This window comes from Pseudoalteromonas sp. TB25, from assembly GCF_000497995.1.
Taxonomy (GTDB): Bacteria; Pseudomonadota; Gammaproteobacteria; order Enterobacterales; family Alteromonadaceae; genus Pseudoalteromonas; species Pseudoalteromonas distincta.
This window is the reverse complement of sequence record NZ_AUTI01000334.1, coordinates 1-40,577: the sequence shown is the minus strand read 5'-3', so window position 1 is coordinate 40,577 and position 40,577 is coordinate 1. Positions and strand designations below refer to the sequence as shown.

Here is a 40,577-nt window from a genome sequence, read left to right as displayed (position 1 = left end):
TGCGCTTGGTATCTTTCCAGCCTCCTAACTTTGCCAGTTCCTGATACGCCCATGACATATTTGGAGCAGTTTCAGGCAATGGTGTTTTTATTCTCTTTAACCACAATAACTTCCATGCTTTGGGAGATAACAGTTGTTCACAACTTGGAGAATCAGGCTGCTCATTGGTGAACTTTAGTTGCAATATTCGCGTCGCAATAAAGCCATTAATCGTCACCAATCTTTCCATGTTATCTTGGCTTTGAAGGCGTAAACTTTCGATATCCGTACCATCACTTTTCCAGACTTTATGGTATTCCTCTACAAGCCAACGGTGCTCATAGTAGGTGATGATAGCTAAGGCGTCTTCTTTGCTGGTGACTGGTTCACTGGTTAATAGGTGCCAGCTTAAGCCATTCTTAGCGTTTCCTCGCTCTGTACAGCCGACATAGTAAACTGGGAGGGAGTGTCCTTTCTTATTGTAAGGCGCTTTGAGTGTCACTGGCGCATAGGTGATATCCAGTGTTGCGCTTCGGGCTTTTCTTCCTCCTTTTTGTGCAATGTGGATGTGTTTGGTGCCTGCACTCATCAGCTCGCTTGCAAACGCATAGAGCTTATCCTCACCTTCTTCAATATGACGACTTTGCATCGAGCGTACGACGAATCGTTGCTGCTCGGTCAGTTTATACTGCAAGTATTCGTAGATGTCCGCTTCGCGGTCACACACCGATATCACGTTCGCCATTTGTCCTTGCAGCCGCTCTGCCATCGCTCGTGACGCTGACTCCCACTTGTAACTTTCTTTTTCTTCGTAAGAAGTCGTCGCGTGTTTTTCTCTTTTTCCAATCGTGTTGATATCACGACTCCAGCGAGACTGTTCAATTAATCCCACAACTTGCTTTGTGTCTGGCGCAAACAGTAATACGCTATGAGCTAACAAGCCTCGTTGTTTTGCTCCTCGTCCGACATGACCCAAATCATCTCGAATGGAGGAATGTTTATAAATTAGTGTGGTCGTGTCTTCTAATGCGAGCAACAAGTTATGACTTTTTGCTTGTTCAACCGTGGCTTTAAAGCCTGACTCTGCTATAGCCGTTGCGCCAATATTCTCGTTGCGAATAAAGCGGTAGGCACCTTCCATATCGCCGGGGGATTGAGTGATGTTTACAAGTGGTTTTCCTGGTTCATTTGCAAGCGTTGATGCTAACTTTACCAGACGCGCTGTTCTTCTTGGATCACCTAAGTCCGATTTACCGAATTGTTGTTTTGCCCAATGAGTATGTTCGTTAATCATAATGTGCCCTCAAACAAGATTTGAAGATCTGATCATGACATTGAGATTTAGTTCAAAAAAATCCCCGCTAATTTCTTAGCAGGGATTTGTGTATAAGAGACAGCTGATAGGGCATTTGCAATCATTTTGTGGCGTACTTTCGTCGTCGCAACAATCCATCTGCATCATATTTTCAGACATGCTAGCAACAGCTGTTGCATCACTACTGTGTGTCATTGGCATTTGGGCATGCGTTGCTGTTTTCATTGGCAAATGTGGCATTTCGCATACCATAGCTACAGACGCAACTGCCTGACCCACAAAAGTGAGCAGTAAAGTTATCATGAGTAAACTAGAGTAAAAACGTTGCAACATTATGCCTTTTAATAAATTTTAAAATGATTGTAAGATAACCTAACGGCAACCACAAATACTTTAATTATGTAGACTGCGGTTTATCAGGTGTTTTAATTAAGTTACTCGCTATAATTGCAAATATACAATATGCGCTAAAATACCAAAAGCCCTCACCAAATTGTGTATTCATAACAAGTAGCTCACCACTTTTACCATGAGCGTTACCTGCTAGGTAAGTCACTATTAATGCAATAACAAATACATCAACCATGCTCCACTTACTTAATGCACAAATAACCAGACCGAGCTTTTGCTTCAACCCATTCAAAGGTAGGCAACAATAAAGCAATTGTAATAGCAGCTTCAAGCTTGGAATAACAATAGAAAACAACCCCACTAAAGCAGCTACAAATAAATTATTATTACTAGCAAGCTCTTGAACTGTGCCTAAAATACTTTGTGTTTTGTTATAGGCGCTGATCTCGCCCTCTAACTTATCAAGCCCTAGCATATTCGAGAACATCATTAGCATGCTACGAGTCCGACCATCGCCCTCTTCAGCAAGCATTTCAATGCCCGCTTGCGCTAATTTTGATTTATCTATGTTGCCCTCTATTGTTAATACTGGTTTTGTAATACCAGGAAACAATAAACAAAGAGCAACCACTACACTTATAACCGACAACCAATTACGCATATTTATTCTGTTATTGCCTCAATAATGTCATCACTGTATAAAACAGCATCCAATAAAAAATTAAATATATCGCCAATGTGCAGCTCTGAGTTTATGTTGGCCAAATGGACCATAGCTTCATCTATATTATCTAATTCAAACTCTTTTATAAGCGATAAACAGTTCCCTAAAATGCCGCTCTCTAATAGTAACGCATCAGATATTGCAGCATCTAAAGTAAACTCTTTAACTATGTCTTTTAATTCAGCATCTAAAATAGCATCAAGCACCGAGAACAAACCCACCAGATACCCTTGCTCGGTCAACTCTTTATTATTTTGCTCCAATATTAGCGACATAAATTGAGCCCGCGTTAAAGCAAGCTTAGTTAATTCGGTTGGTTTTTCGACCCCCAACTCACTAATTGCTAATACGCGAACAAATTGTCTTATTGTGTCCTCACCTAAATAAATAACCGCTTGTGAAATAGACGTAATGACTAAATTTGCTTTGCCTGAACGCGCGTTAGCTAGCTTTAAAACCCTCGCTGTTATGGCGACATCTCTGGCCACTCGTTGATGAACTTCTTTAAAGCAAAGTGTTTCTTTTGCTGTAAAACGCAATAGATCAAAAACGGTTAGCTTAGAAGGCTCTACACCTTTATACGTAATCATTTCTGGGCGAGAAAAAAAGAACCCTTGAAATAAATCGCAGCCAGCCAATTTTAATACATTAAATTGTTCATGCGTCTCTATTCGTTCAACAATTATTTTTGCATGTGGATTTGCGCGTTTTATTTTTTTAATGCGCATATTGGTTTTAATAACCGGATCATCTATCTCAATTTTTATGTAATCAACATGTGCTAACAGTGGCTCCCATTTTGGATCGCCATCGTAATCATCTAACGCAAAAACATACCCTTCTTTTTTAAGTTCTTGCACACGCTCAGCCACCGCAGGAATATTACCCGTGCGCTCCACTATTTCAATAACACTATTTTCTGGCAATAAAAGTTTGGGGAAGTTATCGAGAATAGTTTCTGATGACAAGTTTATAAAAGCTAAATGATGTGCGGTAAGTCTATCTAAACCAACCAACATTAAAGCATTAAAAAATAGGCGGCTTGTCGCATGGACATCTGAAGTGCCTACAGGAAACGCATTATTGGCTGAGTCTCTATAAAGCAATTCGTACGAGAAAACATTCTGGTCTATATCAAAAATAGGTTGCCGCGCAACAAACTGAGTTATTTTTTGTACTTCATCAGGTATGTTATGTAATTTCACTTGGCTCTAAACCTATAAATAAAAGATGGCAAAACAGCCAATAATATGTGTACTTTAATGCAACACGCATAAGATAAATATAGTCGTCATTGCAAAAACGTTAAAATTACACAACACTAATATAAAATATTAATATAAAAGGTAGAGATTTGACTAACTTTATTCGGTTATTAGTACTGAGCCCTCTGCTATTTGTATTTTTTAGCTATGCCAGCATTAATCCTACTCCCCTCAAATATAATGTCAGCGCGTCAGGGAGTCATTATCCATATTATACAAATGATCCAGAAAAGCCTGGCATATTACCCGAAATTATTGAAAAAGTACTCGATGATGCCAATATTGCAGCTTCTCATATCGACCTACCTACAAAGCGTATTACCAAATATTTACAAGATGAAATAATCGATTTTGATGTTATTTCATTAGAATGGCTCTCAAAGAGTGAGAGAAATGACCCTCGTTATGTTTTTTCAGAGCCGCTTATTTATGCCACAGAAATGATTGTTACCTTGCCTAAAAATGCCCAGCATTGGCAAAGCGCTGATAGCTTGAAGGGTAAAAATATAGGAACGGTACTAGGTTACTATTACTTTAATGACAACACCTTTGAGCGTGTTGACTTTCCATCCGAAAAAGAACTTATGACAGCCCTATCAAGAAACCGTGTAGAAGCTGCACTAGTAGGTAAGTTAACTGCGCTCTATTGGGCAAAGCAGTTAGGGATAAACATTGCCTTTGGCGCACAGCATTCCCATGGTTTTTTAAGAATTCGCTTATTGAGCAAACACAAAGAATTATTGCCCCAGATAAACCTAGCAATTAAAAACCTTCACGCTCAAGGATATATAAAAACTATTGAAGATAAGTATATGAGTAATATACCCACACAAAATTAAGGGACTAATGGCGCAGAGCTCGTGTTTTGGAGTACAATAGCAGCAAATGTTAACTCGACCAGAATCAGAAAGAGCCCCATGAGTATTGAAAAAGCCTTAATCGAACGTAGTAATAATCAATGTGAATTGTGTGCAGCCACCGAGAACTTATCTGTTTATGAAGTACCACCGGTAACTGAAACCCACTCAGATAAATGTATTTACACGTGTCAAACATGTAAAGATCAAATCGAGAATAACAGCGAAATAACGCCTACGCATTGGCACTGTTTAAACGATAGCATGTGGAGCCAAACTCCTGCAGTACAAGTTGTAGCTTACAGAATGCTTTCGCGTTTAGCGCCTGATAATGGCTGGGCACAAGATGCGCTAGACATGATTTACCTTGAAGAAGATACGCTAACGTGGGCTAAAAAAGCACTTGCTGAAGATGACGATTTAAAGCATGTAGATAGCAACGGTGTAGTACTTCAAGCAGGCGATACTGTTACCCTAATTAAAGACTTAGACGTTAAAGGTAGTAGCCTTACAGCTAAACGCGGAACAGCTGTTCGTAATATTGGCCTAACCAGCAACCCTGAACATATTGAAGGGCGAGTTGACGGCCAGCGCATAGTTATTTTAACTAAGTTTGTTAAAAAATAATCGTTTGTTTTTAATTATTAAAGGCGCTAATGCGCCTTTTTTTATGTTTAAAATAAGTTAAGGAATGATTAAGTCACTAGGTAATACACTAGGGGGATAATATTGAGTAAGGATAACAAACATGGAAAAGCATCAAGCAGTACATTCACGTAAAAAAGCACTTACAGGACTTAGTTTATTAGCACTGAGCGCTTTTGCTATAACCGGTTGTGATCAACAAACAAAGCCGACTGAAAATACAGAGCAAGCAAAATCAATATCGACTCTAACTACCCAAGTTAGCTACAAAGATCGCAGTATGCTTCGCCCCGGTTCACAGTTAATAGTTACGCTTTCGGATGTATCTAAAATGGATGTAAAAGCAGATATAATAACCCAAGAAGTGATTGATATTACCCAAGCCCCACCATTTACTGTAGAGCTAACTTATGATGCCAGTAAAGTTAACGATAAACACCGCTATAGCCTAAGCGCCAGAATCATAAATAAAGACAAAGTACTTTACACAAGTACCACAAATAACGACCCATTTAGAGAATCACAGCTAACTGGCCCTTATAAAATTGAGCTTTCAAAAGTATCCGTTGAAAAGCCAGACGTAACGCTTACAAACACGTACTGGAAAGCAATAACAATCAATGCTCAAACAGTAAATGTTAGAACTAAAGAGCCGTTTATTCAGTTCGATAAAGACTACCGTGTTAATGGCTTTTTAGGCTGTAATAATTTTAGCGGAAGTTATAGCACCGAGCAGCACACAATTACACTTAGTCAGTTAGCGAGTACAAAAAAGATGTGTTCGGAGAATATGGACCAAGAGGCAGCTATGTCTAACGTACTTAACAATACTTCAAAGTGGGAAATTACAGGCGAGTCACTAAAACTTAAAAACAACAGCGGTAATACGCTTGCTACTTTTAACGCAGTTTATTTTAATTAATATTTAGCTCCCTAATATATGTGTTACCTAACACATTCGTATTGATTTTAAATAAAATGCCCAGCAAAACTGGGCATTTTATCATTCATTGTAAGCACTATTTAAAGCTACTCATCAACGAGTTGTTCACTTCTGTAAAAACCACTTGGCTCACTCAACAAATCAACAAGTTCAGGCATTATTGCATCCATTGTTTGCTTTAGCTTCCATGGAGGGTTAATCACAATCATGCCAGATGCTGTCATGCCGTGTACGTCAGTGTCCGCTTCAGTGCCTAATTCAAATAGCTGAATGTTGCGCATTCCTGAATCAATTAAGCCCTGCTCCATATTATCAATGCGTTCTCTGTCTACTACCGGATACCAAATCATATAAGTACCTGTAGCAAAACGCAGATGAGCTTTAACTAAGGTTTTTACAACCGTTTCGTAGTCATCTTTAATTTCGTACGGTGGGTCAATTAATACACACGCCCTGCGAGATGCTGGTGGTAATAATCCTACTAAGCCGGTAAAGCCATCTTCTCCGCGCACACGAATGGAGCGCTTACCTTGCATATTTTCTTCGAGTAATAATAAATCGCGCGGGTGCAGTTCAAAAAACCAACCCTTATCTTGGCGGCGCAAGTAATGCTCTGCAATTTTTGGTGAACCCGGATAAAATGCAAGTTCGTCAGTGTCGTTAAATGACTTAATTAATTCAATGTACTCATTAAGCTCTGCATGTTCACTTTTATGTTGCCAAAGTTTTTCAATACCATCTTGATACTCTTGCGTTTTTTGCGCATCAGCGGCCGCCAGTTCAAAAAAGCCAGCTCCCGAATGCGTATCTATATAATCAAGCGGTTTATCTTTAATTGTTTGGTAATTTAGTACTTGTGCCAGTACTAAATGTTTAAGTACATCGGCAGGATTACCCGCATGAAATGAGTGTCTGTAACTAAGCATTATTTATTTTCGCCATACGCAATTTAATATCGTAAGTGAACCATAAGCACTAGGCTTTGGCAACTCACACCAAGATAAGAGAGTGTTAAAGTGAACCATTTCTGAATGAAAAAGCTCATATGCTGAATTATCCCTTAACGCAGAAGAAAAATCAGCTAAAACCACCGTAAATGCTGGCAAATCAACACACTTTGCTTTACATTTGCATGACATTAATTACAGTTATATGAGCGCCTTTATGAACAACACTACTCTTCAACAACTCGAACAACTGATCGATTCTTTAATCGAACGTAATAATCAATTACAAACAGATGTTGCTACTTTAAAAGAACAGAACACTAAACTAAGCGATGAAAACGAATTACTACAGCTTGAAGCTTTAGAAAATGAAGAAAAGCAAAAAGATGCCAGCACTACTTTATCTGGTCTTCTTGATAAATTACAAAGCGCACAACAGGCTAGCTAATGTCTGAGCTGCAAAACCAGCGGGTCACTGTTGAGTTGCTAGGTAAAGAGCAGCAATTTGCTTGCCCCGAAGGGCAGGAAGATGCATTAATAGCAGCAGCTAAAAATCTAAATGACTTAGTTGAGCAAATGAAACAACGCTCAACCGTTAGAAACGATCAAAAAGCCCTACTAATGGCAGCATTAAACTTAAGCCACGAATTGCTAGAAGCAAAAACACAGGCTACAGTTGAACAACAGCATCAAGACCAATTGATTGATAAACTCAGTCAGCATTTGGCAAATGACCCCAAACACCAAAAATAAAAAGCGCATACTGCGCTTTTTGTTTATTATTAAAGTAATTAAACCTCAGCGTAGAGATAATAAATGAAGTTAAAACTTTCAAACATAACCTCTTCATGTAAGCACTTACTATTGTCATGCACTTTACTATCAATAGCACCTAGCACCTACGCTGCCGTTATTTGGAATACAATAAACCCTCATATTCAGTTTTTAAAGCAACAAGACAAGCTTCGCTTTTACGACTCTAACCAAGTATTAATTGAAGGCGAAAAATGTGCCCTACTGGTTGATACGAGTGCCAATTTTGCTGCAGTTGAACAACTTGCTGAAGATTTAAAAAAACGCCTTAAAACACCTTTATGCTATTTGGTTGCCACGCATTACCATGACGATCACTTGCTCGGTATGGCGGTTATGCAAAATTATTATCCTGATGCCAAGCTCGTTGTTCATCAGCAAGTAAATAAAAATTTTAGCCTTTACCAAACAGCATATACCGACAAACTAGACACCTATGAAAAGAGCATTGAGCTGAGCTACCAACGATTAGCGAATGTACCCAAAGAAGAGCAACCTAAATGGCGTGATAAGTTAAAGCTTGCAAAAAAGCGACTTTTTCGCTGGCAGGAGTATCAGCTTAGCAAACCCGAAATAGTCATTAATAGTCGTAAAATTATCGACCTTGGTGGTTTTGAGGTAACGCTTGAGCCGCAGCAAGCCCATACTAACGGTGATTTAACTATTACTACTAATAATGGCAGTGTGCTGATTGGTGGCGATATCGTTGACTGGCTTCCTTACCCTGGACACGGTGAACTTAAAAGTTGGCAAACGTTGCTTAAGCAATATATTAACGACGAAAAGCTCACTATTATTATACCTGGCCACGGCGGCACATTAACAAAAGAGCAGCTGAAACAGCCACTATCATTTTTAACAGCCATAACAGAGCACGTTAAAAACAATAAAGATCAAAGTATTGAGCAGTTAATGCTATCGTTTCCTGAATCAGTTATTGAGCCTTATAAACAAGAAGCGCTTAATATAAAATCGAGCAACTTCTTTTTACAAGCTGGCCTAAATCGCACAAAAAGCGCAGAATAACTCAACACAACGGATTGTGTTAAAATAATAAAAGGAATTTACAAAAGTGATCACTATGCGCAGTTTGGTTTTATGTTGTTTGGGTATTTTGTTATTTGGTTGTCAATCAACGGAGCAAGAACCACAAGAAGCTCCACAAATATTTACTCATTTTGAGCCTGACTATACTTATGATATTGACGAGGAAGTAGCTCAAACGCCTCAAATTAATGAGCTAGTTACGCCACTTCAATTCAAAAAAACAATCGTAAAAAAGCGCCCACCAAAAACCACCGATCTGTGGGTGCATATAGCCAATAATCTACACTTTACGATTTATCAAAATCGCGCTTTAAAAAAGCGTATCAGCTGGTATGCAAAGCAACCTAACTACTTACAAACGGTGAGCAAACGCGCAGCGCCTTACCTGTATCACATCGTAAAAAAAATTGAGCAAAAGCAATTACCTATGGAGCTCGCATTACTACCATTTGTAGAAAGCGATTTTAGACCAACAATAGCCTCATCACAGCAAGCTGTTGGTGTTTGGCAATTAGTTGGCGCAACGGCGCATCACTTTGGTGTTAAGTCAGACCAATGGTATGACGGGCGCCAAGACGTACTTGCTTCAACCGATGCTGCACTTGATTACTTAAGTTACTTACATAAACGCTTTGATGGTAATTGGCTACACGCTTTGGCCGCTTATAATAGTGGTGAAGGCCGTGTTAAACGTGCAATCGAAAAAAACAAAAAACGCGGTAAAAGCACCGATTACTGGTCGCTCAGTCTGCCAAAAGAAACTGCTGACTATGTACCCAAATTACTCGCTTTAAGTTATTTAGTTAAACATCCACAAAAGGGCATTAAACGCCCAAAGCTAGCATATAAACCATTTACAACACAGATGAACATAGGCCAGCAGTTCGACTTTTCAGTCATTGCCAAGCTCTCTGGTATAGGTTCAAAGCAGTTACATGCTATTAATCAGGGATATTTAAAAAATCAAAGCTCACCTAACGGGCCGCATACTTTACTGCTGCCTATAGGGCAAGAAGCATTATTAAAAAGTCAGTTCTTCAAATCAAACTTTGCTGGAGAGTACATCGTTAAACAAAATGATACGCTTTACAGTATCGCCAGGCGTTTTAGTATGTCTGTAAAAGCTTTAAAACAACTTAATAATAAAAATAATAATTTAATAGGTGTTGGAGAAAAGTTATTAGTTGGACAACCTAAAACTCTGCCAAGCACATTAACTGTTGATTACAAAATCAGCCCTTATTTAGAACACCAAGAGATTGCGATCCCCACCATTGAAATAGATTACGAAGTTAAGTCAGGCGATAGCCTTTGGAGTATAAGTCAGCTTTACGATGTACCTCATAGCGACTTGGCAAAATGGAACAAACTCTCTGCATCGAGCATTTTAAAGCCTGGCACTCAATTAGTACTGTTTATACCACAGGCTGAAAAGCAAAAAGCAGCACCAATAAAAAAAGATTTTCTGCTAAATTTACAAAAAACACTAAATCAGCCACGTTAAGTTTATAAACAAGTATATTTCGCGTAAAATTGCGCCCTATCATAGTTATTATTTGAAGAGACAAGCATGCAAATTAGCAAAAATTCAGCAGTTGAATTTCATTACACCCTTAGCGAAGCGGGCGAGCAAATTGAAAGTAGCACAAACGAAGCGCCACTTACTTACATTCATGGCAGCGAAGGCATGCTTCCTGGTTTAGAAAAAGCACTTGAAGGTAAAGAAGCCGGCGAAAAATTTAGTGTAACTCTAGAGCCAAGTGAATCGTACGGCGAGCGTGTTGATGATTTAATTCAACGTATTCCGCTTAAGCATCTACAAGGCGACGTTAAAGTATGGAAACCAGGTATGACAGCAATGGTTAGCTCTAACCAAGGTCGTCATCAGGTTACTATTGTTAAGGTTGGTCGTTTTAACGCAGATTGTGATTTAAACCACCCATTTGCGGGCAAAACACTAACGTTCGACGTTGAAGTTGTATCTGTACGTGAAGCGACGAGTGAAGAAGTTTCTCACGGACATGTGCACGCTGAAGGCGGCTGCGGTCACTCTCACTAGTTAGCAATAAAGGAAGTAAGTATGTCTAAAGTTGCAGTAGTTACAGGTGGTACAAAAGGAATTGGTCTAGCCGTTGTAAAGCGTTTGCTAAGTAATGGCTATAAAGTACATAACCTTGATATAGAGCCAAGCGAAACTGGTATATTTCATCAGTGTGATGTAAGTGATGTATCGGCGGTACAAAGCTGCATCAACGCTATCTGTGAACAAAGCAAACGTATTGATGTACTTGTTTCTAATGCTGGAAAACACTTAAGCGCAAATATAGAAAGCACCGATGAGCAAACTCTCGATGCACTTTTTGCGCTTAATGTTAAAGGCGCGTATGCCGCAGTACAAAGCGTATTGCCAAGCATGAAAGCGCAAAATAGCGGCGCTATTATATTAGTCGCATCCGATCAAGCAATTATAGGTAAGCAAAACTCTTTTGCGTATAACCTAACAAAACATGCCCTTGCCTCAATGGCCAAAACAACGGCGCTTGATTACGCGAGCTTTAATATTAGAGTAAATGCGGTATGCCCTGGCACAATAGAAACCCCGCTATTTCATAACGCGATAGATGCGTACTGCGCAAAAAGTGGCGCAAACAAAGCTGAAATAGTTGCCGAGGAAGCAAGTCTGCAACCGCTTAACCGATTAGGTCAAGCCGACGAAGTTGCTGCTCTTGTGAGCTTTTTAGCAAGCGACGATGCCAGCTTTATTACTGGTAGCTTACAAAGTATTGATGGCGGCTATACAGCCCAATGAGCATGCAAATTATTGACCCTCATGTGCATTTTTTTAATCTTGCCGAGGGGCAATATACTTGGCTACAAGGCGAAAACCCACCAGCATGGCCTAACCTAGAAAAAATTAAACAACCAATAAGTGCAAAGCAACTTGTTAAAAGTACTGATTTTGAACTTGCGGGTATTGTGCACATTGAGGCTGGGTTTGATAATCAATCACCTATAAACGAGTTAAACTGGCTAAGCTCGCATTTAAAAAACCTTTCATTTAAGGCTATTAGTTACAACCAAATTGATGCGCCCGCAGAGCAATTTAATCACGCGCTAAATGCACTGGCTCATTCAAGCCTTTGTGGTATAAGAGATATAACCGAAGAAGATGATGCAGTGAGACTAAAAAGCCCTCATTGTATTAATAACCTTAATTTATTGGCTACAAATAAACTGCATTTTGAAGCTCAATTTGATATTGAAAATAGCGAAATAACCAAGCAAATAGCTTACTACGCTAAGCAGCTACCGCAGCTTCAAATTATAATTAATCATGCAGGACTGCCAAGTAATTTAAATGATTGGCGACAAGGTGTTGAGTTACTTGCTCAGCACGACAACATAGCAATTAAATTCTCTGGTTTTGAATTACTTAGGCTCACCAGTGAGCAACAAGCCGCGTGTTTTAATTTTCTTTTTAATCACTTTGGCCAGCAGCGTATTATGTTTGCTAGCAACTTCCCTGTGTGCCAAATAAATACAAGCTACAACACCCTATGGCACTGCCATAAGGCGTTATGCTCAAACGATAAGACATGGCATAACCTTAGCTATGCAAACGCTAAGCACTACTACCAAGTTTAAGTAAAACTAGTTATATTAAACTCTCTTTTTATAATAATACGGCCAATTTATGAAAATGTACTTTTTACTAATCGTTGTATTTTCTGCGTTTTTTCTCAATGGCTGCATATCTCAAAATCCAGACCCTACACCTAAGCTGCAACATGCTCTACTGGCAAAGCCAAATAAAACAGCCGTTAGCAAAGCAATTAAAACACTTGTACATATACAAGAAACTCAATTAGCTGAGAATGTATTTACTACCAGCAGCACAGTAACCCTTAGCAATGTGGATGGTAATAATATTATCGACACGCAAAGTCGCAATACACCCGATCAGTTTGAATTGATGATTAAAGGCAAGCAATGCTATATACGCCACCTTGATAGTAAAGCCACTATTGAGCTTAAAGACGTAGAATGTAGAATTAACGAGTTATAACAAGCTAAAACTTTACCAAACAAGTAAAAGCCGGTAAGTGACTAATCACTTACCGGCTTTTTAATGCATGACCTAAAGTTAGGTTAAAAGACTATTATTTTATTTCTACGCGTTGAGAACGCATAACAATCTCATCATTTAATTCAATACCCAACCCTGGCTCTTCTGACACTTCAAAGAAACCATTTTTAGGTTGTGGGTCTTGTAAACATAACTCGCGGTTCCACTTTTTAATCGCATAAGTGTGGTGCTCATGAATCAAAAAGTTAGGGATAGCCGTTTCTAAGTGCAGTGATGCTGCTGTTGCAACAGGCCCGCCACATACGTGAGCTTGAATACGCACATCAAAAATATCAGCGTAATCACACACTTTTTTGGTTTCGGTAAAACCACCACATAAACCAATATCAGGTTGTAGAACATCAATACTTTGATCTTCTAAGTACGGGCGCACACCCCAGCGATTATACAAACGTTCACCACCAGCAATTGGCACATTAACTTTATCTGCTACTTTTGCATGTAATGAATGGTTTAAATAGTTAACTGGCTCTTCAAAGTACATACAGTCAAATTCTTCTGCAATTTCACCTAGCTGAATGGCTGTTGTAACACCTGGTAAACTGTGGCATTCAAAAATAATATCCACTTCGTCGCCTACTGCTTCGCGAATAGCTTGCATACGCGCACGGTATAGCTTCATTTCAGTACGTGAAATTATTTTTGTACGGTCATAATAAGTATTACCGTCTTTATCGTACTGAATTGGATCTACTTTTACTGCATCGTAACCTTCGGCCATCGCCTTTAAAGCCGCTTCTGCATATTCTTGCGGTTGTACTAGGGCTTTAAATTCGCTATCCCAGTCAAACTGTAATTGCGAAGCGTAAGTGCGTAGTTTGTCGTTAACTTTACCGCCTAATAACTGGTATACAGGTAAACCAAGCGCTTTACCTTTTATATCCCAAAGTGCGGTATCAATTGCGCTCATTGCAGCATATACAACAGGTCCGCCACCTAAGCCCCAAAAGCTTTCACGTAACATACGTGACCATAGTTTTTCTGTTTGAAAAGGGTCGTGGCCGATTAAAAAGGCGTCGGCCATTTCTTTAATCATAGCCGCTGCAGCACTGTGACCTAAATCGTATGCAAGGCCCGCTTCGCCAACACCACTAATACCTTCGTCAGTATGAATACGTACAAACACAGGTGTCCAAGAAGGTCTATCAGGACAGTGAATATCAAATACTTCAACGCGATTTACTTTCATTAAAATTCCTTATTAACCGCTATGGGTTATTTTGCAAAACTAGGGTCAAGTCGATACGCTTTACGTAACATTGCAGGCCACGCAAGTTGCCCGCCGGTGCTGCCACTGTGTACTACGTTTGCTTGATTATAAATATTGTCGATTATAGGTTGCGGTACTTCAATCACCTCTTGCGAGCTTGATTGTAGCGCTAGTTGAATTTCACACGCTCGCTGTAAATCATAAAAGCGCATAAACGCATCGCCTACCGTTGGGCCTACTGTTAAGCCACCATGATTTACCAATAACATATGGTTAGTGCTGCCCAAATCATCTTGCAGCACTTTTCGCTCGTCCTCGTTTACTGCAAGCCCTTCGTAACCATGATAAGAAAGCGATGGCATTGAAAACATTGAATATTGGCTAAGCGGTAATAAACCATTTTTTTGTGTAGCGACTGCGATTGTTTCTTTAGTATGAAGGTGAATAACACAATGAGCGTCTTCGCGTACCTCGTGAATCGCACTGTGAATAGTAAAACCAGCTGGATTAATACTAAATGGCGTATCGTCAATAATGTTACCGTCTAAGTCGACCTTTACTAAATTAGAGGCTGTTACTTCATCAAAGGTTAAACCAAACGCATTCACTAAGTAGTGGTCGGTGCCAGGCAAACGTGCTGATAAATGCGTATAGATTAAATCCCCCCAACGAAAGTGCTCTACCAGTCTATAACATGCGGCTAAATCAACACGAAGTTGCCACTCTTGTGCTGATACTTTATTTTTTAAATCGAGTTGGGGTAAATCAAACATAATGAGCCTTTTAAAAACGTACATTATTAACCTGTACGAACAGATGTTTAGAAGTCTAAAGCAGTCTCTATTTTATAGCAAACACCAAACAAAACAGCCACACTATTGTGTGGCTGTTTGTAAAACTAAAATACCAATTGTATTAAAATGGTATAGCTGCGTAAATTATTTTACGTTAGCTAGGTAATCTGCAATTGCTTCAAACTCTTCATCAGTTACCGTTGCAACCATTGCTTTCATAGCCATGGTCATACCGTTATTACGTGCACCTGACTTAATATCTTTCATTTGCGCTACTAAGTAGTCTTTGTTTTGACCGTTTAGTTTAGGGTACATACCCATAATTGGTGCTTTACCTTCAGCGCCATGACAAGTTTGACAATTTTTAGCGGTATAAAGTGCAGCGCCATCGGCAGNAGCTGCTGCATTAAACGAGAAGCTTGCGGCTAAAGTAATACCCGCGCCTAATAGTAGTGTTTTCATCTTGCTCATTGTATTTACTCTTCTTTTTTGACGGTTAGAAAAACTGTTCTATTGATTGTAGTAAACAATCAAATAAAAAGCATACGTACGAAACGACGCTAGACGATCAACTTAACCAAAAACCGCTAACTCGTTTCTATCTCACTTTTATATACTTTAGCAAATAAAAATGAGCTTACCCTTAATAACTTATTACCACACTATATCATCTGGTACTTCAAAGTCTGCGTATGGGTCATCTTCATCTTTTGGTTTGCTTTCTGGCTCTACATGAAAAACAATATACTTTTCGTCAACTTCAGCCACTTTGCGTGCTGGTTCGTCGTCTAGTACGTAAAATTTCCCTTCTAGTACACAAATAGCTAAACGACCGCCCGATAACGCTTTTTGCGTTTTCTCGTTCACGTCGATATTTTTTACTTTATTTTGATAAGTAAAATTAAATGTGCGCTCACCACGAATAGCGTCTTGGTTGTGGTGCTCTAAAATTTGTTTAACACGCGCTTCTTGTTCGCGCTGCTTTAAGCTCACTTGGCGTGTTTGGTTAAGCTCTTCAGCTTTTTTTTGCTGCTCTAGCTTGGTTTGTTGAATATGCTTTTGCAGATCACTTGGGTTGCTAGTAGCCCCTTTCTTTTGCTTTTTTTGTTGCTTACGCTTTTCTGATTTAGCAACTTTAGCATTATGCGATGTTGTTAATCCTGCTTGAAGCAATTGGTCTTGTAATGAACCCATGACTTTGTTCCACTAAAAACTAATATTATCGCTATTTTAATCACCAACGAGTTCAAATAACAGCGCTATCGACATTAATCTAGCAAACTAGTTAAAACAAACCATGATATAGCGCAATGACTATGGTTTTAATTATGAATTAAAACCAATTTTTAATACAATACCAGACAACCAATCAGCAAATGCACAAGCCATATAATGCGTTTACCTCATCTACTCGTTTGCTCGGTATTTATATTTTTTGTGCTTTATGCACCGCAACCCCTACTTAGCCTTTTTGCGAGCGAATTTAATGTAGCACCTGCGGTAGCTGGCAGCTTAATGACTGCAACTATGCTGCCCTTAGCCATTGCCCCGCTCGTTTATGGTTTATTTTTAGCAAAAATAAATCCACTACTTATATTACGTATTGCAATGGTGCTTTTAGGCCTTAGCTGCTTACTTTTTATTTATGTACCTAGCTTTGAGCTTTTATTATTAGTCAGATTTTTACAGGGTTTAACGCTCCCCGCAGCTTTAACAGCAATGACTAGCTATATAGGCATGAGTTATAGCGCTGATACACTTCAAAAAAATATGACCCTATATATTGGTAGCAGTATAGTTGGTGGTTACTTTGGACGTGTGCTTGCCGCTTTGTTTAGCGACTTATGGAATTGGCAGAGCTTTTATTACGTAATTGCTTTTATGCTTCTTTGCTTAGCTTTGACAGTTAAGCATTCCCGCTTTACAAACCCAGCTAAACAGTCGCAGCTCTCCCCACTCGATTACATTAAACAACTTAAAGAAGGCGCTGTACTTAAAGTTTACGGCGCCGTTTTTTGTATGTTTTTTTGCTTCGCTGCACTGCTTAATTACTTACCGTTTATATTACAAAACACGTTTTTAATTACCAATACTCGTGACATAGGTTTAGTTTACAGTGGTTATTTAATTGGTGCCCTCGCCTCTATTGCTGCACCTTGGTTACTTAAAAAAGTCCCTTCGCCTTGGCATTTATTAACTGCGGTATTTAGTTTTTATAGTGTGAGTATTATTTTATTAATGAGCCATCAGCTTAGCTTATTTTTAATCGCATTTACTTTGTTTTGTGGTGCTATGTTTGTGATTCATTCAACTGCCGCACCGCTCGTTAATAAAATAAGTAAAGCCCCACCAAGTGTAACCAANGGATATGTATCGTTTTATTACAGTGGTGGCGCATTGGGGTCGTTATTACCCGGTGTGGTATACCAACATCATGGGCAAACAGCGTTTATGTTTACGCTGCTTGCGGTTTGCTTATGTGGTTTATCGTTAATTATGTGGGCTTATTTTGAGGGTAAAAATACAACGCGCGGTTGATGCTTTGTGTAATTAAAAAATGTTTCTAAATCAGCTTTACTAAGCAACCATGTTTGGGTGTTTTCAAACGGATGACAATGAAACAAATCACCGTGCCAAATATCTTGCTCAACCCATAAGCTCACTTCGTTTTGCTTATCATTTAAAAGAGCCAACATAGATACACACCCAGGAGCCACTTTTAAATATTTAGCTAGCCGCTCACTCGATGCAAACCCTAAGCGTGAAAGCCCTTGTTGCTTTGATAGTGCCTTTAAGTCGAGTTGCTTATTGTGCGCTGTAATAACTAAAAAGTGTCGCTTGCCTTCGTTATCGCGTAAAAATAGGTTTTTAAGACGAGTACCTGGGCGCTCAATCATAAACTCATCTGCCGCTAAGCTAGTATGCAGCGGCGGATGCTCTATTACATCATAGTTAATATCTAGGTGCGCCAAAAGCTCTGCTAACTTAGTTTTATCCGCCAACATATTACAAACAACGCCCTCTTAGTTGTACACTCAAATCTCGCCATAAAACATCATTAACTTCATGCTTATTGTCGCAATACTTACGATCTTTTAGCTCTTGATTTAATAATTCAACTGCTTGGTCTTCTAGCTGTAACTTCAGAATGCTCGATTCTTCAAAATGCTCTTTCTCTATATACTGCTTAACCTCACCACGACTTGGGCTCTTATTAGAACCACGGTCAAGGTTAAAGTTTTCACGATGCTTAGCTTTTACCGAAACAACATAAGCAAAAAGCTTATTGCCTTGATCATCTTGCTTTTCGTGAAACTGTTTATTATTTATTTCAAAAGGCGGCTCATCATTTGAGGCACAGCCAGCGAGTAAAACCATAAGCGCTAGAACACATTTTTTCATTGTTTTTTATCGTTTTAGTTTTGAATTAAGCCGAGTCTAACAAAAATTGACGTAAACAGTGAAAATTTACGAAAAAATACTTGACCAAATTTATAAAAAAACTTAAAGTTCGTCCCGCTTGGAACTCAGCAGTCAAGCAGTTACATTATATGTAACTTAGGAATGTGGGGCTATAGCTCAGCTGGGAGAGCGCCTGCCTTGCACGCAGGAGGTCAGCAGTTCGATCCTGCTTAGCTCCACCACTTTCCTACTCCTTTTCAAATTCGCTCTACTCTTCTATTTTTCCATTGTTTTTATTATTTTTTGACACCCTAATATTCTAATTTTTCATTCTATATAATTTTAAATTTATCCATTCAACTTGTGTCTTTACAAGTTCTTAGCTATACATAATGTCACACATTAGTACTTTAGGCTTAACATGGACATACCTAAGCGTTCAACGCTAAAAAAGCTAGCTGCAATAGGTTTAACAGCAGGTGCAATAACACATGCGCCTTATGTTTTTGCCCGAAAAAAAGTCACATTAAGAGTGCTTGGTACGCATGTAACACTCCAAGAGGCTATCCGCAAGCAAGCGATGAGTGACTTGGGTATTAATATAGAATTTACTCCCGCAGGCAGCGCTGCTGTTTTGCAAAAGGCATCAATGGACCCTAGCTCCTTTGATTTATACGAACAGTGGTCAAACAGCATTAATGTGCTTTGGGATGCAGGTTCCATTCTGCCAATAGAAAAAAAACGACTCACCTACTTTAACGAAATAAATCCACTTACTAAAACGGGAAAACTAACCGAAACTGCAAGTATTGGTGCAGGTGATGCCCCCTATAAATTATTAAATGTTCAACCCGATGGCACGTTAAGCGCACAAGAAAGCGATCATATTAGCTTTTTACCTTATGTGCATAATGTTGACTCTTTTGGTTACAACACCGACTTTATTAAGCCCGGTATAGCATACGAAACAGAAAGCTGGAGTTGGCTGCTTGATGACGAGAACAGAGGTAAAGTAGCTATTGTAAATGCGCCTACCATTGGATTATTTGACCTAGCCCTAGCAGCGCAAAGTAAAGGACTTATAAAATTTAACAATATAGGTGCAATGACCCGCTCAGAACTTGATAGATTGTTTAGTATATTACTCGATTTTAAACGCCAAGGTCACTTTAGTGGCTATTGGAACTCGGTTCCTGAGTCGATTGAATTTATGAAAAGTAAACGAGCCCATATAGAAAGTATGTTTTCGCCTGCCGTGTCTGCATTAAACAGCCAAAATATTAATGTACGATTTGCCGCACCAAAAGAAGGCTACCGAGGCTGGCATGGTGTTATGTGTTTATCGTCACAAATACAAAGTAGCGCAAAAGATGCTGCGTACGATTATATGAATTGGTGGCTTTCAGGCTGGCCTGGTGCATTTATTGCTCGCCAAGGTTATTACATTAGTAACCCACAACGCTCTAAACTACTCCTATCTCAGTCTGAATGGGATTACTGGTACGGTGGAAAAGCAACAAACATAGATTTATTAAATACCAATGGCGACGTAGCTGTAAAAGCAGGTGGGCAACGTAATGGCGGTAGTTACCATAAACGCTTTAGTAATGTAGCAGTGTGGAATACAGTTATGCCAACCTATGACTACAGCCTGCAAAAATGGTATGAGTTGATTAGCCGATAATGATAATAAACTCAATTAAATCAAAAATAATATTAGCTCTGTGTTCGCTGATTGGATTACTTCTTTTACAGAGCTATTTGTTTAACTATTCGCAAACGTCTTTACTTAACTTGCAAAAATCGCAACATAACGCGCTTATTCAAAGTGAAGCTGTAACTAACTTAGAAAACGATATTATTTCCCTGCAAGGGCATGCAGTTTCATTTATTGACAATGCAAATGAAAATACGATTACCAAATTTAATTTTTACTTAAATAAGGCAAATCTAAATCTCGAGCAGCTAAAAACAAACACTCAAAACCAGACCCCTGAGTATCAAAACTCACTAATACGCCTTGGCGAGTATTTAAATAATTACCAAGATACATTTGGCCAAGTTGTCGTAAACAGACAAAAACGCGAACACCTTTACATTACTCAGTTCAAACAACCTATTGATGACTTACAAGTAACAATTAGTGATTTAGAAGGGTCTTCAAACAATGATAATAAAGTTATTTTTAACGATGTTTTACTCACAATAAGTAATTTAAAACATGCAATTATAAGCTACCTCTATAAACCTAATTTTGATGAAGCACAAAATGTAAAACAAAACTTAAATCACTTACATAAAAAACTAACGAGCACCTCTGTAATAAATGAATCCCTCTCCAATAAAACAACAAGCTTAAAACAAGCTTATAACCAACTTGTATTACTCACCCGTAGCTACACTTTTTCTGTAAATGTAGTGCTTACAGGCATAGAAAACGAATTGCTGTATTTAACTAATGAAATTAAAAACATAGAAAAAAATAAACTAATCAAAACAGAAGAGCTACTAAGTAGCCACTTAACAAAAAATACAGAACAGGCAAATATATTTGCCGTTTTAATTATGTTAATCATTTTATTTTTAAGCTATTTTATTTTTAGATCGGTTATAAAACCAATTACTCAGCTCACTTTATTACTTAAAGATATGAATAGCGAAAAGCCAGTAACTATTTCAAATAACAGCCAAAATCAAACTGAAATAGCATCGGTAATAAAAGCAGCTAACGCTTTATATTTAAAAAATAAGCAAACCAAAGAGCTACTCAATGAAACCCGCGTATTAAATTCCCAAATGGAAGCAATGAATGCCGACCTGACGAGTGCCATGGAGCAAACCGATAAAGCCAATAAAACAAAAATAGATTTTGTAGCCAATATGAGTCATGAACTTCGCACCCCAATGAATGGCATATTAGGTATGTTGCAACTTTTACAAAGCAGCGAGCTTCCCTCAAGGCAAAAACACTACGCAGATAAAGCTTTTTCAAGTGCTCAAAATTTATTGCAGATTTTAAACAATATTCTGGATTTTTCTAAGCTAGAATCGGAAAAAGTTCAGTTAGAGCAAATCCCTTTTACCTTACATACTATAGTTTCTAACGTTCAAAATTTATTCTCAACAAATGCCAAGCAAAAAGGTTTGTTATTAAACTTTACTTTACACGTTGATGCAGGGCTTGAACTTATTGGCGACCCAATGCACTTAAGCCAAATAATAAATAACTGTGTAGGTAACGCAATTAAGTTTACTGAGCATGGTGAAATATCATTAATTATAGAAGCGACATCTCAACACGAAAAAACAATAAACCTTCGCTTTAGTATAAAAGACACGGGTATTGGGATGACTGAAGAGCAATCAAAAATTATATTCCAGTCTTTCTCGCAAGGTGATTCAAGCACAACAAGAAAGTATGGTGGGACCGGTTTAGGACTCACTATAAGCAAACAATTAGCTAAATTGCTGGGCGGAGATATACAAGTAAGGAGCACGATTAATCAAGGTAGCGAGTTTTTCTTTACTCTACCCTTTACTTTATCTGAGCAACAAAAGCTTAAAAAACACGCCTTATTAATTAGCCCTGATAATGAGCAAATTAAAAAATTAATGGACTTACTAAGTGATATAAATATAACGACAGAAACAACACAAGAACCATTAAGAGCCATTGCAAAAATGTCTCAGCCTAGTAGCCCATTTAGTATTGTAATAATGTCGATAGAAAAAAAAGAGCTCAACGATAACTTTATTTTACAACAACTGTACGCTCAAAATAAAAACGCTAATGAAAAATTAACACTTATTTTATTAATTACCGATGAAGAGTCTCCTGAGCCAATTGCAAAAAATGAAAATATAGACATTATAAATATTGGTAATAAAAATAGTGAAGTAGAAATTTTAAGAGCACTCTCACCAAATAATTTTAAAGAAAAGCAATTAAAGCCTCACCCTAAATTCTCGGGTTTTAATGCATTAGTTGTTGACGATAATAAAATTAACCAAGAAATAGCCTCAGCCCTTTTAGCAAGACTAGATATGACCGTGAACATTGCTGACAATGGACGTGACGCATTAGATAAAATAGAGACAAATGACATCGATATTATTTTTATGGATGTTCAAATGCCAGTTATGGACGGACTAGAAGCAACAAGTATATTAAGAGAGCGAGGCTACAAAACTCCTATAATTGCTATTACGGCAGNCAGCCGCAGACCCTAATGATAAAAAAGCAGCATTTAGAGCCGGTATGGATGACTTTTTAGTAAAACCGATTATTTTTGATTCACTTTACGAAAGCATAGAAAAGCATCTGCAAAGTAATGAACCTCTGAGCACTATAAACCTGCCATTAGCAAAAGAAAACCTAGAAAACAATGACGAATTGTTAACTAAATTATTTACTCAGTTTGTCAACGATTACAATGACTTTTCGACTAAAGCTGATATGTTAATCAAAAATAGAGAGTTAGAAAGCTTAATTCGACTAGTACATACACTCAAAGGACTGGCCGGCACATTAGGCTTGGAGCTGCTGCAACAAAGCGCGCAAAGTGTTGAGAAAAGCTTAATAGATAAGAAAATTATTAATTTATCTCATTTTAATGAGCAATTAATACTTACACTTTTTGCTGTAAAACAATTTTTGATAGCTGACAGCTTTAAAAAAGAACATATACAGCAACATGAACTAGAAAACGAAGACTCGGTTATCGATAATATATACTCATTAGCATTAACCGCTCGCCCCGTACCTAGCAGTTTGGTTAGACAGCTAGAAATGAATCAATATGAGAGAGGCCACTCCCTATTTAAGCTCAAAGAAGCAATTGATCATTTTAACTACGCGTTAGTAATTGAGCTTATTGATATGTATAGAAACGATAATAAAAATTAGGCATAACCACTAACCTGAACTAGATTTAATATTGTAAAGAACGCAGAGAAGGACAGATAGTGCATTCAAATTACCTCGCAAACAGTAATGGATTAACCACAGAACAAAAGCATAAACCTTTAATTCTTATTGTTGATGACGAACCTAGTAATTTACACGTATTAGTAGAAGGACTTTTAACTGACTACGATGTACGTATTTCTACTAGTGGTGAGCAGGCTTTGATCTTTATTGAGTCAACTCGGCCTGACTTGATTTTATTAGACATAATGATGCCAGGCATGGACGGCTACGAAGTATGTAATATACTCAAAGCGAAACAAAATACCAAAGGGATCCCTGTCATATTTGTAACAGCGCTTACAGAAGAAGAGTCTGAAGAAAAAGGCTTTGCAATGGGCGCAATTGATTATATCCACAAGCCTTATAAACTAGCCCTAGTTAGAGCACGTATACGCACTCATATTACCGCTCAAGGCATGCTAGATAGGCTTATCGAAAAAAACTTTGACCTGCACGACAAGCTACTTGAAATAGAGTCTCTTGCGAAAGAGCTTAGCCAGCGAGAAGAAGAATTAAAAGAACTCTCATCAAAACAAAAGTTATTTTACCAAGCCCTAACGGGAACCGCTGATGGTGTTGTTATTGCCGATAGTAATGGCAAAATTATAGCCGTAAACCCTTCATTTTGCCGTATAACCGGTTACTGTGAATCAGACTCACTACAAATGCAGTTGCACGATATTAAACAAAATAACCATCCTAGCATTAGCTTTGACCAAGTATGGGAACATGCGAATCAAGCAGGCTATTGGAGTGGAGAACTTGTAACTAGACGAAAAAATGGCGAGCTTTATCCAGAGCTACTAACTCTCAGTTTGGTTAAAGGCGATCAAGATACTAACGTGCACTATATTGGTGTATTTAGTGATATTTCGAGCGTTAAAGTAACCCAAGAAAGAATTGACTACCTAACATGGCACGATGAACTTACAGGTTTACCCAACCGAAATGGTTTTTTAAAGCAGTTAGAGCAGCAACTTCAGGTTTGCAGTACCGAAAATAGTTATGCCTATATTTATATTATTGACATAGACAGCTTCCACTCAATAAATGATGGATTAGGATTACTCGCTGGCGATAATATTTTAAAAGAATTAACTAAACGAATCCATACTCACGTGAGTAAAAAAGATGTTATTGCTCGCTTAGGTAGTGATGAATTTGCAGTACTATGTACAGTTGAAAAAGGTGTGGGCAGAGCTAGAGCTCAAGCTATGGCTGAAAATAAAGCCCAAGAGCTACTTGCAAGTGTAAACCATCCACTTGTCGTTGCCGAACAAGACGTTAGCTTAACAGTAAGTATAGGCACCTATATTTTTCCACGAGAAGATCAATGGGAAAGTGCTATTGAGACTATTCGTAACTGTGAAGCGGCCTGTTACAAAGCAAAAGAGAAAGGCGGCAATAGAGTTACCTTTTTTGATACTTCATTTGGCGAGCAAGCAAAACGCCGTTTTGAAATAGAACAAGATTTACGTAAAGCTATTTTAAATAATGAGCTATCGCTATATTTACAATCCCAATTTGATCGAAACCAAACTCTTAAGGGCGCTGAGGTTTTATTAAGATGGGAGCACCCTCAAAAAGGCTTTATTAGCCCTGGTGAGTTTATATCTATAGCCGAAGAGTCAGACATAATTTATGATTTAGATTGCTGGGTAACTTCAAATGCACTTGAAATACTAACGCAACTTAGTAAAACCCACCCTGAGTTAAACTTATCAATTAATATAAGTGGCAGGCACTTTCATGAAGCGCGTTTTTTAAACTTTATTAGCCAACAGATAAAGCAACATAACATTAATCCTCAACAACTCACTATTGAGATAATTGAAGGTACGTTACTTAATCATATGGAAGCGGCTATTGAAGCTGTTCACTTTCTCAAGAAGCTAGGTATTAGAGTATCAATTGATGACTTTGGTACTGGATATTCGAGCTTAACCTACCTAAAAAAATTACCAATACAAGAACTTAAAATTGATCGTTCTTTTGTTTTAGAGGCTCCTACCGATAACAACGATAAACTAATTATTGATATGATTGTAAGCTTAGGTCGTTTATTTGAACTCGAGATAGTTGCTGAAGGCGTAGAGAACCAGTCCCACTTTGATTTACTACAGGAGTATCCTGAGGTTATTCTGCAAGGCTATTATTTGCATAGACCAGAACCTGCAAGTGATTGGTTTAAAAAGTTAAAGTAACTGTAGCGTGATTTATAAACTAAAAAGCCGAGCATAAATATGCTCGGCTTTTTATGGACTTAATTTTTGCGGTTACTCGCGAACTTGGCCAACTCCATTAACTAAATACTTTTCTGTCGTTAGTGACTCGAGGCCCATAGGACCGTATGCATGTAGCTTGGAAGTAGCTATTCCAATCTCTGCACCTAGGCCCAATTGTGAGCCATCAGAAAAACGAGACGATGCGTTAACCATTACTACAGAAGCATCAACACTACGTTGGAATAACTCTGCAGCAGCTTCATTTTTAGTACAAATTACTTCTGTATGGTTTGATCCAAACTGTGCAATGTGTTCAACCGCTGCCGTAAAGTTTGGTACAACGCGAATAGCGATTTCTAGGTCTAGATATTCTTCACCAAATTCGTTATCAGCTAGGACTGTTGCGTTATCAAAGTATTTAACTGCAAAGCTGTCAGCATTTATTTTTACACCTTCTTGGCGTAATACAACTGCACACAAATTTAAAAACTCATCTGCCACATCTTGATGCACAACTAAACCTTCTAGTGCATTACAAACACCGGTACGCTGCGTTTTACCGTTAAGCAGTAAGTTAAGCGCAATTTCTAGGTCGGCATCTTTATCTACATATAGATGACAAACGCCTTTGTAATGCTGAATTACTGGGATCGTACTGTTTTCAGTAACAAAGTTAATTAAACCCTCGCCGCCGCGTGGAATGATTAAATCAATGCTTTCGCGTTGCTGCATCAGTTCCATTAACAGCGCACGGTCTGGATCTGGAATCACTGAAATAAGTGATACCGGTAAGTTGTGCTTCTCAAGTACGCTATGCATTACACTTGCGATAGCTTGTGAACTTCTAAGTGCTTCTTTGCCGCCACGTAAAATTACGCCATTACCTGATTTAAAACATAGTGCACCAGCGTCTGCTGTCACATTCGGACGTGCTTCGTAAATCATACACACAACGCCAAGAGGTACTCGCATTTTGCGAATTTTAATACCATTTGGGCGCTCAGTAATATCACGCAGCTGACCAACAGGATCATCAAGGCTTACGATTACTTCAATTCCTTCAGCCATTGCTTCAATACGCTCATCGTTTAACGTTAAGCGGTCGATCATTGAGGCAGCTAAGTTATTGTCGCGTGCTGCGCTTAAATCACTTTCATTTTCTTTTATTATAAATGCTTTTTGCTCTCTTAGTGCCGCTGCCATTTCAACTAGTACTTTGTTTTTAGTCTTGGTATCGAGTAAAGCAAGTGTATGTGCAGCTTTAGCTGCCTGACGTGAAATGTCCGTAATTAAACTCATGACTTCTCCAATAATGCGATATGTTTTTCAGATATAACTGGTCCAATTGAATCCTGCATTTTTTCGCTGAATTCACTCTGTTCGTTGTCTGCAATAAAGTTTAACAAACAGCTACTATAATTTGCGGTCGCTTTAGCTAAACGCGTACCGTCTTCACTACGTACTAAAATGGTATCACCCACGGCAAATTCACCGTGAACTTCCATGATTTCGTCACCACGAATACATCCACTTTCACCTTCAAGAGATTCATCAAATGATCCATCAACAACAACTTCACCTTGCTCATTTGCTGTATGTGTCATCCAATGAATAGAGTCCTGCATCGGTTTTTCGTACGGTAAAAATACACTACCTGGGTTTTCTCCAGCTAGCAGTTTTGTAAATGTTTCTTCTTTAAAGCCATTTATAATATAAGTCGCTATACCATGTGACGTTGCTTTTTCTGCCGCTTCTATTTTAGTTTTCATACCACCAGTACCAACCGCACTTGTAGCACATCCTGCCATAGCATAAATAGATTCATCAATTGATTTTATTTCAGGCAGTAGCACCGCATCATCATGCAAGTTAGGGTTTTTATCATATAGCCCGTCAACATCTGAGAATATTAATAAAGCATCGGCGTCGGCAGCTGCTGCAACCATTGCTGATAAGTTATCGTTATCACCCACTCTTAAGTCGTCGGTAGTTACAGCATCATTTTCATTAATGATAGGAAGTACACCATGTTCAAGTAAAGTGAACACGGTTTCACGGATGCTCTGGTAACGCTCGCGGTCACGTAAATCGCCATGCGTTAATAATAGCTGCGCAGATGGAAAGTCAAAAAAGCGGTCCCACATGGCAATCATTTCTGTTTGACCTGCTGCCGCCATTGCTTTTTTCATTACCACAGAGCGTGGTTTGTCTGATGGGAATAAATGCGCGCCAGCAGCTACAGAACCCGATGATACTAAAATCACCTCGATTCCACGGGCACGACAACGAACAATGAACTGTGCGATGGTTAATATGTAACGCGAACGGCAGCCATCTTGATCTGGTGCAATTAATGCACTACCTACTTTAAGTACGATACGTCGCCAATTTAACTTTTGCATAAATGCTCAACTTTCCATTTTATCTGCGCTCACCTTAATTAGACGAGCTAAAACTAAGTAGCTAGGTTTAAAACATAGCTTCGAATTTGTCTTTCATTTAGGCAACACTTTTTTACACACACGCGAAAACCATATCTAAAACAATAAGCTTAGATTTAAGGTTAAGTATAAAGTAGCAACAACCCAATAATATCGAGCAGCACTAATCAAAAAATTTAAAAGTGTTGTTTATGCATCGCTGTAAAAAGCTGTGTGTGGCTTTTTTATTAACAACATACATAGAGCCTCTAAAGTCTGATACACCAACAGATAGGGTGAAGACCAAAGGACCGAGATTTAACCGCCACGATGGGGGTTAAACATTGAAAGTAATAGTTCAACTCAAACCTTTATTTACTTAAATAATTAAATAAACTTGTTTAGCAAAACCATACCAAGAGTTCGGCAAATGAAATTATGTAGTGTTCGAATACTAGTAACACCACTAATGCATGATTATAAAGATTAAAAATGACGTTAAGATTAACAAACCACTTTTACTTCCAATAAACTTCATTAGATAACTAATTATTAGAACACGAAGCATATTACACTAAATACCCCTTAAAAATCAAGGTTAAAATTCGAGCGAAGCTAATTCCTCCTCGTTTGTGGTGTTAGATTGTTATTAAAATTCAACCAATTAAACAATTAATACAGCCTAAAATAAGGCGGCTTAACACGCGCAAAATAATTTAAGCCTACTAATCTTCTATAAGCAGCTAAAATTGATTAGTAATATTTGAATTTCCCGTGTATACCCCTGTATTAATAATTAACAAAAGTTATACTTTCTAAACAAACCGTCATAAATAAGGAATTCTTAATCTATGTCAGCAATTTACATAGCCGGTATCGCACTTTGCTCTGTGCTTGCCCAATGGGTCGCGTGGGCTTTTAGAGTGCCCGCTATTCTTTTCTTATTGCTTACTGGTCTTTTACTTGGGCCATTTAGTGGTGTTTTAGACCCTGATGCATTGTTAGGTGATTTACTGTTTCCAGTTGTATCACTAAGTGTTGCCATCATTTTATTTGAAGGATCCTTAACTCTGCATTTCAGAGAGCTAAAAGGAATCGGAAAAGTTGTAAGAAACCTTTGCTCCATCGGCATGCTTACTACCTGTATTATTATTAGCCTCAGCGCCTATTGGTTACTTGAACTTAATTGGCGTGTAGCTGCGGTATTAGGTGCAGTGCTAGTTGTAACAGGCCCTACTGTTATAGCACCGCTATTAAACTCAATGCGCCCAACACAAGACATTGACCGCATACTTCGATGGGAAGGTATTGTAATAGACCCGATCGGCGCATTATTCGCTGTATTAGTATTTGAAGCCGTAATGCTGGTAGGCCAAGGCGAAGTATTTAGCCACACTATTATTGCTTTAGTTAAAACCCTAGGTGTTGGATTAAGTATTGGTGTTGCTGCTGGTTGGTTAACAACACTATTAATGCGCCGCGAGTGGCTACCATTTGAATTACATAAGTTTGGTATATTGGCATTAGTACTCATTAGTTTTTCTGTATCAAACTATTTAAGCCATGAATCAGGCCTATTAGCAGTGACTGTATTTGGTATTTGGCTTGCTAACCAAGACGATTTAGAAATAGATTCTGTACTTGAGTTCAAAGAAGACTTGTCGATGATATTAATATCAACGCTGTTTATTTTACTTGCAGCACGCTTACAGCTCTCTGATTTAATGATGCTCGACAGCGATGTATTTATATTTTTAGCTATCGTGCTTTTTGTTGCTCGGCCACTGTGTATTGCTATTTCGACCTTTGGTACTGACTTACCAATGAAGTCTCGTTTGGTACTTGCCTGGATAGCTCCACGCGGTATAGTCGCCGCAGCCGTTGGGTCGGTATTTGCGCTTAGCATGATGGAGTCTGGTGTTGCGGATGCTGAAAAAATGGTACCTCTTATATTTACAGTAATTATAATTACCGTTGTACTACAGAGCTTAACCGCCATTCCTGTCGCCAAGCTATTAGGTGTACGCCAGCCATCGCCAAATACAATATTAATTATTGGTGCAAACCATGTATCGCGTGCAATCGGCCGAGGCTTACAAGAGCAAAACATTCCGGTTCACCTGTCAGATCCTGCATGGGAAAACTGCAGAATGGCACGTATGGATGGTTTAGCTTGTTATTATGGTAACCCGCAATCAGAGCATGCTGAACGCTACTTACCTCTAACAACGATTCGTAGTGTATTAGCATTATCGCCAAATCGTCATCATAATGCGTTAGGTGTTCAATACTTTTCGCATTTACTTAATGAGAAAAATGTATTTTCGCTACGCTCATCAACGTCGCATGCAAAAGCAAATAAAGACAGCGCAACGTTTTTATCTAGACAAATACTGTTTGGAGACGAAGGCTCGTATGCACGTTTAAGCAGTATTATAGCTAAAGGCGGTAAGGTTAGTTCAACACGTATCTCGGATGAGTTTAGCTGGGAACAATACTTAGAAATGAACCCTGAGGCTATCCCTTTATTTATTCTCAAAGGTGATAAAGACAGTGATGACGATACACCAATTAAGCTAAGACCGTTTACAATCAACATGGAAAAACCGCCGCAAGAAGGCGAACGCGTTGTTGCATTGCAGCCGCCTAAAATGTCAGTTTTAAAAGACCCGCAAACAAAGGCTAAAGAAGACAGCTAAATACTTTTACGGTCTGTAAAAACTAAAAAACCCTAACTTAAAAAGTTAGGGTTTTGTTTTTAAAAGCCATTAAATAGGAAGGCGAGCTCGAGCAACCACACTATCTGGCATTTTTTGCGCTAACTTAGTCAGCGCTCGCTCAATTTTTTTATGAGTCGCTTTATCTGCCACCATAGAATTAAATAGCCAACGATAGGCATCTTCAAAATCACGCGGGCTGCCATAGCCATCATTAAATAATTTAACTAAACGTAGTTGTGCTTTTAAATTGCCTTGCGACGAGGCTTCACGCAAATACGTAATTGCCATTGCTTTATCTTGCTGAACTAAGCGACCAGTGTCGTAGTATCGTCCCAATTGCTCTAGCGCTGCAGCTAAGCCTTGCTCAGCTGCTTTTCGCATGTAATACACCCCTAACTCTACATTGCGATCAACGCACACGTTATAAGCCAGCATATCGCCGTATAAAAATTGATAAGACGGCAATGCCATTTTATTGGCTCGTGCTTCTATATCTTGCACCAACTGGCAATCATCTGCCTTTACGCGCGCTAAATGCGTATTTTTATTTATTAACGCAATTAGCTCTGATTCTGTATACAGCGGCACAGCAGCAGGGCTTTCTGTAGCTAAGCTGTTGGTTGCTATAAATAAAGACAGCGGTATTAACGAAAGCCTTAGTACGCAATTACGATTAAATAAACGCATGTTCACCACTTATATAAATAAACTTATTAAATAATATACAAAGATCGTTCCAAGGTGAATTTTAGACACAAAAAAAGCTGCACGGAGCAGCTTTTTTTAATCTAATGGTAATTACGCAAACGGATTGCGAAGCACCATAGTTTCTACACGGTCAGGACCTGTAGAAATAATATCAATTGGAACACCCGTAATTTCTTCAATACGTTTGATGTAGTCAATCGCAGCTTTTGGTAAACCGTCAAGACTAGTTACACCAACAGTGTTTTCTGACCAACCTGGCATTTCTTCGTATACTGGTGTTACTTTATCGTAACCTTCAGCCGCTAATGGTGTTACGTTAGTAACTGTGCCATCTTCAAGCTTGTAACCAGTACAGATTTTAAGTGTTTCTAAGCCATCTAAAACATCAAGCTTAGTTAAACAAAAACCTGAAATACTGTTGATTTGAACTGCACGGCGCATAGCCACTGCATCTAACCAACCAGTACGACGAAGTCGACCTGTTGTAGCGCCAAACTCATGGCCTTTATCACCTAGGTGCTTACCAACTGGATCTTGTTTATCAAGACCGTCGTAAAGCTCTGTAGGGAAAGGACCTGAACCAACACGTGTCGTGTACGCTTTAATAATACCTAAAACGTAATCAAGGTTTAATGGACCAAAACCTGCACCAGTAGCAACGCCACCAGCGGTAGTGTTTGAAGATGTTACATAAGGGTAAGTACCGTGATCTATATCAAGTAACGTACCTTGTGCACCTTCAAATAAAATGTTTTCGCCTGCTAAACGCGTTTGATCTAAAAGCTCAGTTACATCTACAACCATTGCTTTTAAGATATCAGCAACAGCCATTGCATCATCAAACGTTTTTTGGAAATCTACAGCATCTACTTTGTAGTAGTTAACTAAAGTGAAGTTGTGGTACTCAAGCACTTCTTTTAATTTAGCTGCAAATACTTCAGGATTAAATAAATCGCCTACGCGTAAACCACGACGTGCTACTTTATCTTCGTACGCAGGACCGATTCCACGGCCAGTTGTACCAATAGGCTTATCGCCACGAGCTGTTTCGCGGGCTACATCTAATGCAACATGGAAAGGCAAGATTAGCGGACATGCTTCACTTATTAAAAGACGCTCGCGTACTGGTACGCCGCGCTCTTCAAGCATGCCAATTTCTCTCATTAGCGCTTCTGGTGATAAAACTACACCATTACCAATCACACATTTAACATTGTCACGTAATACACCCGATGGAATAAGGTGTAGAACCGTCTTTTCACCTTCGATAACTAAAGTATGACCCGCATTGTGGCCACCTTGATAACGAACTACTAAAGATGCTTTGTCTGTAAGGAGATCAACTACCTTACCCTTTCCTTCGTCACCCCATTGGGTGCCTAATACAACAACGTTTTTACCCATCGTAAATTCACTTAGAGAAAATTAGGACGAGATTTTACCAGAAAACTAAAGTAAAGATCACCCCTGTTCAGCTTATTTTTTCTGCGGGCAATTGTTACATCCAAATATTGACCAATAACCACATAAATAACAGTGATTTAACGCACTAGTTTGTATTTAACAAAAAGCCCCGCAAATGCGAGGCTTTTTAACTTTTAAATAATTAACGTAAAGTCTATTGAGCTTTAGCGCCTTTCATATATTGGAAGAAGTCGCTATCTGGTGAAAGCACCATAACATCTTGCTTATCTTTAAAAGTCTTTTTGTAAGCTTCAAGTGAACGTACAAAACTAAAGAACTCAGGGTCTTTGTTATACGCATTAGCATAAATGCCTGCAGCATCAGCATCGCCTTGACCACGTACAGAACGTGCATTACGCTCAGCATCAGCAAGCATTACAGTTACTCGACGGTCAACTCCCGCACGAATAGTCTCTGCTTTTTCCTGACCTTCAGAACGGTGCTCTTTTGCAACCGCAGTACGCTCAGCGCGCATACGTTGGTAAATAGAGCTACTCACTTCTTGTGGTAAGTTGATTTGCTTAACACGTACGTCTAGTACTTCAATACCTAGCTCACGTGCACTTTCAGAAGCTTGTACTAACGCTTCTTCCATCAACTCGCTACGCTCACCTGATACAATTTCGCGAATTGTACGTGTACCAAAGTTTGTACGAAGACCATTGTTTACTTTTTGCTTAAGTAGCGTTTCAGCATATTGCTTATCGCCACGAGCACGTAAGTAAAAAGCACTAAAGTCATTAACTCGCCATTTTACAAACGAATCAACAATTAAGTCTTTTTTCTCGCTAGTAACAAAGCGATCTGGCGCACCATCTAGCGTTTGAATACGTGCATCAATACGACGTACTTGGCTAAAAAATGGTACTTTAAATTGTAGGCCTGGGCCATATACAATCGCTTTGTCGTCGCTATCTTTTTGTACTTTACTGAATAACATTACAATTGCTTTTTGCCCTTCAGGTACAACAAATACCGATGAGAAAGACATAACAATGGCAGCTAATAGTATTACTAAACTAAAGTTTTTCATTATGATTATCTCCCATCATTGAAGCGGTCATTGTTAAAGCGGTCATTGCCACTATTAACGGAGCTATTGCGCGACGTATTAACTTTATTACGTAAGTCTTGAATATCACTTGAACTTGGAAGTGCAACTCGTGTTGCGGTTCCTTGCTTGTCCATAATTTTATCAAGAGGTAAATACATCATGTTATTGCCGCCTTTAACATCAACCAATATTTTAGAACTACTCCCTAACACTTCTTCCATTGCATCAATGTATAAGCGCTCACGAGTAACTTCTTTAGCTGCTTGATATTCAGGTAAAAGCTTTTCAAAGCGAGCTACCTCACCTTGTGCTTCCAATGTAATGCGCTCTTGATAACCTTCCGCTTCTTGAGTCATACGCGTTACTTGACCACGAGCACGCGGTTCAATTTCACGAGCATATGCTTCTGCTTCACGGATGAAACGTTCTTCATCTTCTTGTGCAGCAATTGCATCATCAAATGCATCTTTAACTTCAGTTGGTGGACGAGAGTCTTTAAAGTTCACGTCAGTAACAATTAAACCTAAGTTATATGGTTCGATAATCTTATTAAGCTCATCCCATGTATTTTGACGAACAACCTCACGGCCATTAGTTAATACTTGGTCCATTTTTGCATGGCCCACAACATAACGCAGGGCACTGTCTAGCGCTTCTTCTAAGCTACTATCAGCGTTAGTTACGCTAAATTCATAAAGGTATGGGTCAATAACACGGTATTGCACCTGAAACTCAACGCTCACTACGTTTTCGTCTTCAGTAAGCATAAAACCAGAAGCCGATAATGAACGAACAGCTTCAATATCTACTGGGATTACCGTTTCGATGAAAGTCATTTTCCAACGCAAACCAGGATCAGCAATTCGGTCATATTTACCAAATTGTAGAACCACACCACGCTCGGCTTCTTTAACCGTATAAATACCACTTAACGCCCATACAATAACGGCGATAATAAGTATGAATGAAATACCGGCTCCGCCAAGTCCACCGCCGCTACCATTGCCGGATTTTTTCCCGCCAAATAAGCCGCTGAACTTGTTACTAAACTTGCGGAACACCTCGTCTAAATCAGGTGGGCCTTGATCACGTCCGCCTTTATTATTCCACGGATCTTTGTCATTGCCATTATTACCCGGTTCATTCCAGGCCATAGCTATACTCCATTGTTATCTAAATAAATTAGGAAATTGTGTTAAATCTAACAAATCTACCGCGTTTCTCATACAAAAACCGACATTAAAACGTCAATTTTTAATTACGGTTGATAAAACCAGCAATTTCAGGACCAAATTCTTTAATTAAACGATTCCACTCAACCATTGGCATTCTAACATCTAACAGCCAATTACCTTGCTCATCAAATTGCTCTTCATGCACTGCATTTAAACTGAACAATGCAGCTCTTAAGCGACCATACAATGGCGTAAGAAATAATGTTTCGTTAAACATCTTCTTAGCTAGTAACTCACTGATAGCCTCGCTAAGTAATTCACACCCTTCACCAGTCTGAGCGCTAAGCCATACTCTTATAGGTTGACCTTCGTCATCTCGATCAATACGTGGGCTTACGTTATCCAGCGCATCAATTTTATTATAAATTAATAGCTGTGGTACTTCATCGGCCTCAATTTCTTTAAGCACCGATTGTACTTGTTCAATATTTTCTTGCAGACGTGAGTCTGCGGCATCAATTACATGTAACTGCAAATCAGCTTCGCGAGTTTCAGTAAGCGTTGCTTTAAAAGCAGCAACTAAGTCATGTGGTAGGTGACGAATAAAGCCCACTGTATCAGCTAAGATAACAGGGCCAACATCACCTAACTCAAGCTTACGTAGAGTCGGATCAAGCGTGGCAAACAACTGATCGGCCGCGTATACATCTGAATTTGTAATTCGATTAAATAATGTAGATTTACCCGCATTGGTATAACCAACTAATGAAACTGTAGGTATTTCGTTGCGAGTACGAGCTCGCCTACCTTGTTCACGTTGCACTGCAACTTTAGCTAAACGTGCACGAATATTTTGAATACGGGCACGAAGTAATCTTCTGTCAGTTTCAAGTTGAGTTTCACCAGGACCACGTAAACCAATCCCGCCTTTTTGACGTTCAAGGTGAGTCCAGCCTCGAATTAATCGAGTCGACATATGGCGAAGTTGAGCCAATTCAACTTGCAGCTTACCCTCGTGGGTACGTGCGCGCTGGGCAAAAATATCAAGAATTAGCGTCGTTCTATCAAGCACACGACATTGACAAACGCGCTCTAAATTACGCTCTTGTGATGGCCTAAGTTGATGATTAAAAATTACGACATCTGCTTTGTGGATTTTGACAATCTCAGCTATTTCCTCTGCTTTACCGGTACCGACGAATAGTTTCGGATGTGGTGCTTGACGGCTGCCTTGCACAACCGCCAAACTACTAACACCAGCAGAAGATACCAACATTTCTAATTCGTGAAGATCTTCACGATCTCCTTCTTTAGGCAAGTCGATATGAACTAAAATTGCCTGTTCGCCGGATTCATAGCGGTCAAACAAACATTATGCTCCTAATTAAAAGTTTCCAGCTTCTGCCTCTTCAGTGTCTTCACTCCCTTGAACTGCTTGGAAGTTAACTGCGCGAGCAGGGACAACTGTAGAAATTGCATGCTTATAAACCATTTGATTTACGGTGTTCTCTAGTAAAATAACAAATTGGTCAAATGACTGAATTTTGCCTTGTAATTTTATGCCATTTACCAAAAAGATTGATACTGGAATGCGCTCACGTCGTAGTGCATTCAAAAATGGGTCTTGTAACGATTGGCCTTTTGCCATGTTATTGTTCCTTCGTTCTAGGTGTTATTATAATTAAGTGGCTGAACTTATTTGATAAAAAACAATATTCAACTACTACTAGCTTAGCGAACTTACTACACGATGCAAGTTTTCTTCGTCGCCTGTTGTTAACCAAGTAACATCAGGCCAACTACGAAGCCACGTTAACTGCCGTTTTGCCAGCTGACGTGTTGCTGCGATGCCACGAAAAACCATTTCATCATGGTTTGTTTCACCCGCAAGGTAATCCCACATTTGTCTATAACCAACACAACGAATAGAAGGCATATTGGGGTGTAAATCCTTACGTAGATATAGGGTCGAAACTTCATTTTCAAACCCCTGATCAATCATTATTTTAAACCTTTCTTCAATTCGGCGGTGTAATTCACTGCGTTCTTGCGGTGCAATCGCAAATTGATGAAAAGTATAAGGTAAAGCCGGCTGTTTTTGCATTTGCAACTCAGTCATGGTCTTACCAGTTAACCTGTAAACCTCTAAAGCTCGATTAATTCTTTGTGAATCATTTTCACTTATTTTTTCGGCTGCTTTTGGGTCAACTTTAACTAATTCTTTATATAAATGAGGCCAGCCAAATTCTTTCGCTTGCGCTTCTAACTCTGTTCTTATCTCTGTATCTGCTTCAGGTAAAGGCGATAAACCATCAATTAAAGATTTGAAGTACAGCATTGTACCTCCAACCAATACAGGCACTTTACCTTGTCTGTGAAATTCGTCAATTTTTTGCACTGCATCGCGCCTAAAATCTGCAACTGAATACGTTTCACTCGGGTCAAGTAGATCAATTAAATGATGCGGAGCTTTGGCTAATTCTTCCGCATCAGGTTTTGCTGTACCAATGTCCATACCTTTATACACTAGCGCTGAATCTACGCTGATTATTTCTGTATTTAAATGCTCGCACAGCGAGATTGCCAATGCTGTTTTACCTGCTGCAGTTGGACCCATTAAAAATATAACTGGTAAATTACTCAACACTGATACCTTAATCTAATTGCGTTAAATAGTGATTTAGCTCTATTTTAACTGCTTTTTTACGCAAGCGTTCAATAGTTTGTGGATTATTTTGTAAGCGCATTTGTTGCGCTAAAAATATATTGCTTAAATAAAATCGGGTCGGCACGCATTTCATTTGCCATTCTAACCAATTCTCTATATTTTCAAGTTTTGCTTTACACGCATCAAGTAGCTCACCTACCGCTGCACTTACATCAAGTAAATATAAACACGCTGGCAATTTTTTAACCATTACAAATTGTTTTTCTATTACAAGTTCAAAACCAAGTAAGGTAAACCACGATTGCTGGGATTCTATAAGTAAGCAATCTTCTTTTTCTAAGTTTACTCGCACTGGTAACAAAAGGGCTTTCCCTTCTAAACTTCCGAACTCTTTAATTTGATTATGCCAATCATCTACCAATGCATATTTGAAATGTGAGCAATACAATTGCTGCTCAACACTAAATACACACGCACCTTCATTAACACTGATGATTGAAACTGTCTTTAAAACATTATGCGCAGACTCTAACTGGTGTTGTGCTACGGGTATGTTTGCTACATTATCAAAATGCGCAGCGTGTTGCTCACTCACACCTTGATAAAACGCGTTTACATCATGATGGCTCGTACTTGGTGTATCACGGTATGCCCCGCCACCGCCAACACTTCTAGTACCTGATGCTGAACTACCTGCACTTCCAGAGTAAGAGGGCTGTAATTGCGATTTAGGGTAATCAAATACTCCATCCGCTTTTATATCATTAGAACTACTATGCGCTGACCCCATAAACACAGGCGCAGATTCCACCTCAGAGCTAAGCGGTTCATTCGTAAACTCACCTTGCAGCGGCACTACCACTTGCTTAATAGCCTGTAATATAAAGTCATGAATTAAGCGCCCTTGATGAAAACGGACTTCATGCTTAGCTGGATGAACATTTACATCAACCTGCCGAGGGTCTATATCAATATAAATGACAAAACCGGGTAATTCTTGTGTTCCGCTTACTTCTTCAAATGCCTGGCGTATAGCATGCAGAATAAGTTTATCGCGCATCATACGATTATTAACATAAGTATACTGAGTCGTATTAGCTGAACCTACAGGTAGCACCCAACCATGCAGCTGTAAGCCACCCTCTCCTGATTGAATATGCAAACCTTGCTCAGCAAAAGCCTTACCTGCAACTTGCGCTACACGTGTAATAGCCTGAGAGGGTTCTGTCTTCGCACGATACTGCCTTACTACTTTTTCGTTGTGAGTTAGTGTAATAGAGACATCAAAGCGACTAAGCGCAATACGCTTTATCAACTCATCAATATGGCTAAATTCCGTTTTTTCGGTACGCAAGAATTTACGACGAGCTGGGGTGTTAAAAAATAAATCTTTTACTTCAATGGTTGTGCCATCAGGGTGCGCTACTGGCTTTACTTGCACGGCCATATCGCGACCTTCTGCAAATGCTTGCCAAGCAGCTTCTTGATCTTTTGGTTTTGAGCTCAGCGTTAAACGCGATACAGAGCTAATTGACGCAAGCGCTTCTCCCCTAAAACCAAGTGAACAAATATTTTCAAGGTCATCTAGAGATTTTAATTTACTCGTAGCGTGACGAGAAAGCGCGAGCGTTAGCTCATCTTTACTTATCCCTGAACCGTTATCACGTATACGAATAAGCTTATGACCGCCACGCTCTATATCTATCTGAATACGTGTAGCGCCAGCATCTAAACTGTTTTCGACTAGCTCTTTTACTACCGACGCTGGGCGCTCAACCACTTCGCCTGCGGCAATTTGGTTAGCTAAACGCGCGGGTAATATTTCAATATTCATGAGATTTCCTAGCAAGCATTGCGCTAATAATAATGACTAACTTTGTGGTATATCGAGCTCTTGCCCAATAAACAAAGTATTAGAGCTAAGCTTATTAACTTGTTTTAATTCAGTGACTGTAATGCCATAGCGACTCGCCAACATACTTAAAGATTCACCCGGGCGTACCTTGTGCTTTGTTGGATATTGCGACTTTAATTTAGCAAATAAAGAGTCATCAGGTGGATTTTTTAAATAGTAATTTTTAATTGAAGTAAATATAGCTTTAGCCAAACGCTCTTGATGGTTAGCACTTTTAAGCAGCTTTTCTTCTCGTGGGTTAGATATAAACCCTGTTTCTACTAAAATTGATGGGATATCTGGTGATTTAAGTACAGCAAGACTCGCATGTTGGGGATCTTTCTTATGCAACTTAGCAACTTTACGTAGCTCTTTAACCACTTCGTCAGCTACGTTTAAGCCGGTTTTCATAGAGTGATCCATCGACATATCAAGTAATGCTTGCGCTAAGTATTTTTCGTTAGCGGCATCTTTCATTACATCCGCAGCGCCACCTAAAAGCTCAGAGTGCTTTTCTTTATCTTCTATCCATTTACCTATCTCTGAATTAGCACGCCTTAACGACAACACCCAAACAGAGGCACCATTTGGTCCCGGGCTCGTAAATGCATCAGCATGAATAGAGACAAAAAAGTCGGCCTTTTTTTCACGAGCACGATTGGTGCGCGTATTAAGTTTTACAAAGTAGTCACCGCTTCGTACCATGCGCGAAATCATCCCACGTTCGCCATCAATCATGCGCTCTAAACGTTTTGCAATTTGCAGTGTTACTGTTTTTTCGTACGTGCCAGAGGGACCAATTGAACCTGGATCTTCGCCGCCATGACCCGCATCAATTGCA

Annotated in this window: 39 protein-coding genes and 1 tRNA gene; 18 read left to right on the top strand and 22 right to left on the bottom strand. The window is 39.0% G+C overall.

Annotation, left to right across the window (positions count from 1 at the left end; genetic code table 11):
• From L652_RS0113330 to L652_RS0113315, 4 genes are all read right to left on the bottom strand, one after another.
• Window positions 1-1,273, bottom strand: a 1,273-nt coding sequence (locus L652_RS0113330) for an IS4 family transposase (protein WP_024603372.1), incomplete at its 3' end; no start/stop codon positions are given.
• Window positions 1,274-1,348: 75 nt separating this feature from the next.
• Entirely contained in the window at window positions 1,349-1,597 is a 249-nt protein-coding gene (locus L652_RS0113325) for a hypothetical protein (protein ID WP_139015402.1), read from the bottom strand.
• Between the two features lie 94 nt (window positions 1,598-1,691).
• Entirely contained in the window at window positions 1,692-2,306 is a 615-nt protein-coding gene (locus tag L652_RS0113320; RefSeq protein ID WP_024595825.1) for a paraquat-inducible protein A, read from the bottom strand.
• A gap of 2 nt (window positions 2,307-2,308) precedes the next feature.
• Window positions 2,309-3,574 carry an EAL domain-containing protein gene (locus tag L652_RS0113315; RefSeq protein ID WP_024595824.1) on the bottom strand — a complete coding sequence of 422 codons (1,266 nt, stop codon included), beginning with the start codon at window positions 3,572-3,574 and terminating at the stop codon, window positions 2,309-2,311.
• A 149-nt stretch (window positions 3,575-3,723) separates the two neighbouring features.
• On the opposite strand from L652_RS0113315, the gene L652_RS0113310 reads away from it, so the two are divergent.
• The 3 genes from L652_RS0113310 (at window position 3,724) to L652_RS0113295 (ending at window position 6,058) form a co-directional block, all read left to right on the top strand.
• Window positions 3,724-4,473 carry a transporter substrate-binding domain-containing protein gene (locus L652_RS0113310; protein ID WP_024595823.1) on the top strand — a complete coding sequence of 250 codons (750 nt, stop codon included), beginning with the start codon at window positions 3,724-3,726 and terminating at the stop codon, window positions 4,471-4,473.
• Window positions 4,474-4,551: 78 nt separating this feature from the next.
• Window positions 4,552-5,118: a PhnA domain-containing protein gene (locus tag L652_RS0113300; RefSeq protein WP_007586451.1), complete on the top strand. Its 567-nt coding sequence runs from the start codon at window positions 4,552-4,554 to the stop codon at window positions 5,116-5,118.
• A 121-nt stretch (window positions 5,119-5,239) separates the two neighbouring features.
• Window positions 5,240-6,058, top strand: coding sequence for an META domain-containing protein (locus tag L652_RS0113295; RefSeq protein ID WP_024595822.1), 819 nt, complete (start codon window positions 5,240-5,242; stop codon window positions 6,056-6,058).
• Window positions 6,059-6,165: 107 nt separating this feature from the next.
• Here the strand turns inward: L652_RS0113295 and rlmJ are convergent, their stop codons facing one another.
• Complete coding sequence (gene rlmJ / locus L652_RS0113290; RefSeq protein ID WP_024595821.1) at window positions 6,166-7,005, bottom strand: 23S rRNA (adenine(2030)-N(6))-methyltransferase RlmJ; 840 nt, start codon at window positions 7,003-7,005, stop codon at window positions 6,166-6,168.
• Between the two features lie 238 nt (window positions 7,006-7,243).
• On the opposite strand from rlmJ, the gene zapB reads away from it, so the two are divergent.
• From zapB to L652_RS0113245, 8 genes are all read left to right on the top strand, one after another.
• Entirely contained in the window at window positions 7,244-7,474 is a 231-nt protein-coding gene (gene zapB / locus L652_RS0113285; RefSeq protein ID WP_002957855.1) for a cell division protein ZapB, read from the top strand.
• Window positions 7,474-7,779 carry a cell division protein ZapA gene (locus L652_RS0113280; protein ID WP_002957856.1) on the top strand — a complete coding sequence of 102 codons (306 nt, stop codon included), beginning with the start codon at window positions 7,474-7,476 and terminating at the stop codon, window positions 7,777-7,779. Before zapB ends, L652_RS0113280 begins: the two co-directional genes overlap by 1 nt.
• Window positions 7,780-7,842: 63 nt before the next feature.
• Window positions 7,843-8,865, top strand: coding sequence for an MBL fold metallo-hydrolase (locus L652_RS0113270; protein WP_024595819.1), 1,023 nt, complete (start codon window positions 7,843-7,845; stop codon window positions 8,863-8,865).
• A 55-nt stretch (window positions 8,866-8,920) separates the two neighbouring features.
• Window positions 8,921-10,390: a LysM peptidoglycan-binding domain-containing protein gene (locus tag L652_RS0113265; RefSeq protein ID WP_024595818.1), complete on the top strand. Its 1,470-nt coding sequence runs from the start codon at window positions 8,921-8,923 to the stop codon at window positions 10,388-10,390.
• A 66-nt stretch (window positions 10,391-10,456) separates the two neighbouring features.
• Window positions 10,457-10,945, top strand: a complete 489-nt coding sequence (locus L652_RS0113260) for a peptidylprolyl isomerase (RefSeq protein WP_002957860.1) — start codon at window positions 10,457-10,459, stop codon at window positions 10,943-10,945.
• A gap of 21 nt (window positions 10,946-10,966) precedes the next feature.
• A complete protein-coding gene (locus L652_RS0113255; RefSeq protein ID WP_024595817.1) occupies window positions 10,967-11,695 on the top strand; it encodes an SDR family oxidoreductase in 729 nt (242 codons plus the stop codon).
• On the top strand, window positions 11,692-12,531 hold the full coding sequence (locus L652_RS0113250) for an amidohydrolase family protein (protein ID WP_024595816.1): 840 nt from the start codon (window positions 11,692-11,694) through the stop codon (window positions 12,529-12,531). Before L652_RS0113255 ends, L652_RS0113250 begins: the two co-directional genes overlap by 4 nt.
• A gap of 49 nt (window positions 12,532-12,580) precedes the next feature.
• On the top strand, window positions 12,581-12,952 hold the full coding sequence (locus L652_RS0113245) for a hypothetical protein (protein ID WP_024595815.1): 372 nt from the start codon (window positions 12,581-12,583) through the stop codon (window positions 12,950-12,952).
• Window positions 12,953-13,046: 94 nt separating this feature from the next.
• On the opposite strand, the gene L652_RS0113240 is transcribed toward L652_RS0113245, so the two are convergent.
• The 4 genes from L652_RS0113240 to L652_RS0113225 form a co-directional block, all read right to left on the bottom strand.
• The gene (locus L652_RS0113240; protein ID WP_007375956.1) at window positions 13,047-14,222 is read right to left on the bottom strand and encodes a mandelate racemase/muconate lactonizing enzyme family protein; all 1,176 of its coding nucleotides are present in this window, start codon (window positions 14,220-14,222) and stop codon (window positions 13,047-13,049) included.
• 26 nt (window positions 14,223-14,248) lie between these two features.
• Window positions 14,249-15,016 (bottom strand): class II aldolase/adducin family protein, encoded by a 768-nt coding sequence (locus L652_RS0113235; protein WP_024595814.1) that lies wholly within the window; start codon window positions 15,014-15,016, stop codon window positions 14,249-14,251.
• A 165-nt stretch (window positions 15,017-15,181) separates the two neighbouring features.
• Window positions 15,182-15,508 carry a c-type cytochrome gene (locus L652_RS0113230; RefSeq protein ID WP_024603501.1) on the bottom strand — a complete coding sequence of 109 codons (327 nt, stop codon included), beginning with the start codon at window positions 15,506-15,508 and terminating at the stop codon, window positions 15,182-15,184.
• Window positions 15,509-15,691: 183 nt separating this feature from the next.
• Window positions 15,692-16,231, bottom strand: a complete 540-nt coding sequence (locus L652_RS0113225) for a DUF2058 domain-containing protein (RefSeq protein ID WP_024595813.1) — start codon at window positions 16,229-16,231, stop codon at window positions 15,692-15,694.
• 198 nt (window positions 16,232-16,429) lie between these two features.
• Between L652_RS0113225 and L652_RS0113220 the strand changes: the two genes are divergently transcribed.
• Window positions 16,430-17,575 (top strand): MFS transporter, encoded by a 1,146-nt coding sequence (locus tag L652_RS0113220; protein WP_024603500.1) that lies wholly within the window; start codon window positions 16,430-16,432, stop codon window positions 17,573-17,575.
• On the opposite strand, the gene L652_RS0113215 is transcribed toward L652_RS0113220, so the two are convergent.
• Window positions 17,542-18,042: a prolyl-tRNA synthetase associated domain-containing protein gene (locus L652_RS0113215; protein WP_024595812.1), complete on the bottom strand. Its 501-nt coding sequence runs from the start codon at window positions 18,040-18,042 to the stop codon at window positions 17,542-17,544. The two genes, L652_RS0113220 and L652_RS0113215, sit on opposite strands and share 34 nt — an antisense overlap.
• 1 nt (window position 18,043) lies before the next feature.
• On the bottom strand, window positions 18,044-18,439 hold the full coding sequence (locus tag L652_RS0113210) for a hypothetical protein (protein WP_024595811.1): 396 nt from the start codon (window positions 18,437-18,439) through the stop codon (window positions 18,044-18,046).
• Window positions 18,440-18,605: 166 nt separating this feature from the next.
• On the opposite strand from L652_RS0113210, the gene L652_RS0113205 reads away from it, so the two are divergent.
• The 5 genes from L652_RS0113205 to L652_RS0113190 all read left to right on the top strand — a co-directional run bounded on the left by L652_RS0113205 (window position 18,606) and on the right by L652_RS0113190 (window position 25,612).
• Window positions 18,606-18,681, top strand: a tRNA-Ala gene (locus L652_RS0113205).
• Window positions 18,682-18,860: 179 nt separating this feature from the next.
• Entirely contained in the window at window positions 18,861-20,123 is a 1,263-nt protein-coding gene (locus L652_RS0113200; RefSeq protein WP_024603499.1) for an extracellular solute-binding protein, read from the top strand.
• Window positions 20,124-20,200: 77 nt separating this feature from the next.
• On the top strand, window positions 20,201-22,669 hold the full coding sequence (locus tag L652_RS01000000123795; RefSeq protein ID WP_253951856.1) for an ATP-binding protein: 2,469 nt from the start codon (window positions 20,201-20,203) through the stop codon (window positions 22,667-22,669).
• Window positions 22,638-23,345 carry an Hpt domain-containing protein gene (locus tag L652_RS1000000125470; RefSeq protein WP_253951855.1) on the top strand — a complete coding sequence of 236 codons (708 nt, stop codon included), beginning with the start codon at window positions 22,638-22,640 and terminating at the stop codon, window positions 23,343-23,345. The genes L652_RS01000000123795 and L652_RS1000000125470 overlap by 32 nt, the downstream gene beginning before the upstream one ends.
• A 59-nt stretch (window positions 23,346-23,404) precedes the next feature.
• Entirely contained in the window at window positions 23,405-25,612 is a 2,208-nt protein-coding gene (locus L652_RS0113190; RefSeq protein ID WP_024597263.1) for an EAL domain-containing protein, read from the top strand.
• Between the two features lie 72 nt (window positions 25,613-25,684).
• Here L652_RS0113190 and L652_RS0113185 read toward each other — a convergent pair whose 3' ends face one another.
• Together L652_RS0113185 and proB are read right to left on the bottom strand one after the other, a co-directional pair.
• Window positions 25,685-26,932, bottom strand: coding sequence for a glutamate-5-semialdehyde dehydrogenase (locus tag L652_RS0113185; RefSeq protein ID WP_024597264.1), 1,248 nt, complete (start codon window positions 26,930-26,932; stop codon window positions 25,685-25,687).
• A complete protein-coding gene (proB, locus tag L652_RS0113180) occupies window positions 26,929-28,035 on the bottom strand; it encodes a glutamate 5-kinase (RefSeq protein ID WP_002957876.1) in 1,107 nt (368 codons plus the stop codon). The genes L652_RS0113185 and proB overlap by 4 nt, the downstream gene beginning before the upstream one ends.
• Before the next feature lie 869 nt (window positions 28,036-28,904).
• Between proB and L652_RS0113175 the strand changes: the two genes are divergently transcribed.
• Window positions 28,905-30,752: a sodium:proton antiporter gene (locus tag L652_RS0113175; protein ID WP_002957877.1), complete on the top strand. Its 1,848-nt coding sequence runs from the start codon at window positions 28,905-28,907 to the stop codon at window positions 30,750-30,752.
• Between the two features lie 69 nt (window positions 30,753-30,821).
• Here the strand turns inward: L652_RS0113175 and L652_RS0113170 are convergent, their stop codons facing one another.
• The 9 genes from L652_RS0113170 to L652_RS0113130 all read right to left on the bottom strand — a co-directional run.
• The gene (locus L652_RS0113170; RefSeq protein ID WP_024597265.1) at window positions 30,822-31,460 is read right to left on the bottom strand and encodes an SEL1-like repeat protein; all 639 of its coding nucleotides are present in this window, start codon (window positions 31,458-31,460) and stop codon (window positions 30,822-30,824) included.
• Window positions 31,461-31,571: 111 nt separating this feature from the next.
• Entirely contained in the window at window positions 31,572-32,885 is a 1,314-nt protein-coding gene (locus L652_RS0113165; protein ID WP_024597266.1) for an adenylosuccinate synthase, read from the bottom strand.
• Window positions 32,886-33,099: 214 nt separating this feature from the next.
• A complete protein-coding gene (gene hflC / locus L652_RS0113160) occupies window positions 33,100-33,978 on the bottom strand; it encodes a protease modulator HflC (protein ID WP_002957880.1) in 879 nt (292 codons plus the stop codon).
• Window positions 33,979-33,983: 5 nt separating this feature from the next.
• Window positions 33,984-35,153, bottom strand: coding sequence for an FtsH protease activity modulator HflK (gene hflK / locus L652_RS0113155; protein WP_002957881.1), 1,170 nt, complete (start codon window positions 35,151-35,153; stop codon window positions 33,984-33,986).
• Window positions 35,154-35,253: 100 nt separating this feature from the next.
• A complete protein-coding gene (hflX, locus tag L652_RS0113150; protein WP_024597267.1) occupies window positions 35,254-36,543 on the bottom strand; it encodes a ribosome rescue GTPase HflX in 1,290 nt (429 codons plus the stop codon).
• A gap of 15 nt (window positions 36,544-36,558) precedes the next feature.
• Window positions 36,559-36,822, bottom strand: a complete 264-nt coding sequence (gene hfq, locus L652_RS0113145) for an RNA chaperone Hfq (RefSeq protein WP_024597268.1) — start codon at window positions 36,820-36,822, stop codon at window positions 36,559-36,561.
• A 78-nt stretch (window positions 36,823-36,900) separates the two neighbouring features.
• Window positions 36,901-37,818 (bottom strand): tRNA (adenosine(37)-N6)-dimethylallyltransferase MiaA, encoded by a 918-nt coding sequence (miaA, locus tag L652_RS0113140; protein WP_024597269.1) that lies wholly within the window; start codon window positions 37,816-37,818, stop codon window positions 36,901-36,903.
• 10 nt (window positions 37,819-37,828) lie between these two features.
• On the bottom strand, window positions 37,829-39,676 hold the full coding sequence (gene mutL / locus L652_RS0113135; RefSeq protein ID WP_024597270.1) for a DNA mismatch repair endonuclease MutL: 1,848 nt from the start codon (window positions 39,674-39,676) through the stop codon (window positions 37,829-37,831).
• A gap of 36 nt (window positions 39,677-39,712) precedes the next feature.
• A partial coding sequence (locus L652_RS0113130) for an N-acetylmuramoyl-L-alanine amidase (RefSeq protein ID WP_024603498.1) occupies window positions 39,713-40,577 on the bottom strand: 865 nt, incomplete at its 5' end.

What these genes read in the sequence shown, in the direction of transcription:
- L652_RS0113325 (WP_139015402.1), bottom strand. Translation starts at nt 1,597, where the DNA reads ATGATAACTTTACTGCTCACTTTTGTGGGTCAGGCAGTTGCGTCTGTA.
- L652_RS0113320 (WP_024595825.1), bottom strand. Translation starts at nt 2,306, where the DNA reads ATGCGTAATTGGTTGTCGGTTATAAGTGTAGTGGTTGCTCTTTGTTTA.
- L652_RS0113300 (WP_007586451.1), top strand. Translation starts at nt 4,552, where the DNA reads ATGAGTATTGAAAAAGCCTTAATCGAACGTAGTAATAATCAATGTGAA.
- L652_RS0113295 (WP_024595822.1), top strand. Translation starts at nt 5,240, where the DNA reads ATGGAAAAGCATCAAGCAGTACATTCACGTAAAAAAGCACTTACAGGA.
- rlmJ (WP_024595821.1), bottom strand. Translation starts at nt 7,005, where the DNA reads ATGCTTAGTTACAGACACTCATTTCATGCGGGTAATCCTGCCGATGTA.
- zapB (WP_002957855.1), top strand. Translation starts at nt 7,244, where the DNA reads ATGAACAACACTACTCTTCAACAACTCGAACAACTGATCGATTCTTTA.
- L652_RS0113280 (WP_002957856.1), top strand. Translation starts at nt 7,474, where the DNA reads ATGTCTGAGCTGCAAAACCAGCGGGTCACTGTTGAGTTGCTAGGTAAA.
- L652_RS0113270 (WP_024595819.1), top strand. Translation starts at nt 7,843, where the DNA reads ATGAAGTTAAAACTTTCAAACATAACCTCTTCATGTAAGCACTTACTA.
- L652_RS0113265 (WP_024595818.1), top strand. Translation starts at nt 8,921, where the DNA reads ATGCGCAGTTTGGTTTTATGTTGTTTGGGTATTTTGTTATTTGGTTGT.
- L652_RS0113260 (WP_002957860.1), top strand. Translation starts at nt 10,457, where the DNA reads ATGCAAATTAGCAAAAATTCAGCAGTTGAATTTCATTACACCCTTAGC.
- L652_RS0113255 (WP_024595817.1), top strand. Translation starts at nt 10,967, where the DNA reads ATGTCTAAAGTTGCAGTAGTTACAGGTGGTACAAAAGGAATTGGTCTA.
- L652_RS0113250 (WP_024595816.1), top strand. Translation starts at nt 11,692, where the DNA reads ATGAGCATGCAAATTATTGACCCTCATGTGCATTTTTTTAATCTTGCC.
- L652_RS0113245 (WP_024595815.1), top strand. Translation starts at nt 12,581, where the DNA reads ATGAAAATGTACTTTTTACTAATCGTTGTATTTTCTGCGTTTTTTCTC.
- L652_RS0113240 (WP_007375956.1), bottom strand. Translation starts at nt 14,222, where the DNA reads ATGAAAGTAAATCGCGTTGAAGTATTTGATATTCACTGTCCTGATAGA.
- L652_RS0113235 (WP_024595814.1), bottom strand. Translation starts at nt 15,016, where the DNA reads ATGTTTGATTTACCCCAACTCGATTTAAAAAATAAAGTATCAGCACAA.
- L652_RS0113225 (WP_024595813.1), bottom strand. Translation starts at nt 16,231, where the DNA reads ATGGGTTCATTACAAGACCAATTGCTTCAAGCAGGATTAACAACATCG.
- L652_RS0113215 (WP_024595812.1), bottom strand. Translation starts at nt 18,042, where the DNA reads ATGTTGGCGGATAAAACTAAGTTAGCAGAGCTTTTGGCGCACCTAGAT.
- L652_RS0113210 (WP_024595811.1), bottom strand. Translation starts at nt 18,439, where the DNA reads ATGAAAAAATGTGTTCTAGCGCTTATGGTTTTACTCGCTGGCTGTGCC.
- L652_RS0113200 (WP_024603499.1), top strand. Translation starts at nt 18,861, where the DNA reads ATGGACATACCTAAGCGTTCAACGCTAAAAAAGCTAGCTGCAATAGGT.
- L652_RS0113185 (WP_024597264.1), bottom strand. Translation starts at nt 26,932, where the DNA reads ATGAGTTTAATTACGGACATTTCACGTCAGGCAGCTAAAGCTGCACAT.
- proB (WP_002957876.1), bottom strand. Translation starts at nt 28,035, where the DNA reads ATGCAAAAGTTAAATTGGCGACGTATCGTACTTAAAGTAGGTAGTGCA.
- L652_RS0113175 (WP_002957877.1), top strand. Translation starts at nt 28,905, where the DNA reads ATGTCAGCAATTTACATAGCCGGTATCGCACTTTGCTCTGTGCTTGCC.
- L652_RS0113170 (WP_024597265.1), bottom strand. Translation starts at nt 31,460, where the DNA reads ATGCGTTTATTTAATCGTAATTGCGTACTAAGGCTTTCGTTAATACCG.
- L652_RS0113165 (WP_024597266.1), bottom strand. Translation starts at nt 32,885, where the DNA reads ATGGGTAAAAACGTTGTTGTATTAGGCACCCAATGGGGTGACGAAGGA.
- hflC (WP_002957880.1), bottom strand. Translation starts at nt 33,978, where the DNA reads ATGAAAAACTTTAGTTTAGTAATACTATTAGCTGCCATTGTTATGTCT.
- hflK (WP_002957881.1), bottom strand. Translation starts at nt 35,153, where the DNA reads ATGGCCTGGAATGAACCGGGTAATAATGGCAATGACAAAGATCCGTGG.
- hfq (WP_024597268.1), bottom strand. Translation starts at nt 36,822, where the DNA reads ATGGCAAAAGGCCAATCGTTACAAGACCCATTTTTGAATGCACTACGA.
- mutL (WP_024597270.1), bottom strand. Translation starts at nt 39,676, where the DNA reads ATGAATATTGAAATATTACCCGCGCGTTTAGCTAACCAAATTGCCGCA.